53 protein-coding genes and 2 pseudogenes (2 of these 55 cut by a window edge) are annotated in these 56,235 nt (G+C 65.5%); 32 read left to right on the forward strand and 23 right to left on the reverse strand.

Features of this window, described 5'->3' with window-relative positions; all coding sequences use genetic code 11:
- The 4 genes in view from TV39_RS04390 to TV39_RS04405 are tightly spaced (at most 35 nt apart) and all read right to left on the reverse strand, a layout consistent with a single transcriptional unit that may run on beyond the window.
- Positions 1 to 11 carry the beginning of a PucR family transcriptional regulator gene (locus TV39_RS04390; protein ID WP_082049491.1) on the reverse strand. Its footprint begins 1,639 nt before the window's first position, so only the first 11 of its 1,650 coding nucleotides appear in the window; it begins with the start codon at positions 9 to 11; its stop codon lies off the left edge, out of view.
- A gap of 35 nt (positions 12 to 46) precedes the next feature.
- Positions 47 to 478 carry a DUF2177 family protein gene (locus TV39_RS04395; protein ID WP_043478841.1) on the reverse strand — a complete coding sequence of 144 codons (432 nt, stop codon included), beginning with the start codon at positions 476 to 478 and terminating at the stop codon, positions 47 to 49.
- Complete coding sequence (locus TV39_RS04400) at positions 475 to 2,349, reverse strand: AMP-dependent synthetase/ligase (protein ID WP_043478844.1); 1,875 nt, start codon at positions 2,347 to 2,349, stop codon at positions 475 to 477. Before TV39_RS04400 ends, TV39_RS04395 begins: the two co-directional genes overlap by 4 nt.
- A complete protein-coding gene (locus TV39_RS04405; RefSeq protein WP_043478847.1) occupies positions 2,346 to 2,831 on the reverse strand; it encodes a MarR family winged helix-turn-helix transcriptional regulator in 486 nt (161 codons plus the stop codon). Before TV39_RS04405 ends, TV39_RS04400 begins: the two co-directional genes overlap by 4 nt.
- Before the next feature lie 119 nt (positions 2,832 to 2,950).
- Between TV39_RS04405 and TV39_RS04410 the strand changes: the two genes are divergently transcribed.
- The 5 genes from TV39_RS04410 to TV39_RS04430 all read left to right on the forward strand — a co-directional run bounded on the left by TV39_RS04410 (position 2,951) and on the right by TV39_RS04430 (position 8,067).
- On the forward strand, positions 2,951 to 3,817 hold the full coding sequence (locus TV39_RS04410; protein ID WP_043478850.1) for a DUF1295 domain-containing protein: 867 nt from the start codon (positions 2,951 to 2,953) through the stop codon (positions 3,815 to 3,817).
- Positions 3,818 to 3,946: 129 nt separating this feature from the next.
- Complete coding sequence (locus TV39_RS04415; RefSeq protein WP_052500490.1) at positions 3,947 to 5,218, forward strand: alpha-hydroxy acid oxidase; 1,272 nt, start codon at positions 3,947 to 3,949, stop codon at positions 5,216 to 5,218.
- Between the two features lie 81 nt (positions 5,219 to 5,299).
- Positions 5,300 to 6,202, forward strand: a complete 903-nt coding sequence (locus TV39_RS04420) for an ABC transporter substrate-binding protein (RefSeq protein ID WP_043478856.1) — start codon at positions 5,300 to 5,302, stop codon at positions 6,200 to 6,202.
- Between the two features lie 6 nt (positions 6,203 to 6,208).
- Positions 6,209 to 7,303: an amino acid ABC transporter permease gene (locus TV39_RS04425; RefSeq protein ID WP_082049493.1), complete on the forward strand. Its 1,095-nt coding sequence runs from the start codon at positions 6,209 to 6,211 to the stop codon at positions 7,301 to 7,303.
- Complete coding sequence (locus tag TV39_RS04430) at positions 7,300 to 8,067, forward strand: amino acid ABC transporter ATP-binding protein (RefSeq protein WP_043478859.1); 768 nt, start codon at positions 7,300 to 7,302, stop codon at positions 8,065 to 8,067. Before TV39_RS04425 ends, TV39_RS04430 begins: the two co-directional genes overlap by 4 nt.
- 24 nt (positions 8,068 to 8,091) lie before the next feature.
- Here TV39_RS04430 and TV39_RS04435 read toward each other — a convergent pair whose 3' ends face one another.
- Together TV39_RS04435 and TV39_RS04440 are read right to left on the reverse strand one after the other, a co-directional pair.
- Complete coding sequence (locus TV39_RS04435; protein ID WP_043478862.1) at positions 8,092 to 9,393, reverse strand: hemolysin family protein; 1,302 nt, start codon at positions 9,391 to 9,393, stop codon at positions 8,092 to 8,094.
- Between the two features lie 33 nt (positions 9,394 to 9,426).
- Entirely contained in the window at positions 9,427 to 11,088 is a 1,662-nt protein-coding gene (locus TV39_RS04440) for a RecQ family ATP-dependent DNA helicase (RefSeq protein ID WP_043478865.1), read from the reverse strand.
- A gap of 343 nt (positions 11,089 to 11,431) precedes the next feature.
- Here TV39_RS04440 and TV39_RS04445 point away from each other — a divergent pair, with 343 nt between their 5' ends.
- Positions 11,432 to 11,812, forward strand: a complete 381-nt coding sequence (locus tag TV39_RS04445) for a VOC family protein (protein WP_043478868.1) — start codon at positions 11,432 to 11,434, stop codon at positions 11,810 to 11,812.
- A gap of 29 nt (positions 11,813 to 11,841) precedes the next feature.
- Here TV39_RS04445 and TV39_RS04450 read toward each other — a convergent pair whose 3' ends face one another.
- Both TV39_RS04450 and TV39_RS04455 read right to left on the reverse strand, forming a co-directional pair.
- Positions 11,842 to 13,101 (reverse strand): MFS transporter, encoded by a 1,260-nt coding sequence (locus tag TV39_RS04450; RefSeq protein ID WP_043478871.1) that lies wholly within the window; start codon positions 13,099 to 13,101, stop codon positions 11,842 to 11,844.
- Positions 13,098 to 13,559 carry a MarR family winged helix-turn-helix transcriptional regulator gene (locus TV39_RS04455; protein WP_043478874.1) on the reverse strand — a complete coding sequence of 154 codons (462 nt, stop codon included), beginning with the start codon at positions 13,557 to 13,559 and terminating at the stop codon, positions 13,098 to 13,100. The genes TV39_RS04450 and TV39_RS04455 overlap by 4 nt, the downstream gene beginning before the upstream one ends.
- A gap of 391 nt (positions 13,560 to 13,950) precedes the next feature.
- On the opposite strand from TV39_RS04455, the gene TV39_RS04460 reads away from it, so the two are divergent.
- Together TV39_RS04460 and TV39_RS04465 are read left to right on the forward strand one after the other, a co-directional pair.
- On the forward strand, positions 13,951 to 15,342 hold the full coding sequence (locus TV39_RS04460; RefSeq protein ID WP_043478877.1) for a GmrSD restriction endonuclease domain-containing protein: 1,392 nt from the start codon (positions 13,951 to 13,953) through the stop codon (positions 15,340 to 15,342).
- Between the two features lie 44 nt (positions 15,343 to 15,386).
- The gene (locus TV39_RS04465) at positions 15,387 to 16,076 is read left to right on the forward strand and encodes an excalibur calcium-binding domain-containing protein (RefSeq protein WP_043478880.1); all 690 of its coding nucleotides are present in this window, start codon (positions 15,387 to 15,389) and stop codon (positions 16,074 to 16,076) included.
- A gap of 126 nt (positions 16,077 to 16,202) precedes the next feature.
- Here the strand turns inward: TV39_RS04465 and TV39_RS04470 are convergent, their stop codons facing one another.
- Entirely contained in the window at positions 16,203 to 17,096 is an 894-nt protein-coding gene (locus TV39_RS04470) for a potassium channel family protein (RefSeq protein ID WP_043478883.1), read from the reverse strand.
- A 56-nt stretch (positions 17,097 to 17,152) separates the two neighbouring features.
- Between TV39_RS04470 and TV39_RS04475 the strand changes: the two genes are divergently transcribed.
- Positions 17,153 to 17,683, forward strand: coding sequence for a GNAT family N-acetyltransferase (locus tag TV39_RS04475; protein WP_043478886.1), 531 nt, complete (start codon positions 17,153 to 17,155; stop codon positions 17,681 to 17,683).
- Between the two features lie 26 nt (positions 17,684 to 17,709).
- On the opposite strand, the gene TV39_RS04480 is transcribed toward TV39_RS04475, so the two are convergent.
- Positions 17,710 to 19,386 (reverse strand): FAD-binding dehydrogenase, encoded by a 1,677-nt coding sequence (locus TV39_RS04480; RefSeq protein WP_043478889.1) that lies wholly within the window; start codon positions 19,384 to 19,386, stop codon positions 17,710 to 17,712.
- Positions 19,387 to 19,510: 124 nt separating this feature from the next.
- On the opposite strand from TV39_RS04480, the pseudogene TV39_RS04485 reads away from it, so the two are divergent.
- From TV39_RS04485 to TV39_RS04495, 4 genes and pseudogenes are all read left to right on the forward strand, one after another.
- Positions 19,511 to 20,191 (forward strand): annotated as a pseudogene (locus TV39_RS04485) (MFS transporter); the annotation flags it as partial.
- Position 20,192: 1 nt separating this feature from the next.
- Positions 20,193 to 20,336 (forward strand): MFS transporter small subunit, encoded by a 144-nt coding sequence (locus TV39_RS22315; RefSeq protein WP_200890945.1) that lies wholly within the window; start codon positions 20,193 to 20,195, stop codon positions 20,334 to 20,336.
- A 49-nt stretch (positions 20,337 to 20,385) separates the two neighbouring features.
- On the forward strand, positions 20,386 to 21,084 hold the full coding sequence (locus tag TV39_RS04490) for a hypothetical protein (protein WP_043478892.1): 699 nt from the start codon (positions 20,386 to 20,388) through the stop codon (positions 21,082 to 21,084).
- 102 nt (positions 21,085 to 21,186) lie between these two features.
- A complete protein-coding gene (locus TV39_RS04495; protein WP_200890946.1) occupies positions 21,187 to 21,810 on the forward strand; it encodes a hypothetical protein in 624 nt (207 codons plus the stop codon).
- Positions 21,811 to 22,080: 270 nt separating this feature from the next.
- Here TV39_RS04495 and TV39_RS04500 read toward each other — a convergent pair whose 3' ends face one another.
- The gene (locus TV39_RS04500; RefSeq protein WP_144406309.1) at positions 22,081 to 22,914 is read right to left on the reverse strand and encodes a hypothetical protein; all 834 of its coding nucleotides are present in this window, start codon (positions 22,912 to 22,914) and stop codon (positions 22,081 to 22,083) included.
- Between the two features lie 167 nt (positions 22,915 to 23,081).
- On the opposite strand from TV39_RS04500, the gene TV39_RS04505 reads away from it, so the two are divergent.
- Positions 23,082 to 23,852, forward strand: coding sequence for an alpha/beta fold hydrolase (locus TV39_RS04505; protein ID WP_235347268.1), 771 nt, complete (start codon positions 23,082 to 23,084; stop codon positions 23,850 to 23,852).
- A gap of 100 nt (positions 23,853 to 23,952) precedes the next feature.
- Here the strand turns inward: TV39_RS04505 and TV39_RS04510 are convergent, their stop codons facing one another.
- Positions 23,953 to 24,291 (reverse strand): hypothetical protein, encoded by a 339-nt coding sequence (locus TV39_RS04510; protein ID WP_043478898.1) that lies wholly within the window; start codon positions 24,289 to 24,291, stop codon positions 23,953 to 23,955.
- 209 nt (positions 24,292 to 24,500) lie between these two features.
- Here TV39_RS04510 and TV39_RS04515 point away from each other — a divergent pair, with 209 nt between their 5' ends.
- The 5 genes and pseudogenes from TV39_RS04515 (at position 24,501) to TV39_RS04535 (ending at position 30,270) form a co-directional block, all read left to right on the forward strand.
- Positions 24,501 to 25,937: a GH32 C-terminal domain-containing protein gene (locus TV39_RS04515; protein ID WP_043478900.1), complete on the forward strand. Its 1,437-nt coding sequence runs from the start codon at positions 24,501 to 24,503 to the stop codon at positions 25,935 to 25,937.
- A gap of 46 nt (positions 25,938 to 25,983) precedes the next feature.
- Positions 25,984 to 27,321, forward strand: coding sequence for an ABC transporter substrate-binding protein (locus TV39_RS04520; RefSeq protein ID WP_043478903.1), 1,338 nt, complete (start codon positions 25,984 to 25,986; stop codon positions 27,319 to 27,321).
- A 48-nt stretch (positions 27,322 to 27,369) separates the two neighbouring features.
- A pseudogene (locus TV39_RS04525) lies at positions 27,370 to 28,250 on the forward strand (carbohydrate ABC transporter permease).
- Entirely contained in the window at positions 28,247 to 29,152 is a 906-nt protein-coding gene (locus TV39_RS04530; RefSeq protein ID WP_043478905.1) for a carbohydrate ABC transporter permease, read from the forward strand. The pseudogene TV39_RS04525 and the gene TV39_RS04530 overlap by 4 nt, the downstream one beginning before the upstream one ends.
- A gap of 38 nt (positions 29,153 to 29,190) precedes the next feature.
- The gene (locus TV39_RS04535; RefSeq protein WP_144406310.1) at positions 29,191 to 30,270 is read left to right on the forward strand and encodes a LacI family DNA-binding transcriptional regulator; all 1,080 of its coding nucleotides are present in this window, start codon (positions 29,191 to 29,193) and stop codon (positions 30,268 to 30,270) included.
- A gap of 20 nt (positions 30,271 to 30,290) precedes the next feature.
- Here TV39_RS04535 and TV39_RS04540 read toward each other — a convergent pair whose 3' ends face one another.
- The 3 genes from TV39_RS04540 to TV39_RS04550 form a co-directional block, all read right to left on the reverse strand.
- Positions 30,291 to 30,962, reverse strand: a complete 672-nt coding sequence (locus TV39_RS04540) for a hypothetical protein (protein ID WP_043478908.1) — start codon at positions 30,960 to 30,962, stop codon at positions 30,291 to 30,293.
- 44 nt (positions 30,963 to 31,006) lie between these two features.
- Complete coding sequence (locus TV39_RS04545; RefSeq protein WP_052500482.1) at positions 31,007 to 31,714, reverse strand: DUF998 domain-containing protein; 708 nt, start codon at positions 31,712 to 31,714, stop codon at positions 31,007 to 31,009.
- Positions 31,715 to 32,031: 317 nt separating this feature from the next.
- Positions 32,032 to 32,295 carry a hypothetical protein gene (locus TV39_RS04550; protein ID WP_043478915.1) on the reverse strand — a complete coding sequence of 88 codons (264 nt, stop codon included), beginning with the start codon at positions 32,293 to 32,295 and terminating at the stop codon, positions 32,032 to 32,034.
- Positions 32,296 to 32,500: 205 nt separating this feature from the next.
- Here TV39_RS04550 and ehuB point away from each other — a divergent pair, with 205 nt between their 5' ends.
- The 4 genes from ehuB to ehuA are packed head-to-tail and all read left to right on the forward strand — an operon-like array spanning position 32,501 to position 35,573.
- Positions 32,501 to 33,394 (forward strand): ectoine/hydroxyectoine ABC transporter substrate-binding protein EhuB, encoded by an 894-nt coding sequence (gene ehuB, locus TV39_RS04555; protein ID WP_043478918.1) that lies wholly within the window; start codon positions 32,501 to 32,503, stop codon positions 33,392 to 33,394.
- Between the two features lie 28 nt (positions 33,395 to 33,422).
- On the forward strand, positions 33,423 to 34,121 hold the full coding sequence (gene ehuC / locus TV39_RS04560) for an ectoine/hydroxyectoine ABC transporter permease subunit EhuC (protein ID WP_043478921.1): 699 nt from the start codon (positions 33,423 to 33,425) through the stop codon (positions 34,119 to 34,121).
- Positions 34,122 to 34,141: 20 nt separating this feature from the next.
- Complete coding sequence (gene ehuD, locus TV39_RS04565) at positions 34,142 to 34,774, forward strand: ectoine/hydroxyectoine ABC transporter permease subunit EhuD (RefSeq protein ID WP_326941667.1); 633 nt, start codon at positions 34,142 to 34,144, stop codon at positions 34,772 to 34,774.
- Complete coding sequence (ehuA, locus tag TV39_RS04570) at positions 34,758 to 35,573, forward strand: ectoine/hydroxyectoine ABC transporter ATP-binding protein EhuA (protein ID WP_326941669.1); 816 nt, start codon at positions 34,758 to 34,760, stop codon at positions 35,571 to 35,573. The genes ehuD and ehuA overlap by 17 nt, the downstream gene beginning before the upstream one ends.
- Positions 35,574 to 35,594: 21 nt before the next feature.
- Here the strand turns inward: ehuA and TV39_RS04575 are convergent, their stop codons facing one another.
- Positions 35,595 to 36,053: a RidA family protein gene (locus TV39_RS04575; protein ID WP_043478927.1), complete on the reverse strand. Its 459-nt coding sequence runs from the start codon at positions 36,051 to 36,053 to the stop codon at positions 35,595 to 35,597.
- 85 nt (positions 36,054 to 36,138) lie between these two features.
- Here TV39_RS04575 and TV39_RS04580 point away from each other — a divergent pair, with 85 nt between their 5' ends.
- Complete coding sequence (locus TV39_RS04580) at positions 36,139 to 36,873, forward strand: maleate cis-trans isomerase family protein (RefSeq protein ID WP_043478930.1); 735 nt, start codon at positions 36,139 to 36,141, stop codon at positions 36,871 to 36,873.
- 83 nt (positions 36,874 to 36,956) lie between these two features.
- Here the strand turns inward: TV39_RS04580 and TV39_RS04585 are convergent, their stop codons facing one another.
- Positions 36,957 to 37,697, reverse strand: a complete 741-nt coding sequence (locus tag TV39_RS04585; protein WP_043478933.1) for a maleate cis-trans isomerase family protein — start codon at positions 37,695 to 37,697, stop codon at positions 36,957 to 36,959.
- 188 nt (positions 37,698 to 37,885) lie between these two features.
- On the opposite strand from TV39_RS04585, the gene TV39_RS04590 reads away from it, so the two are divergent.
- From TV39_RS04590 to TV39_RS04600, 3 genes are all read left to right on the forward strand, one after another.
- Positions 37,886 to 39,316, forward strand: coding sequence for an amidase (locus TV39_RS04590; protein WP_043478936.1), 1,431 nt, complete (start codon positions 37,886 to 37,888; stop codon positions 39,314 to 39,316).
- A gap of 10 nt (positions 39,317 to 39,326) precedes the next feature.
- Entirely contained in the window at positions 39,327 to 39,839 is a 513-nt protein-coding gene (locus tag TV39_RS04595; RefSeq protein ID WP_043478939.1) for a DUF3830 family protein, read from the forward strand.
- 191 nt (positions 39,840 to 40,030) lie between these two features.
- On the forward strand, positions 40,031 to 40,708 hold the full coding sequence (locus TV39_RS04600; protein ID WP_043478942.1) for a GntR family transcriptional regulator: 678 nt from the start codon (positions 40,031 to 40,033) through the stop codon (positions 40,706 to 40,708).
- 87 nt (positions 40,709 to 40,795) lie between these two features.
- Here TV39_RS04600 and TV39_RS04605 read toward each other — a convergent pair whose 3' ends face one another.
- From TV39_RS04605 to TV39_RS04620, 4 genes are all read right to left on the reverse strand, one after another.
- A complete protein-coding gene (locus TV39_RS04605; protein WP_043478945.1) occupies positions 40,796 to 42,037 on the reverse strand; it encodes a M20 family metallopeptidase in 1,242 nt (413 codons plus the stop codon).
- Positions 42,038 to 42,060: 23 nt separating this feature from the next.
- Positions 42,061 to 43,314: an aminotransferase-like domain-containing protein gene (locus TV39_RS04610; protein WP_043478947.1), complete on the reverse strand. Its 1,254-nt coding sequence runs from the start codon at positions 43,312 to 43,314 to the stop codon at positions 42,061 to 42,063.
- Between the two features lie 3 nt (positions 43,315 to 43,317).
- Positions 43,318 to 44,499, reverse strand: a complete 1,182-nt coding sequence (locus tag TV39_RS04615; protein WP_043478950.1) for a M24 family metallopeptidase — start codon at positions 44,497 to 44,499, stop codon at positions 43,318 to 43,320.
- Between the two features lie 90 nt (positions 44,500 to 44,589).
- Positions 44,590 to 45,579, reverse strand: coding sequence for a D-2-hydroxyacid dehydrogenase (locus TV39_RS04620; RefSeq protein ID WP_144406311.1), 990 nt, complete (start codon positions 45,577 to 45,579; stop codon positions 44,590 to 44,592).
- Positions 45,580 to 45,644: 65 nt separating this feature from the next.
- On the opposite strand from TV39_RS04620, the gene TV39_RS04625 reads away from it, so the two are divergent.
- From TV39_RS04625 to TV39_RS04645, 5 genes are all read left to right on the forward strand, one after another.
- Entirely contained in the window at positions 45,645 to 46,922 is a 1,278-nt protein-coding gene (locus TV39_RS04625; protein ID WP_043479166.1) for an aspartate aminotransferase family protein, read from the forward strand.
- Between the two features lie 8 nt (positions 46,923 to 46,930).
- Positions 46,931 to 50,023, forward strand: a complete 3,093-nt coding sequence (locus tag TV39_RS04630; RefSeq protein WP_052500483.1) for an FAD-binding and (Fe-S)-binding domain-containing protein — start codon at positions 46,931 to 46,933, stop codon at positions 50,021 to 50,023.
- Between the two features lies 1 nt (position 50,024).
- Positions 50,025 to 51,518 (forward strand): NAD-dependent succinate-semialdehyde dehydrogenase, encoded by a 1,494-nt coding sequence (locus TV39_RS04635; protein ID WP_043478953.1) that lies wholly within the window; start codon positions 50,025 to 50,027, stop codon positions 51,516 to 51,518.
- Between the two features lie 69 nt (positions 51,519 to 51,587).
- Positions 51,588 to 53,045 (forward strand): MFS transporter, encoded by a 1,458-nt coding sequence (locus TV39_RS04640; protein ID WP_235347269.1) that lies wholly within the window; start codon positions 51,588 to 51,590, stop codon positions 53,043 to 53,045.
- Between the two features lie 645 nt (positions 53,046 to 53,690).
- A complete protein-coding gene (locus TV39_RS04645) occupies positions 53,691 to 54,767 on the forward strand; it encodes a N5-glutamine methyltransferase family protein (protein WP_043479172.1) in 1,077 nt (358 codons plus the stop codon).
- A gap of 337 nt (positions 54,768 to 55,104) precedes the next feature.
- Here the strand turns inward: TV39_RS04645 and TV39_RS04655 are convergent, their stop codons facing one another.
- Positions 55,105 to 55,896: a hypothetical protein gene (locus tag TV39_RS04655; protein ID WP_144406312.1), complete on the reverse strand. Its 792-nt coding sequence runs from the start codon at positions 55,894 to 55,896 to the stop codon at positions 55,105 to 55,107.
- A 199-nt stretch (positions 55,897 to 56,095) separates the two neighbouring features.
- Positions 56,096 to 56,235: the 3' portion of a hypothetical protein gene (locus TV39_RS22465; protein WP_235347271.1), read on the reverse strand. The gene runs 175 nt beyond the window's last position; the window shows 140 of its 315 coding nt (coding positions 176-315); the start codon falls outside the window, past its right edge; its stop codon occupies positions 56,096 to 56,098.

The raw sequence follows: 56,235 nt of genomic DNA on the forward strand, positions 1-56,235 counted from the left end.
TGACCAGGCATAACGGAGCTACTGACCGTATTGGCGGCGTCGGGGACTATGACGCACGTTGCTGGACACGGGCGGGCCGGAGCACGGTGGCCGTCAGCCAGGTGACGGCGCTGCACACCCCGGCACCCCAGGCGATGTCAGTCACGGCCACCAGGACGGGGAAGTCCTTCAGCACGGCGAGCGCGGTCAGGGCCCAGGTTGCATAGGTGAAGAAGCCGAACAGGGCGGCGCCCGTCACCCGTTGCCGCATGGTGGCGTCGGCGTCGTTGGGCCGAATACCGTAGTGCACGATCCCCACGACAAAGATCAGGTAGAAGACGACGGCGCCAGCGACGTTCACGCTGGGCGCGAGCAGGTCCCCGATCTGGCTTTCGTACTGCCTGTTGGCCACGGTGATGATCCAGGCAACGTCGATGACGGCGAACACGACGGCGGCCGCCGCGTAGGCGAGCAGCCATCTTTTGACTCGAACGTTCATGCTTGGCTCCTTGGCTGGGCGTAGAGGGTTTCGACGATGTGCCGGGTGCGTTCGGCAAAGGCTGCACGCTTGAGCTTCATGGTGGGCGTCACTATACCGTTGGCCTCACTGAGGTCGGTGAGAAGCAGCACGAAGCGGCGCACCTGCTCGGACTGCGCGATCTTCGCGTTCGCGGCACTGACAGCGTTGCCGATCGCGGCGAGGAGCCGCGCGTCGTCGACCCGGACCGCGCCGCCGTCGTCCGGGATCCGCAAGCGGGCCAGGTCCGCTATGCCCTTGCGCGCTGCCCAGGCCGCGACGGAATCCGGATCCAGCAGCACGAGTCCGCCGAGGTACGGTTTGCCCTCTCCCACCATCACGGCATGGGCCACCAGGGGGTCGCCCTCCACATAGCCTTCCCAGATGGCGGGGGAGATGGTCTTGCCGCCCGCAGTGACAATGACGTCCTTGAGCCGGCCCGTGAGGGTGAGCCGTCCCGTCCCGTCGATCCGGCCGAGGTCTCCGGTCCGGAAGAACCCGTCCGCGAAGGCGTCCGTGTTGTCGGAGGGCTTGCGGTAACCGGCAAAGACGCCCACGCCGCGGGCCAGCACCTCGCCCTGGTCCGAGATGCGCACGGTTGTTCCGGGCATGGGGACGCCCACGGAGCCTGACATTATCGCGCCGGGCATGTTGCCGGTCAGCGGAGCGGTGGTCTCGGTGAGGCCGTAGCCCTCGATCACCGGCAGGGACAGGCCGCGGAAGAACAGGGACAGCTCGGCGTCGAGGGCGGCCGCGCCGGACAGCAGGAAGTCGAGCCGTCCGCCCATCAGTTCCCGCAGCCGGGCGTAGAACAGGCGGTCGTACAGCGCATGCCTCAGCCTCAGCCTCAGGCCCGGCCCCGCCTTGGCCGCCGGGTCGGCGTCGCGGGCTTCGGCGAACCGTCCCCACGCCACCGCGGTGCGCTGCGCCGAAGACCACACCCGTCCCAGATGCTTCTTCGCCGCGGCGCCCGCAGCGGACGCCTGGATCTTCTGCAGAACGCGGGGAACCACCACCAGGAACGTGGGCCGCAGGACGCCCAGGGCGGGAACGACATCCCGGGGATCGGACAGGTGCGCGATGCGCATGCCGTTGGCCAGGCAGATCAGCTGCAGTCCGCGGGCCAGCACATGGGACATCGGCAGGAAGATGATGGTGTTGCCGCCTTCACGGACCACTTCGGTGTAGGCGGCCGCCACGTTGAGCACCTGCCCCACGAAATTGCCGTGGGTGATGAGGGCACCTTTCGGCGCGGCGGTGGTGCCGGAGGTGTAGACGATGGTGGCCACCGAGTCGAGGTCTGCCAGCAGGCGCCGCTCCTCGACGGCGGCATCGGAAATTCCGGCGCCCCGGACCACGAGCTCAGCCAGGTCCGCGCCCGGGCGGGCGTCCATCGTCCAGACACCCAGGCCCGGTATTTCGGCCTGCTCGAATCCGTGCTCCAGCAGGGCAGCGTGCCCAGCGGTGCCGGCAACCGCGAGGCGCACACCTGCGTCGCCGAGGATGGCGGTCACCTGGGGAGCTGCCGACGTCTCGTAGATGGGGACGACGACGGCGCCGGCGAACCAGGCTGCCATGTCGGCCAGCGCCCACTCGTACCGGGTGGGGGACATGATGGCCAGCGATTCGCCGGGCCGGAGTCCGACGGCGATGAGGCCCTTGGCGAGGGCCCGCACCTCCTCCACGAACTGCCGGGTGGTCACCCGCCGCCACGGTTCCGTGATTGCGGCATCGGCGGCGCGTACCTCGAAGGCGACGTGGTCGGGGGAGGTCCGGAACCGCTGCATGAGCAGCTCGGTCGCGTTTCGGTGAACGGACGGCTCAACCAGCAGCGGGGTGGTGAACTCTCTCATTGGCTGTCTCTCTCGGAAAGTGCGTGGAGGTGGTCACGCATCAGGTGCCGGGCGACGTCGAGGAAATCCGCCACGGCGCTCTGCTGTGCGGCCGGTAGGGCCTGAAGGTGCCGGTCCGTGGCAGTCATCAGGGGCCGCATCAGGTCCATGATTCCTGTGGAGTATTCCCGTGTGGTGCTCACTCGGACCTGGCGACGGTCGTCGGCGCCGCGGTGCCGGGCCACGTAGCCGCGGCTCTCCAGCCGGTTCACGATGGCAGTGGTGGTGGCAGGCGTTGTGCCGAGGTCCTCCGCGAGCCTGCCCACGGTCACCGGTCCCGATCGCTCCAATGCCGACAATGCGCGGAAGTCAGTGAGGTTGATGCGCATCCCCCGTGCGATCTCGCGCTCAGTTTCGTTGGCGAGGGCGAACAGGGTTTGCAGCGCCACCGCGGCCGGGTGATACGTCGGTGCACCTGGGCCCTCACCTGCTTGCATTTGCATGTATCCACCCTACTCAATAAAATTAGATATTCAAACAGAATTGAATAGTAGGCTGGCTAGCGTATTCAGCCCCGGGTGCTCTTGTCGGATTTCGTGCCGGCGCCTGAAAGGAAGCTTTGATGAAGGAATCGGACCGTAAAGCACTCATTAGTCTCCCGGTGGTTGTGGTCATTGGGGCGTTGGTTGCCGGGGCCGGCAGCCAGGCCGGCGCAACACTTGGCGGTTTCCCCCTGTTCGCCCTCGGAGTCGGGGCTGCGTTCCTCATCCAGTGGGTGGCGTTCATCCCTGCCTTCAAGGGGCAGACAGAGAAGTTCTACGACCTCACCGGCGCCCTGACGTACATCTCCATCACCCTCCTCCTGGTCCTGCTCACCCCGGGCGTGGATGCACGGGGGCTTCTGCTCACGGCAATGGTGGTGGCGTGGGCCGCGCGGCTGGGAAGCTTCCTGTTCCGCCGAGTCAGCAGGCACGGCAAGGACGATCGCTTCGATGAGATCAAGCCCTCGTTCCACCGGTTCCTGAACGCCTGGACCATTCAGGGGCTCTGGGTGGTCCTCACGGCAGCAGCTGCCTGGATTGCCATGACGAGCGCCACCCGTGTGGCACTCGACTGGTGGGCCCTCGCGGGCTTTGTGGTGTGGGCGGCCGGCTTCGGCATCGAGATAGCGGCGGACAACCAGAAGGGCCGGTTCAAGGCGGACCCTGCCAATGAGGGCAAGTTCATCTCCACCGGGTTGTGGTCGAAATCCCGCCACCCCAATTATTTCGGCGAGATTGTGCTCTGGATCGGCGTGCTCCTCATCGCCATGCCGGTGCTGGAAGGCTGGCAGTGGGTGGCCTTGCTCTCTCCGGTGTTCGTGGCGCTGCTGCTCATCAAAGCCAGCGGCATACCGCTCCTGGAGAAGAAGGCCGATTCGAAATGGGGCGGCCAGGCCGATTACGAGGCGTACAAGAAGAACACCCCGGTCCTGATCCCCAAGCTTTAGCAACGCCGTACCCACTTTGGTAGGCACTGCCAAACTGATGGCCCATAATTTGTTGTTCCCTCCATAGTCGTCCGGGGTCCCGCTTCGTACGCTGAACCACAACGTATGCACAAAGGGGAAAGGCCGTCATTGAAAATCAGCGAAGCCAGGCAGCTCGTCCAGGTCAAAGCCCCCGTACTATCCCGACGACGCCGAGTGCTGGCCAACGCTTTTAATGTGGAGGAATACCGGAAAGCGGCACGCAGGGTCCTGCCGGCCGGGATTTTCGACTACCTCGACGGCGGTTCCGAGGACGAGGTGACGCTCCGCCGCAACCGTGCCGTCTTCGATTCCTGGGCGCTGATGCCCAGCTGGGGCCCGGTCTCGGGACCGGACACCAGCACCACGCTGCTGGGAAAGAGCAGTGCCCTGCCGCTCACCCTGACGCCCACCGGGGCAACCCGCCTGTTTCATCCCGACGGCGAACTGGCCGTCGCCGCTGCCGCGGACCGGGCAGGCATCCCCTACGGGCTGGCCGGGCTGAGCACCGTAGCCATGGAAAAAATTGCGGAGAACCACCCGGCACTCGACCGCTGGTTCAACTTCGGGCTCACCTCCGACGCGCAGGCACTGAAGGACAAACTGGCGCGCTGCGAAGCTGCCGGATTCACCACCCTGATTGTCGGCGTCGACACCCGCGCCCTGGGTGCCAGGGAACGGGACCTCCACAACGGCTTCACCGCGCCGCCGGCACTGACACTCTCAACCATCGCGGACATCGCACGGCGGCCGTCCTGGTGGATCAACTTCCTGACGGCGGACGGCATCAGCTTCCCCAACCTGGATCCGCGCAGCGCAGCGGCCACCTCCGTGGTCACCCCGTCCATGTGGCAGCACATCCTGGGCCACTCGGATGCCACCAGCGGGTGGAAGGAACTGGAGGCCCTGCGCCAGGCGTGGCACGGCAGGATCGTGCTCAAGGGCTGCGTCAACCCGGCCGACGTCGACAAGGCAGCCCGGATCGGCCTGGACGCCGTCCAGCTCAGCAACCACGGCGGCCGCCAGCTCGACCACATGCTCAGCCCCATGGACGTGCTGCAGGAATCGCGGCAGCGCGTGGGCGATGCGATCGAGATCTATGTGGACTCGGGCATCCGCCGGGGGAGCGACGTCCTCAAGGCGCTCGCGCTGGGCGCCGATGCCTGCTCCATCGGCCGGGCCTACCTGTACGGGCTGGTGGCGGCGGGCTCGCCGGGTGTCGGGCGGATCATCGAGATCTTCTCGGACGAACTCCGGCGTACCATGACGTTAGTAGGCGTTTCCAGCATTTCCGAGGTGAAAGATCGGGGCGGGGAAATTCTCCGGGACATCCGTCATTCCGGGGAAATCCTTGAAACAACAGCGTCAGGCACCACGCACTAAACGAGTTCCGAACAAGTACACAGTGCACTTCTCCCGCGGCGTTGCGGGAGCTGCAAAAATCCCTGAACAGCTAAGGAAGCCATGCGCACCCGATACCTCATTCCCGTCCTCACCATCGCCACGGCGCTCTCGCTTTCCGGCTGCGTCGACAACAGCCAGCCGGCGGCCACCGGCGGCGCGTCCGGCACCGCCGAGGCCATCGACGTGAAGAAGAATGACGCCGTTGCCGCGATGCTGCCGGAGAAGATCAAGAACGCCGGCGTGCTGAACGTGGGCATGGCCAACAACTACCCGCCCAACGAGTTCAAGGATGACAACGGCGCCCCGGCAGGCTGGTCCGTGGACCTCACCAACGCCCTGGGCAAGGTGATGGGCCTGAAAGTCAACTTCGACATCGGCACCTTCGACAACATCCTGCCGGCCGTGCGCGCGGGCAAGGACGACATGGGCATGTCCTCCTTCACGGACACGCTGGAACGCGAAAAGCAGGTGGACTTCGTGAACTACTACTCCGCCGGCATCCAGTGGGCCGCCCCCAAGGGCAAGACCGTGGACCCCAACAACGCCTGCGGGCTGAAGGTGGCCGTGCAGGCAACCACGTATGAGGACACCCACGAGGTGCCCGCCAAGTCGAAGGCCTGCACCGACGCCGGCAAGCCCGCCATCACCATCTTCAAGTACGACGCGCAGGACCAGGCCACCAACGCCCTGGTGGTGGGACAGGTGGACGCCATGAGCGCCGATTCGCCCGTGACCCTCTACGCGATCTCCAAGACCAAGGACAAGCTGCAGACCGCCGGCGACGCCTTCGAAGTGGCGCCGTACGGCATCCCCGTGGCCAAGGGCAGCGAATTCACGCCGGCCCTTCAGAAGGCGCTCCAGACGCTGATCGACGACGGCACCTACACCAAGATCCTGTCCAAGTGGGGAGTGGAAGCCGGCGGAGTCAAGACGGCGGAGCTCAACGTGGCAGCCAAGGGGTGATACAGCATGAGCGAGCCGGAATCCGGCCGGATGATTGAGGCGGACCCCGGCAGGAACGGGGACCCCGGCAGGACGCCGGAACCGGGCAGGAAGCCCGAATCCGCCAGGAAGCAGCGGGCAGGCAGGGCAGTGGACGACGACGGCGCGCCGCCGGAAGCGATCGTGGCCATCCCGCTGCGCCACCCGTGGCGGAACGTGGTGGCAGTGCTCCTCATCCTCGGGCTGGCGGTCTTTGTGCTGGACGCCGCCCAGCGCCCGGACTACGGCTGGGCGGACGTGGGCAAATACATCTTCGACCGCCGGATCAGCCAGGCCGCGTGGGTCACGTTGTGGCTGACCATCTACGCGATGATCGGCGCAATCGTGATCGGCCTGCTGCTGGCCATCATGCGGCTTTCGCCCAACCCTGTGCTGAAGAGCATCGCCTGGCTGTACATCTGGATTTTCCGCGGCACCCCGGTGTACGTGCAGCTGGTGTTCTGGGGCATCGTGGCGCTCATCTATCCGGTGTTCACGCTGGGCATCCCGTTCATGGACCCGTGGGTCACCATCCCGAATGAGGTGTTCACCAACCTCTTCATCACCGCGGTGATCGGCCTGGCCCTCAACGAAGCTGCCTACATGTCCGAGATTGTGCGGGCCGGCCTGCTGTCAGTGGACGAGGGGCAGGCGGAGGCGTCGACGGCGCTGGCCATGTCCTGGGGTCAGACGATGCGGTTTGTGGTGGTCCCGCAGGCGATGAAGATCATCATTCCGCCCACCGGCAACGAGGTGATCTCGATGCTCAAGACCACCTCGCTGGTGGCGGCGATCCCGTTGAGCGTTGACCTCTACGGCGTGTCCCGGGGTATCTCCGCGGTGACGTTCACGCCGGTGCCGCTGCTGATTGTGGCGTCCCTCTGGTACCTGCTCTTCACCTCGGTGCTGATGGTGGGCCAGCACTTCATTGAAAAGCGGTTCTCGCGCGGAACCGGACGGGCCAAGACGGGCAAGGAAGGCACGACGCCGGAACCGACGGCGGTTTCCGGCGGACCGGGCGGTCCCGGTGCCCCGGGCGTTCCCGGCGGACCGCTCGGCAATGACTTTGGAGGAAAAGGATGACGGACGCGCCGATGGTGCTCGCGGAGAAGGTCTCCAAGAATTTCGGCACCAATAAGGTGCTGCGCGGAATCAACCTCAAGGTCAACCCGGGGGAGGTTCTCTGCATGGTGGGGCCCAGCGGTTCGGGCAAGTCCACGTTCCTGCGCTGCATCAACCATCTGGAGCGGGTTGACGGCGGCCGGCTGTCGGTGGACGGCCAGCTGGTGGGCTACCGCCAGAAGGGGGACAAGCTCTACGAACTGAAGCTCAAGGAAGCAGCCTTCCAGCGCCAGGAAATCGGGATGGTGTTCCAGCGGTTCAACCTGTTTCCGCATTTGACCGCGGTGGAGAACATCACCCTGGCCCCCATGCGGGTAAAGGGGATCTCCAAAGCCAAAGCCACTGCCCGGGCCAAGGAACTGCTGGAGCGCGTGGGCCTGGGGGACAAGGGGGATGCCTATCCGGCGCACCTGTCCGGCGGGCAGCAGCAGCGTGTGGCCATCGCCCGCGCACTGGCGATGGACCCGAAGCTGATGTTGTTCGACGAGCCCACCAGTGCACTGGACCCGGAACTGGTGGGCGAGGTGCTGGACGTCATGAAGGAGCTGGCCAAGAGCGGCATGACCATGATCGTGGTGACGCACGAGATGGGCTTCGCCCGCGAGGTGGCGGACACCCTGGTGTTCATGGATGAAGGCGTGGTGGTGGAGGCCGGGCCGCCGCGGCAGGTCCTCAGCGATCCGCAGCACGAGCGGACCAAGGCGTTCCTGTCCAAGGTCCTCTGACGGCTGCCCGCCAGGGACGCCTGTTCACCGGGCCGGCGGCTGCCCCGTCACGGGCGTCACCCGGATCCGGGCGATGCGGAGCCTGTCCATGGCGAGCACCGTCAGCACGTGGCCCGGCACCTCCACCCGGTCCCCGACGACGGGCAGGCGGCCCAGGCGGGAGATGACGAACCCGGCCACTGTCTCGTAGCGGCCCTCCGGCAGTGAGATGCCGGTGGCCGCCGCAAACTCCTGCAGGATCAGGCCGCCGTCCACGTCGATGGATCCGTTGGCCACGGTGACGCGGTCCTCGTGGTCGGCCCCTGTGTCGTACTCGTCGTAGATTTCGCCCACCAGCTCCTCCACCAGGTCTGCCAGCGTGACGATGCCGTCCGTGCCGCCGTATTCGTCCACCACCAGCGCTATGTGGTGGCCCAGCCGTCGCATCCGCGACAGCGTCGGCAGGACCCGGTTGGTTCCCGGCAGTGGGAGGAGCTCGCGGACAATGTCCTTCACCATTCCCTGGTCCTGCTGTTCATCCCGGGGCATCAGGTCGCGGATGTGGACGAAGCCCAGGACATCATCCGGGGTCCTGCCGATCACGGGAAACCGCGAATACGGGCCGTCCCGGACCATACTGCGGGCGTCCGCAATGGTCATGGTGCCGTCGATGAACGTCACCTCGGTCCGGGGGCGCATGACCTCCTGGAGCGTGCGGTCTCCAGCGCCGAACACGTCGGTCAGGATGTGCCGGCTGCTTTCTTCCAGCAGGTCGCTCTCCGCCACCATGTCCCAGAGCTCCTCGGAGCTGATGCCCTCCCGCTTGGCGTGCGGGTCACCGCCAAAGAGCCTGACCACGGCGTCGGTGGAAACGGACAGCAGCCAGATGACGGGCCGCATGACCTCGGACAGGACCACCAGCGGCGGGGCCAGGACCTTGGTGAAGCCGACGGCGCTCTGCATGGCCAGCCTCTTGGGAACCAGCTCACCCAGCACCAGCGAGAGATAGGCCACCAGCAGCGTCATGCCGATAAAGGCCACCGGCTCGGCCGCGGCGCCGAACCCCGCGCCTTTCAGGATGGGTTCGATATCGGGTGAAATGTTGGACGCGCCGTAGGCGGCTGAGAAGAAACCGGAGAGCGTCACGCCGATCTGGACGGTGGAGAGGAACCGGTTGGGGTTCCGGGCCAACGCGGCGGCGCGGGCCCCGCGTTTGCCGGTCTTTTCGATCCGGCGCACCTGGCTTTCCCGGAGGGACACCAGCGCCATTTCGGTGCCGGCAAAGACGCCGCCCAGCAGCACAAAGAAGAGAACCAAGGCGAAGTTGACCAACGTGCCGCTGTCCATGACCTGACACTACCGAATGCGGCCACCAACCGGTCACGTCGCGAGTGTCAGCAGCTTCCCGTCCGTCACGGCCTGGCGGGACAGCGTTTTGTAGCCCGCCTGTTCGAACAGCACGGTGATGGTGTCCTCCTCGTGCCGCATCACCAGGCCCGGCCCCCATTCCTTGTGCCGGACGGCGGCCTGGAGCGGGAAAGGGTCACCCCCCGCGGCGGCCGCTGCGGCGTCGTCGTAATCTTCTTCGTAGGCGGAACCGTCGGTGCAGGTATCGCAGTTGCCGCAGGGCTCGGGGAGGTCCTCGCCGAAGTAGCCCAGCAGGAACTGGCGCCGGCAGGCGTCCGTCTCGGCGTAGCCGCGCATCATCTCGATGCGGGAGCGGTCCACGCGCTGGCGTGCTTCGGCATGTTCGACGGCGCGTTCCACCACCCTGGGCAGCTTGGCGCCCGCTTCCAGCCGGATGCCGCGCTTGCCGGTGCGGACGGCGCGGGTTTCCTGGAGCTGGTTCAGCAGTCCGGTGAGCTTGCGCGGCGAGAAACCGGTCTGCTCGGCGAGGGCCTTCTGCTTCACCGGTCCGCCGGCGGCGCGCAGTGCCTGGAGGACGGCCAGGAGCGACTCCTCGTCCGGGGTGTGGGTGCCGAAAAACGTGCGCAGGCCCAGGTCCTCGGAGCGGTAGTGCAGGAAGGCGGAGGCGGGCTGGCCGTCGCGCCCGCAGCGGCCGATCTCCTGGTAGTAGCTGTCCAGCGAATCGGGGATGTCCGCGTGGATGACGAAACGGACGTTGGGTTTGTCGATGCCCATGCCGAAGGCGGTGGTGGCCACCACGACGTCGAGCTCGTCGTCGAGGAACTGCTGGTGGACGCGGTCCCGCTCACTCTGCTTCCGGCCGGCGTGGTACGCCTCGGCGCGCAGGCCCAGGGCGGTGAGCCCGGCGGCGTACGCCTCGGTGTCCTTGCGGGTGGCGGCGTACAGAAGGCCGGGGCCCTTCAGCTCGGCCACCTGCCGGGTCACGGCGCGGCGCTTGTCCTTGTCCTTGTGGTGGCGGATGACTTCCAGCCGGATGTTGGGCCGGTCGAAGCCGTGCACCAGGACCAGCGGGTCCGCCATGTGCAGGCGCTGCTGGATTTCCTCGCGTACCGGGGGAGAGGCGGTGGCGGTGAGGCCGACGACGGGCGGGTTGCCCAGCTGCGCGCGGACTTCGCCAAGGCGCAGGTAGTCGGGGCGGAAGTCGTGGCCCCAGGAGGAGACGCAGTGGGCTTCGTCCACCACCAACAGCGGGACGTCCAGGGCCGCGAGCCGTTCCACGGTCTCGGCCTTGGCGAGCTGTTCCGGGGCGAGGAAGACAAACACGGCGTCGCCGCTCTCCGCGGCTTCCCAGGCGGCGTTGTTTTCGGAATCGCTGTGGCCGGAGTTGATGGCGACGGCGGCCTGCCCGCCGAGGGTTTCCAGCAGGCCGTCCAGCTGGTCCTCCTGCAGGGCGATCAGCGGGGAAACCACGACGGCGGGACCGCGGCTTGCGCTGTTTCGGTGCAGTTGGAGCGCGGCCACCTGATAGATGGCGGACTTGCCGTAGCCGGTGGGCATCACGGCGAGGACGTCCCGGCCGGCGATGAGGGCGCGCATTCCGGCGAGCTGGCCGGCGCGGAGAGGGGGGAGTCCGAAGGTGCCGGCCGCGAGCTGGCGGATGCCGGCGTCGGGCACTGGCTCGTTCCCTGGGCGGTTATGCGGTGTTTGGTCAACAGTCACGGTGTGCTCCCGGACGACGGTGCAGTGGCCGGGTGTCTTCAGCCGTGCCTCCAGCCTAGCGTTCCGGACGCCGGTCCGGGCGGGGTAGCAACACCCTATTTCGCCGGCGCTGAATCGTGTCCATAATGGCCATATAAGCTTCGGGAATCCGCTCCGTTGGCGGTTGATGCAACGGTTCAGGGTTCCGGGTGGCCGCCCAGGGAGTCGGCGCGGAGGGCGATCACATGGACTGGCGAGGGGTGGCCGGGCCGTTACCGGGGGAGATATCGCCATTGAGGATGCGGCAAGGAGAAGTGTCATGCTCAAAGATCTGGAAGTCATGGCTGTACTGCCTGCGAAGGACATCAACCGGGCCAGGGATTTCTACCGGGACAAGCTGGGACTCGAACCCTCCCGTACCCTGGACGATCAGAACCTGATCTACAGCTGCGGCAACGGGACCTCGTTCCTGCTCTACCAGACGGACAACGCCGGCAGCGCCAAGAATACGCAGATGGGCTGGGGCTCCACTGACGTGGAGCGGGATGTGGAGGAGCTCCGCGGCCGCGGCGTCGTTTTTGAGGAGTACGACTTCCCGGGCCTGAAGACCGAGAACGGCATCGCCACCCTGGACGTGGGCAAGGCCGCCTGGTTCCTGGACAGCGAGGGCAACATCCTCAACATTTCCTCGCTCCCGTGAGGCCTGCGCCCGCCTAGAACGGCGCGGGTTCAGACGGCGGGTTCGCGCCTGCCGCGGAAGGCAATGCTGAGGCTCTGGCGGAAAGTCAGCCGGCTCCGCCGGCTGACAACCACCACGGCGGCCAGGCCTGCCAGCAGCACCACGATGCCGCCGGCGGCTACGGACCAGCGGGCGCCGAATTCGCTGCCGATCCATCCCATCAGTGGCGCACCGAGGGCGGTGCCGCCCTGCAGGATGGCCAGGTAGAGGGCCAGGACGCGTCCGCGGAACTGCGGCTCCACGCTGAGCTGGATGCTGGTGTTGCAGCTGTTGAGGAATGTGATGGACGCCAGGCCCACGGGGATGAGGACGGCGGCGTAGAGCCAGAACGTCGGCGACACACTGCCCAGGAGGGTGAACACTCCCAGGCCCAGGGCACCGCCGAGCATGAACCGCAGCCGCGGCCCGGACCTGCGGGCTGCCAGCAGGGCCCCGGCCAGGGTGCCGATGGCCATGATGGAGCCCAGGAGGCCGAACTCGCCCGGCCCGACGTGGAATTCAGTGGTGGCCATGAGCGCGTTGGTGACGGGGAAGTTCATGCCAAAAGCACCAAGGATCCCCACCAGGAACATGATCAGCACCAGGTCGGGGCGGCGGCGGACGTAGTTGATGCCCTCGGCCACCTGGTGCTTGCCGCGGCTTGCGGTGACGGCCGGCACCAGCTCGGAGGTGCGGATCCGGAACAGGGAGAACAGGACGGCGGCAAAGCTGGCGGCGTTGAGCAGGAACACGGGGCCGGTGCCCACCCAGGCGATGAGCACGCCGGCGATCGCCGGGCCGGTGAGCCTTGCGGTGTTGAAGGAGGCGGAGTTCAGGGCCACGGCGTTGGCGATGTTGTCCTGGCCCACCAGTTCCGAGACGAAGGCCTGGCGTGCCGGCGCGTCGATGGCGCTGGCGATGCCCAGGCAGAAGGCGGCAACGTAGGCGTGCCAGAGCTGGGCCGTGCCGGTGACCACCAGGAGTCCGATGGCCAGGCCGGTGAGGCCCATGGCCAGCTGGGTCCAGAGCAGGATGACGCGTTTGCGGTAGCGGTCGGCCAGGACGCCGCCGTAGGGGCCGAACAGCAGCATGGGCAGGAACTGCAGGCCGGTGGTGATGCCCACTGCGGCCCCTGAGTGGTTGGTGAGGACCGTCAGCACCAGCCAGTCCTGCGCCACCCGCTGCATCCAGGTCCCGATGTTGGAGACCAGTGCGCCGCCGGCCCAGATCCGGTAGTTGCGGTTTTCCAGGGCGCGGAACATGGCACTCATTTGCCGCTCATTTCCTGCATGATGCGGGCGGCGCGGCTGAGGACGGTGCGGTCCTCCTCGCTGAGTCCGGCCACGCGCTGGGCAAGCCACGCGGTCCGCTGGTTCCGCGCTGCTTCCAGGACGGTGCGCCCGGCGCCGGTGATGTCCACGTGGACCTGGCGGCCGTCGTCGGGATGGGCGCTCCGGGTGACGAAGCCCTGCTCCGCGAGGGCATTGACGATCCGGGTCATGGAGGGTGCCTGCACGTGCTCGCGTTGGGCGAGCGCCCGGAGGGTGGCGGGGCCGCTGCCGTTGAGTTGGGCGAGGACGGTGTATTGGCCGGGGGTGATGGCCTCGCCGGTGGCCTCGACGCGGAGCCGTCGCGACGTGCGCATCACGGCTGTGCGGAGGTCTATGGCCAGGGTGTCCGTGGCGGCGGGGTCGGCTGTGGGCTGGTTCGTGGTTGGGGCGGGGGTCATGCGGGCGGGTGCGCCTCCTGGCCGTAGGGAAGGAATCCGGGGCTATCCGAATCCTTAGCATTGCTAATTAGCTCTGCTAACCATTATGCTCCCGTTCCCCGCTCCTTGTCCACGAAGGACGGCAGGCGAGGGGGTTGTTGGCGATCGTCCGGAACTGTACGAAGGCGGCAGCGGGACGCACCAATAGCAATTGTTAAGCCGGGAACCTTGAAATGGTCGGTCTCGATCAAGAACAGATCAAGACTGGCCCAGTATTCGCCCAAGATTCGTCAACCCGAACCATTTATCCATTTCCGGGAAATAACCTCATGAAGACGATTTTGCACGGGTTAAGCAGATGCCCTGCGACATTGCGGGCCCGGTCTTCGGGCCTTTATTAATGGGGAAAAGAATGTCGAACTATGTGACCCTTCTGGGGTCAGCACCTACCGGGGAGGGGCCGAGGCCGCCACGCAAGCCACGCGCTTCCACGTACATCGTCGGGGCCATCACGGCGCTCTTTATGCTTCTCGGCGCCCTAAGCGGCGGCTTGGGTGGCGCGTTGGTTTTCCTGGCCATTACGGCGGGACTCACCGGCCTCTATGTCCTGGCGACCGGTCGCCGTTCCTGGGCGTGGCTCCCGGCTAAGCGAAAGGCGGGGGCAATCGCCCTTGCCGTCTCCTTTGCCCTGCTTATCGGCGGTGCCGTCGCAATGCCGCGGACTTCTTCCTGGAACGTTGAGGCGGCCTCATCGGAGAGCACCGCGTCTCAGGCCTCCGCTGCGGCGAGCGCTCCTGCCAAGGCGACACCGACGCCGTCGTCCGCTCCAACCGTCCAGGAGACGGGCGAACCGCTGGATCCTGACAGCCCTTACGTCCTGGCGCAGGGCGTCAGCGCAACGGCTCCGAAGTCCCAGCCCGCCTTTGCCACCAAGGCGGCGGACCTGCTGGCCACCCTTCCGATCAAGGGCCGCGCACCGAAGACGGGGTATGACCGCGCCCTGTTCGGGCAGGCGTGGGCGGACGTTGACCGGAACGGCTGCGACACCCGGAACGACATCCTCAGGCGCGACCTGACGGGCATCACCTACACGAACAGCGTCCCGTGCAAGGTGCAGTCCGGAATGCTGGCGGATCCCTACACGGGCACCAGCATCAGCTTCCTGCGGGGGAGTGCGACCAGCAGCAAGGTCCAGATAGACCATGTTGTGGCCCTCAGCGATGCCTGGCAGAAGGGCGCGCAGCAGCTGACCACGGAACAGCGGACGGCCTTCGCCAATGATCCGCTGAACCTGCAGGCCACCGACGGTCCCACCAACATCAAAAAGGGCGACGGCGACGCCGCCACCTGGCTGCCGCCGAACAAGGGCTTCCGGTGCGAATACGTCGCCCGGCAGATTTCCGTGAAGGCAACGTACAGCCTGTGGGTCACCCAGGCGGAGCACGACGCGATGGTACGGATCCTGGCCGACTGCTCGGGCCAGCTGGCGCCGACGAATGAGCAGGCGCCCGCCGCTGCGGCGCCTGAGCCGGCTCCGGCACCCGCCGTTGCTGAGCCTGCGCCTTTTGTGGCAGTCCCTGCCCCGGCAGCGCCCGCCCCCGCTGTGGTTGCGCCGGCTCCCGCTCCTGTTGCTCCGGCTCCTGTCGTCCAGGCTCCCGCTCCCGTTGCGCCCGCCCCTGCTGCCGCGTACTACGCCAACTGTGCGGCGGCGAAAGCCGCAGGTGCCGCTCCCATCTACGCGGGGCAGGCAGGTTACCGGGCTGCCCTGGACCGCGACTCCGACGGCATCGCCTGCGAAGGCTAGCCAAACCCAATCACTCCACAGTTCCAAACTTTCCTAGGGGAAAAATGAAGAAGACACTGGCACTTGTTGTGCTTACCGGCCTCATGCTGACCGGATGCGGCGGCAAACAGGCGGCATCCTCTGCAACCGCTGTTGCAGAGGTTGCAGACGCTGTCACGGTTCCCAGCGTGATGGGCCTGACCCTGGATAAGGCCACGGATCAGCTGGAAAACCTTGGGCTCAAGGTCAAGGCGGACGACACCGTCGACGGCAAAATGATCATGTCCAAGAAGAACTGGCAGGTGACGTCCCAGGACCCCACGGAGGGCGCGAAGGTGGCGAAGGACTCCACCGTGCACCTCGGCGTCAAGAACCTTGAGAAGGAGGCGGCGGAAAAGGCCGCCGCGGACAAGGCAGCTGCAGAGAAGGCTGCGGCAGTAAAGGCGGCTTCGGACAAGGCCGCTGCGGACAAAGCAGCGGCAGATAAGGCGTCAGCGGACAAGGCTGCAGCAGCTGCGGCTGCCGCGAAGTTGGCGGCCGAGCAAGCTGCGGCTCAAAAGGCAGCGCCGCAGGTGCCGGTAGCTCCCGCGGCGCCCGTAGCTCCCCCTGCCCCGGCAGTCCAGGCGCCGGCCACCGCCTACTACGCCAGCTGCGCCGACGCGAAGGCCGCAGGGGCCGCGCCGATCTACTCAGGACAGCCGGGCTACCGTGCCGGTCTTGACCGCGATAACGACGGCACCGCCTGCGACAAATAGTCGCCGCTTCCCGCGGCAGCTGTTCTGCCGTGGATGCCTTCCTTCGCTGGAGGGTGTCTACAGCAGACGGCTTTAAGGACAAAGGTTCTCTGATTGCCCAGACCCGCGGCGGCAGTAGCAGGGAGGCTAGTTTGCGTCCGGTCTTCCGCGCCGCACGTGTCTGTGGTGCAGCTCGTAGCTGTCGAATACATCGGCGGCCGTGGTTCCTGCATGGCCGAATTTGCCGCGAAGGACGTCCGCGAGCCCATCCAGTGCCGCGTGGAGCATGCGCCCGGCGAACTGGAGTTCAGGGCTCTCGCTGCGTTGGGCCTGGGATGCCAGCTCCTGGGCGTACGCCACCGTTGCGGGCAAGGAGCCGCGCTGCTCGATTTCACGGAAGTAGTAAGTCTCATGGAATGCGAGCAGGTCTATGCTCACCGATGCCACGTTTCCGGCAATTGACTCCAACAGCCCGGCAGCGTGACTGGGGTCCAGCGCCAGGACACCTGCCGGGCCCGCAGCCTCCCCGAACAGGGTCAGCTGGTGGGCAAGGGCGCGGCGGCGGTTCAGGGCCGGGAACGTCTGCAGGATCCAGGTGACCGTAGCTGTCAGCAACCCGAAACCGGTGACCGCCTGGAGGGCAACAACCAGCCTGAGTACCGGGTGGGCTGCCACGATGTCGCCGAACCCCACGGTGGAAAGAGTGACGAGGGAGATGTAGAGGGCTTCGGCAAAGTCGGCCCGCAGCGGAACCCCGGCTCCGTAGATAAAACCGTCCGTCAGATGGGGCAGGTAGAGCAGGGCCCAGCCGATGGCCGCCAGACCTGCCCACGCGCCAATGACGGCGGCCATCGCCAAGGGTGCAGCGATGAAGGAGCCCCGGCCCCGCAATTTTCTGGACACAAGCCAGAACCCGCGCATGATCGCCCGGCCCAGGGGACCGGAACCGTGCGGGTACAGGAGCGTGCGGAAGACGTCAACGAGCATCAGCAGAACCAGCCCCGCGCCCAAAACCGTCCAGAGCGTGTCCTCGAAGTCCATGCCTCATCTTAGAGGCGGCACGTATCGCGGAGCAGCCACACGATAGGGTCGTCTGCATGTTTGAACTTGTTGTCCCGGACGCGTCCTTCTACCCGTCGTTTGCCGAGTCCCACCGCGAGTGGGGCGGCGCCCATCAGGACGGTGCCGGGCTGTTGCCGGACGACGACGTCACCACCGCGGAGGGGTTCGCTGCCTGGGTCCGAAGGCTGGCGGGTGCTGAACGGGTCGCCGAATCGGGCGGCATTGTTCCCTGCACCTATCGCTGGATCACGGAGGGCCCGCGGTACGTGGGAGCGATTGCCTTCCGCCACTACCTCACTCCGGCCCTCCTGAACTCAGGCGGCCACATCGGATACGGCGTCCGGCCGTCCTATCGCGGGCGAGGGGCGGCGTCGTGGGCTCTCCATGAAGTGTGTGCCCGTGTGGCTGCTCAGGGAGGGCCTGACCGCGTGCTTCTGACCTGCGATGACACCAATGCAGCGTCAGCCAGGACCATCGAGCGTTGCGGAGGCCTGCTGGAGGATGTGAGGATGGGCGGGAACGGACGGAATTTCCGGCGCTACTGGATTGATGTGGCGCGCATTTAAGCCAGACGGGCGTGGTGCGTTTCCAGCTAAAGCACCCGCGCCAGGGAACGCCCCACGGTCCTGCCGGTGAAGAGGCAGCCGCCCAGGAACGTGCCTTCCAGTGCGTTGTAGCCATGGGCCCCGCCGCCGCCGAACCCCGCTGCCTCACCCGCAGCGTAGAGGCCGGGGATGCGCTCGCCGTCGTGCGACAAAGCCTGGCCGCTGAGGTCCGTCTGGATGCCGCCCAGGGTCTTGCGGGTCACAACATGGAGCCGCACGGCAATCAACGGGCCGGCTGCCGGGTCCAGGATCCGGTGCGGTTTGACCGTGCGGAACAGCCGGTCGCCCAGGAAGCGGCGGCTGTTGTGGATGCCCAGGATCTGCGTGTCCTTGGAGTAGGGGTTGCGGATCTCGGCGTCCCGTTCCTCGATCTGCCGGCGCAGCCCGGAGTAGTCCAGCAGCGGCTCCGAAGTGAGGCCGTTCATGCCGCGGACCAGATCCGCCAGGTTGTCCGCCACCACAAAGTCCTCGCCGTGCTCCTTGAACGCTTCGATGGGCCCTGCGGCGCCTCTGCCCAGACGGGACCGGAGCAACAGCTTCAGGTCCCGGTTGGTGATGTCCGGGTTCTGCTCGGAGCCGGAGAGGGCGAACTCCTTTTCGATGATCCGCTGGTTCAGGATGAACCAGGAATGGCTGTACTGCTGGATGTCCGGGGTGGCCCGCAGCAGCCGCAGGGTTCCCAGGGTGTCGTAGCCGGGCAGCCCGGGGGAGGGAAGCCGCCGGCCCAGCGCGTCGAACCACAGCGACGACGGCCCCGGCAGGATCCGGATGGCATGGTCCGGCCAGACGGGGTTCCAGTTCTGGATGCCCTCGGTGTAGTGCCACATGCGGTCGCGGTTCACCAGCCGGACGCCCGCGTGGTCGGCGATGTCCAGCATCCGGCCGTCCACGTGCCGGGGCACCCCGGTAATCATCTTCGCGGGCGGCGTCCCCAGCCGCTGCGGCCACCACCGGCGCACCAGCCCGTGGTCGCCGCCGATCCCGCCGCTCGCAATCACCACCGCCTGCGCGCGTAGCTCGAACTCCCCAATAGCGTCCCGGTTCGAGGCAACGCCGCGCGGCGAAGCGTCCGGTGCCAGCACGGTGCCGCGCACCCCGGTGACCGTGCCGCCGTCGAACGTTAACCCGTCCACCCGGTGCCGGAAGTGGAACGTGACGCTGCCCGCGGAAGCGGCCGCCCGGGCCTTGTCTGCGAACGGTTCGGAGACGCCGGTGCCCGTTCCCCACGGGACGTGGAAGCGGGGGACCGAGTTGCCGTGGCCGCCGGCCCTGCCGTCGCCGCGTTCGGCCCAGCCCACCAGCGGCGTGAACTTGATGCCGTGCTCCTGCAGCCAGGAGCGTTTGTCCCCGGCCGCGAACTCGACGTACGCGCGGCCCCACTGCTGCGCCCACTCGTCCTCCGGAAGTGGGCCGTCCAGCCGGTCCCACTGGGCCGAGCCCTGCCAGTCTTGCCAGGCCAGCTCGAAGGAATCCTTCACGCCCAGGCGCCGCTGCATCGGGGTGTCCACCAGGAACAGCCCGCCGAGGGACCAGAAGGCCTGGCCGCCCAGGTTGGCTGCGTTCTCCTGGTCCAGGATCGCCACGCGCTTGCCGGCCCGGACCAGCTCGTCGCTGGCCACCAGCCCGGCCAGCCCGCCGCCGATGATGATGACGTCCGCGTCCATCAGAAAACCGCCCCGGTTGAAGGTAAGTGAGAGTTCAGCATCAACCTACCGGACCGTTCGTCGTAAAGTCCCTACCGCTTGGCGCGCCAATAGTACGTTTGCTGATGATTTGGGCACATGATTGCTGGAGGCCAAGAATGCGATCAAGACCCGGCAGTTCTGGCTGGTGTGGGTGGCGCTGTTCTGCAACGTCACTGCGGGAATCGGCATCCTGGAACAGGCGGCGCCCATGATCCAGGACTTCTTCCGAAAGTCCGACGGCGTGTCCCTGGTCAGTGCCGGCGTCGCCGCCGGTTTTGTGGGGCTGCTATCGATCGGCAACATGGCCGGGCGCTTCGCTTGGTCCGCCACCTCAGACGTCACCGGCCGTAAGCGCATCTACATGGTGTACCTGGGCGTGGGAGCGGTGCTCTACACGGTGCTGGCACTGGCCGGCTCCAGCACCACTGTCCTGTACGTGGCGCTGGCGTTCTTCATCATTTCGTTCTACGGCGGCGGTTTCGCCACGGCACCGGCCTACCTGCGGGACCTCTTCGGCACTTTCCAGGTGGGCGCCATCCACGGCCGGCTGCTGACCGCCTGGTCCGCCGCCGGGGTGGCCGGGCCGCTGATTGTCAACGCGTTCCTGGATGCGCAGGGCAAGCCCGGACAGCTGAACGCGGCGTCCTACCAGCCGGCCCTGCTGACCATGGTGGCCCTGCTGGTGGTCGGCTTCGCCGCCAACCTGCTGGTCAAACCCGTGGACGAACGGTTCCACGAACCCCGCTCCGACCGCCGTCGGCCCGAACCTGCTTTGGAGGCCTGAGATGAACACACAAAACACCGGCGGCGCACAGGCGCCCGTCAAAGCGGTCACCGGCATGCTTGTCCTGGCCTGGGCGCTGGTGGGGATACCTCTGCTCTACGGAGTTTTTGTCACGCTGACCGGCGTCGCGGCGCTGTTCGGGTGAGGGGTTAGGGGGGCCGCAGGGCGGGGAACGACGTCAAGGGGGGAACGTTGTGGGCAGTGGATCACAGCCGAATGGAAGGGCCCTGCCGCGCTGGGCCCGAACCGCCGTCGTCGTCTACCTCTCGGTGACGTTCGCCGTTGTGGTGGCTGCGCTGCTGAGCGGAGTCCTTGTACTGGGCCTGGATCCCGGGTTCAAGGAGGGGCTGCTGCTGGTCCTGGTGGTCCTGACCCTGCCCGTTTCGCTTGCGTATTTCGTGATCGGCACTTTTGGCTCCGGCGGCGGACTGGGCCTGGCTACGGTCCTCTACTATCTCGGATACCTCCTCCTTGCGGCGGTCAACGCGGGGGTCTTCCGGTGGATTGTCCTCAGCGCCCGGAGGCGCACACCGGTCCCCGCTGCCGGCACGCCCGGCCCCTCGCGTCAGTACCCGACGGCGAAATTGCGCGGGATAACCCCGGACGTCACAAAGCTCTGGTGGGCCGTTCCGCTGGCAGTTCTGCTGAGCCTTCCGCAGTGGATGGTGGCGAGTTTTGCCTGGTGCGGCGTCAGCGGGTGCAGCGGCGGTGGTTTCGGGGTGGCCACCGGGAGCGAGTGGATCGCGGTCATCCTGAGCGCGGCCAACGGCCTCATCCTGGCAGTGGCCGTGTTCGGAGTGCGCTGGCTGTATCCCACAGGGAAGCGTGCCCTCATTGCCCTGGCGGCCGGGACGCTGTTCGGTCTGCTGGGCGCCGCAGTCACCCACGGGTAGCTGCCGGCCTCGGCTGAACCGCTGCCGGCCTCGGCTGAACCGCTGCCGGCCTCGGCTGAACCGCTGCCGGCCTCGGCTCATCTCACGCTCGATAGGTGAACCATGTCCACAGTCCATACCGGCCTGTGGGGCAGCAACATCATAATGACCATGCTGCTGGGCATCATGGCGGCAACCGGCCTCAGCATCCTGCTGACATCGGTGTTCCCGAAGGCGGACATGCTGGCATTCGGCTGGCGCTATGCCTTCGGTGCTGGTGCGCTGCTGGCGATCTTCGCGCTCTACCTGCGCAGCCAGGCCGTTGAATCAGGATTCTTCGAGGAAGCCAAGGAACACCACGGCACGGCCCGGACCGTCACCAAGCGCCAGCTGACCATCATTGCCGTCCGGATCCTGATGCTGTCCCTGCTGACCAACGTCCTGTACTACACGTGGGTAAGCTTCGCTTCGTCCTTCGCCATCTCGGGCAAGGGCATGGACCCCAACGCGGCGTACATCGCCACCTTCGCCGCAGTCCCCGGCGGCACCGCGCCATACCTCCACACGTGGCTGAGCTCCGTGCAGCTCGGCTGGGTCTTCTCGCTCTACATCGTGGTCCTGGCCATCGCCACCCTGGTGACCATCCGGTTCATCCCGGAAACGGCCGGCATCGAAATGAATGAGATCCCGCTGCCCGGCGAGGAAGCTGCGGCAGGCGAGCCGGTCCGGGCGGACATGTGGAGCTGAGAATCCGTGATGTCAGAATTTGGCACCGTTTCAGACCCAGATGAAGGGTCCAGCGTCTTTGCGCTGGACCCTTCATCTGCAAATGCTTGTTGCACTACAGCGGATCGGTGTCTCCGGTCTTTTTCCGCATAAAAAGGTCGCTCTGATCGGCCTCGGCTATTGAGTCGCGGATTGCATTTTTCACTGCGCGATATATAACGCCATAAAGGCAGTACAGAAATATTGCAGTGAAAATTATAACCAAGAACGTCAGTAGGGTTTGATCCACTATTAAAGTGCTCCATATATTGGTTGTGATGACTTCCTCAGCACGTCGCCTTGGTTTGAGTAACCAACGCTAAGTGCGCCGAAACCTGCCGAGACAGACACTACACTGCCGCCACGGTTGGCCTCATAAGCGAAGGCGATACCAACTTGAGCCGGGCCGCCAACTGTGCAATTCGCCGCGTTCAGAGTCGACGTTACGTACCCATTATCTGTCAAATTCGCGAATCCAGAGGTTCCATCGTGGATGTTCCAGATTGGCGCCTTTGATGAAACACCTGCATCTCTGAGGGTGGCGCGGTTGGTGACGGAACCATCCCACATGCCGGTGTTGGCCGCCAGATTTCCGTGCCTGACGCAGTCGGGGTAGCTGAACTGAAGTGACGCGATGTCTTCCGGAGCCGCTTGGCCCACGAAGTCGTCCCTCCAGTCCCACTGGCCATAGACCTTCAGTTGGCGACTGCCTTGCGCCAGCGGCACGTAGGTGACGTAGACATCGAAGGCATCTGAAGGAAAGGCGGCCAGAGTCAACCCCGAGTGCTTGCCGTTCAGGACCGCTTGCGCGTGCTCCGGGGTCACTTCTCCTTCGCCGTTGATGGATACGCGCGTCCCCTGTCCCGTGAGCCTCTTCGAGAGACGATCAAGCCCCACAATATCCCGAGGTTTCTTTGCTACATACTGGTCGAGTTGTGCCTCGATTTCAGCGTTAGAAAGCGTCCTTTTTTCGGCTGCACTAGCGGGTTGGGCTGCAATTCCCGCAAGAAGAGCGGTGCATGCGACAATAGCGAACTTTTTACTTAGTTTCCCCAAATTTTCCCCCATATAGAAATACTTGAACACTACAAGGCTAAACGCTATATGTGGCAGGGTGCAAGCTGAATCGACCATTGGAATTCAAGGATTGTTAGTCGCAGATAGAATGCGGATAAAGAAAAATCAATGATCCTATCCGGAAGTGTTGCAAAATTGCCAGTCAAAGCTAGCTGACCCACTCGGCGTTCTTCCGTTTGGACCAACGCGGTTGCGGCAATAGCACTCCCATCGTTCAAGACGACCTGGACCATCTCTCGGAGAACACGACCCAAGCCTTGATCGAAGACATCGAAGACATCGAGGCCGTAAGGCAGCATCTGGGCATACAGAAGTGGATCGTCACCGGCGGATCTTGGGGCAGCACACTTGCACTCGCCTATGCGTTGCAGCATCCCAGCAGGGTCCTCGGTATTGCACTGGTCGCAGTAACGACAAGTAGCCGTGAAGAGATCCAGTGGATCACAGAAGATGTTGGACACATCTTTCCCGAAGCGTGGGCTGACTTTGCAGAGGCGGCCGGCGCGGAACCAAAAGAACGCGTGATCCATGCCTACGCGCGCCGGCTTGCAGGCCAGGATCGCGAAGACGCCCGCCGTGCTGCCCTGTCCTGGGATCGGTGGGAATCCACGCACATTTCGCTGGACCCAAGCTGGCTTCCTGGCCCGATGTTTGAAGACGAGCAAGAACGCATGACGTTCCCACTCCTCGTGACGCACTACTGGGCCAACGACGGTTTCCTCGTCGAAGGACAAGAGATCATTCCTCGAATTCACGAACTCAACGGCATCCCCGCTTACCTCATCCATGGCCAGCGGGATGTCAGCGGACCTGTCGTCACCGCATGGCGTCTGCACCGGGGCTGGGATTCAAGCCGGCTCATCGTCATTGAGGACGAAGGTCACGGAGGTACGTCCTCCATGGCTGCTCTCACACGGGCGGTCCAGGACATCGCTGCGTTGCTCTAAGGTCCTCTCGTTCTGGGTTCCCAGCTAGCCACCGGCGGTAGTCGGCGGCCAAGGCGTCGTTGCGGAGGAGGCCGCGTTCCAGGAGGGAAATTTTGGAGGGCTATTGGCCGAGCTCTCGTGCGACCCTAGCAATCGTGCAGCCGAGCGTGATGCGCGTTTGGCGTAGATCTGAGTTGTCTGGAGCCGCTTGCGGGTTGGTGATCTGGCGGTAGATTTCCCGCGCTGCGTAGTGTTTGAGGCAGCTCATGATGTCCCGTTTGCTCTTGCCCTCTGCGGTGCGTTTGGTCACGTAGTCCTTGGTCCGTTGGCATGAGCCCATGCGGACGTTCGTGTGGCGCGAGCCGTCTGAGGAGCGGCCCACCGAGACACCGACGTTCGTCGCCGCGTCCCAGGAGATGTCGAGTTCGAGCTCGTAGGCCCGCTCGCTCCACGGCAGCACGGGGCTGCCGTGGACGTGCCTACGCAGGACGATAGTGTGATTCGCGGGCCATGGTCAAGCGTTTGATCAAACTGACTTTCGCTGCTATCCCGGAACGCTACGGGTCACCGGGAGGAAAAATATATATTTGCTAAAACGCTTGATCAACACGACTAATGACGCTAGGTTCATGGTGATCAAACGCTTTAGCAGAATGGACATCAGCGCAGATGAAACGCTCAGTCTTCTTCCAGCCCACCGATGGATGGGTTGGTGACCTCATCCCCTTCGAGAAGGACGGGGAGTTCTGGCTCTTCTACCTCCACGAAGTACGCTCGGACCCGAAACCCGGCACGTCATGGAACCTCGTCACCACCAAGGACCTCACACAGTTCGAGTACCACGGCGTTGCCCTGCAACACGGCACTGAGGACGATCTCGACTTCAACGCCTACACGGGCAGCGTCGTGGTCGATGAAACCGGCACCCACCACCTGTTCTACACAGGGCAGAACCCGCGCAACCTGGGAGCGGACGGGGCGCCCCTCCAGCTGGTCATGCACGCCACGAGCACCGACGGAATGCAGTCCTGGACCAAGCATCCCGAACTCACTTTCGGCGCCCCCGACGGCTTCGAGTCCGGGGACTGGCGGGATCCCTTCGTATTCCGGGATGAGAGCACAGGCCGGTGGCGGATGCTGCTGGCGGCCCGGCACTCCGCCGGACCGGAACGGCGCCGCGGCGTCATCGCCCAGTGCGTCTCCACCGACCTGATGGCCTGGGAGTACGCGGAACCGTTCTGGGATCCGCGCCGCTATATCACGCATGAATGCCCGGACGTCTTCTCATGGGGCGGCTGGTGGTACATGGTCTACTCCGAGTTTTCCGAATCGTTTACCACCCGGTACCGCATGGCCACGAGCCCCGACGGGCCGTGGACCGTCCCGGACCGGGACAGCATCGACGGCCGGGCGTTCTACGCCTCAAAGACTGCCGAACGGGACGGGCGCCGCTTCTTCTTCGGCTGGATCGCCAGCAAGGAAGGAAATTCCGACGACGGCGCCTGGCAGTGGGCGGGCACCATGTCCGTGCTGGAAGCCCGCCAGAACCCGGACGGAACGCTCGCGTTCGGCTTCGCCGACGAACTCGTGGACAGCTTCTGGGACGACGTCCCCGTTTCATTGACGAGCGGGCTGCCCACGCGACTGGACGCGCCGGACGGGTACACCGCCGTCGTATCCGACGAGGAACTGCCCGGCCAGTTCTATGCCAAGGCTGTGCTGGACATCGCCCCCGGCACCACAGAGTGCGGGCTGCTGCTGCGCTCCAGCCAGGACGGGGACCACTCCTACATCCTGCGACTGGAACCGAAACGCGGCCGGCTCGTCTTCGACCGCTGGCCGCGGGCCATCACCGGAGACGCCCAATGGCACGTTTCCGGGGACGTCCCGTTCGACGTCGAACTGGAGCGCCCCTGTGATCTCAGCCCCGGCCAACACACGCTGGAGGTCATCGTCGACGGCGACCTGTGCGTCGCCGTCGTCGACCGGCAGGTGGCGCTCAGCACCCGGATCTACGACCTGCCTGCGGGGCGGATCGGCTTTTTCGCCGGCGAAGGATCCGCCACCGTCACTGAACTTGAGATACGTACGCGCACCGAAAACTGAATAGCCCCACCCCAACCCACTGACCCAATCAAGGGAGATTGCCGCAATGAAGAAACTATTCCGTGCTGCCGCCGTCGCAGCCGCCGCAGCCCTGGCGTTGTCAGCCTGCGGCGGCGTAGGAGCCGCCAGCGACCCGGCCAACGTCAGCCCCACCGGCGAGATCAAACCCCGCGAAATTTCGTGGCTGCTGTCACGTCCGGCCGACGGGGCAGTCATCAACATCATGAAGAAGCTCGCCGACGACTACGCCAAGGACCACCCGGGCTTCGCACTGAACCTCATCACCACCCCGGACCGCCCCTCCTACATCCAGAAGCTGGAGACCCTGGCAGCGGCCAACAAGCTGCCTGAACTCTTCGACACGGACGCCACGCCCTTCGCCCAGCAGCTGGCAAAGCAGGGCAAAATGGTGGACGCCGAGAAGCTCCTGAAGTCACTGGACGTCTACGATGACTACCGGCCCGGGGCCCTGGACTACCAGCGTTTTGACGACGGCTCCTTGTACATGATCCCGTTCCAGTTCGAGCTGGAATTCATCTGGTACAACAAGGCGCTGCTGGAAAAGGCGGGCGTTACGGTGCCGAAGTCCCTCGATGACCTCCCGGCAATGTGCACGGCGCTGCGCAGTGCGGGGATCACGCCGATCGCCATCGACGGCCAGGACCAGTGGCCGCTGGAACGCTATGTGGCCTATCAGCCGTTCAGGGCAGCCGGTCCGGAGTTCGTCCAGAAGCTGAAGAAGGGCGAGGCGACGTTCACCGATCCCGCCGGGCAGAAGACCGTTAAGTGGATGGCCGAGCTGGGCAAGGCCAAGTGCTTCCAGGACGGCTTCTCCGCCCAGGGCTACTCCGACGCGCAGAACCAGTTCACGTCCGGGCAGGCGGCGATGTACAACATCGGCACGTGGGAGCTGCCCAGCCTGGCTACCGACAAACTGAACTCCGAGGTCCGGGACGACATCGACTTCTTCACCCTGCCAACGACGGACGGTTCGGTGACGTCGGCCAACGAGTTCGTCTCCCCGTCAGGCATCGGAATGGCCGTCAACTCCAAGACCTACGATCCGCTGGTGAGCGACTTCCTGAAGTTTGCCCTGGCGAAATACCCCGCCGAGTACGCGGCCACGGGCGCCCTCTCACCCACCACCACTGTGCAGACCACGGTCCCGGCCAACGCCACCCCGCTGTACAAGAAGGCGCTGGAAACGGCCGACACCCTCGGGGCAAAGCAGGCCATGCCGTGGGACACCCAGCTGGACCCCACCACCAACGGCAGGCTCCAGCAGGAACTCGTGCTCCTGGTGCAGGGCAACATCACGCCTGAGCAATTCACCAGCACGATGGACAACACCATCAAGCAGAACGCCCCCAAGTTCTTCAAGTAAACCGCAGCGGCGGGGGACCGGAAGGTCCCCCGCCCGAAAGGCCCAGCCATGCTTCCCAACAGGTCAAGGACCTCAGTCCTGGTTTTCCTGCTTCCACCATTGCTGCTCTACTGCGCAGCCGTACTCTTTCCGATTCTTCAGTCGTTGTTCCTCAGCTTCTTCTCCTGGAACGGCATCAGCGACATGGAGTTCGTCGGACTGGATAACTACGTCCGGATGCTCACCGCCGATGACATCTTCTGGCGCTCGTTCTTCAACGCCCTCCTCTACCTGGCCATCTGCCTGGTCCTGCAGCTTGGCGGCGCGTTGGTCGTAGCCAGCCTGCTCACGTCCCTGCGGCGGGGACGGGAGCTCATCAAGACCCTGTACCTGCTGCCCGCCGTGATCTCCACGGTGGCGATCGCGTTCCTCTTCGTCCGCATCTACTCCATCGACCCGGTGGGGCTGCTCAACCAGCTGCTGCATTGGATCGGGCTCGGCACCTTCGAGCGCGCCTGGCTGTCCGACGTCAACACGGTGCTTGCCGCGGTCTCCGCTCCCGAGGCTGGCGGTTCACCGGGCTGTACATGCTCATCATCTACGCCGCGCTGATCGCCGTGCCCAAGGAGCTGGAAGAAGCTGCCGTTCTGGACGGTGCCTCAAAGTGGACGCTCTTCACGAAGATCCGCTTCCCGTACATCCGTCCGGTGTGGATCACCACCACCATCATGGCCACCACCTACGGCCTGCGCGGCTTCGACATCCCCTACCTCATGACCAACGGCGGCCCCGGCCAGTCCTCTGAACTGCTCACCACGTACATGTACAAGACGGCATTCACCAGTACGGACTTCGGGTACGCCAGCACCATCTCCGTGTTCATCGTGATCGAGTGCCTGGTCGCCGTCGGCCTCATCCTGTTCATGCTCAAGCGGAGGGCAGACTCATGATCACCCAAACAGCCCCGGCTACTCCACCCGCCGCCGTCGTGCCCCCCAAGCCCGCCATCACAAGGCGACGCCGCAAGCCCAGCCTGTACCGGACCCTGTCGCGGGTGCTGATCATGCTGATCGTGATCGTCCAGGTCTACCCGCTCGCGTGGCTGTTCCTGACCAGCCTGCGCACCGAGCACGACTTCGCCACCGGTGACCCGTTCGCCCTGCCGAGCTCGCTGACGTGGGAGAACTACGCGCGGGCGTTCGAAACGGGCGACCTCGGCAGGTACATCCTGAACAGCTTCATCGTCACCATGGGTGCCAACATCCTGATTGTCCTGTTCGGCATGATGGCCGCCTACGCCATCCAGGTCCTTGGGTTCCGCCTGAGCAGGTTTGTCCGCGGGCTGTTCCTGATCGGAATCATCGTTCCCGTCCAGATCGCCCTGGTGCCGCTGTTCATCGACTACTCAACCGTGAACCTGCTGGACACCTACCAGTCGATGATCATTCCCCTGGCCGGCTTCGCGCTGCCCATGTCCATCTACCTGTTCTCATCGTTCTTCGAATACATCCCCCGCGAAACCTACGAAGCCGCCTCCCTTGACGGCGCCGGCCCCTACCGGATCTTCGGACTGATAACGCTGCCGCTGTCGCTGAACACAGTGGTCACCGTGGTGCTGGTCAACAGCATCTTCATCTGGAACGACTTCATCTTCGCCAACACGTTCGTTCTCTCCGAGGACCTGAAAACAATCCCCCTGGGCCTGCAGAACTACATCGGCGCCATGGGCAAGGTGGACTGGACTGCCACCTTCGCTGCTGTGTGCGTCACCATCACGCCCCTGCTCCTGGTCTTCCTGGTCCTGAACAAGGCCATGATCCAAGGCTTGGAAAGCGGGGCGACGAAGGGATGACGGCCATGGCTGATGGATATACTCCTGATGGAGGACAGATGATTTCGCAGGAGAAAGACTCAGGCAACGCGGCCACCCCCGACGTTCCTGTGAGGAAAAGCCGTGCCCAGCCGGTGACTCTCCGCGAAGTTGCTGAAGCGGCCGGTGTGTCCACTGCCACGGTGTCGCTGGTGATCAACAAGAAGAAGAACGCCCGCATTGCGGAGCAGACGCGTCAGCGCGTCAAGGATGCGATCCGGCAGCTCGGGTACCGCCCCAACGCTATGGCGAAGACGCTTGTCAGCGGCACCTCACGGTTTATCGGGCTCGTCGCAGACGGCGTAGCGACCACCCCGTTCGCGGGTCAGATCATCCATGGGGCGCAGGACGAAGCGTGGAAACACGGCTACGCGCTGCTGATCGCCAACACCGAGGGAAACCGCGATCTGGAAACGGATGCGATCGCCATGATGCTGGAGTACAAGGTGCGCGGCATCCTGTACTCAACATGGTTCCACCGTCCCACTGTCGTCCCGGAAACACTTCGCGAGGCGGACTTCGTCCTGGTCAACTGCTTCTCTCCGGAGCCCGGCGCTGCCCGTGCTGTTGTACCCGACGAAGAGCAAGGTGGTAAGTCCGCGACGGAAATCCTGCTCCGCGGCGGTCACCGGCGCATCGCCTTTATCAACGCCACCACTCCCGCGCCCGCCAGGGACGGACGGCTCCAGGGCTACAAGGATGCGCTGGAGGCTGCCGGAATTCCATTCGACCCGGAGCTGGTGCTGGAAGCTTATCCGGATCAGGAAGGCGGCTACGGCGCCACCGAAGAGTTGCTCAAGCGCAACGTCGCCGCTGTGTTCTGCTACAACGACCGGATGGCCATGGGACTGTACGACGGCCTGCGGGAAAACGGGCTCTCCATTCCGGATGACATGGCCGTGGTGGGCTTTGACAACCAGGAAGTTATCGCGGCCCACCTTCGGCCACCGCTGTCCACGGTGTCCCTGCCCCACTACGAACTCGGGGCGGCAGGAGTGCGCATGCTGCTGGGCCTCGACGAGGCCTCCAACGACTCCGCGGTGAAGATCATGTGCCCCGCCGTTGAACGGGCATCCGTGGCGGTGCACTCACCGGCGTAGGTTGCCGCGGTCCGCCCACGCTACGTTTGACCCGCGGACAGGACTTCCTTGATCCGGGTCAAGTAGGGCCTCATTTGGGTTTCCCACCATTTGTCGGGGTCCTCTGCAAGCACTTCGTTTGCAGGGAGTTCAATAACGGTTCCAAGAGTGAGAGTGCATCCGGTTGAGGTCGGTTCAAGGCGATAGGTCGAGCGACTATTCATCTCGTCCGGCGATACGGGCCTCGTTGTTGCCCACCATGGGCTTTCTTCACCGATGACCTCGATGATGGAAACCGAACCGTTGCGGCGGATGAAGCATTGCTGTTCCCCGACGCCAACAGGTGTCCCCGGCACGGTGAAGGCCCTTTGTACGTCAGTGAGCAACACGGCGCTCTCTGCCGGCCGGATCAGCGACCAAACAGTGTGGGCGTCGTGTTCGTAGGATTCCGAGATGTGCGCGCTGAAGGTCCTGGTGGGTCCGGCCGCGGCCGCGGTCTCCGCGTTTGGGGCGGAATGCACCGCCCGCTTGTATCGGCGGTTGACCACGGCGGATGCGATGACGAGTGTCGCCGAGACGGCGGCGAGGGTCAACATGATGCCGAGACCTACCGCCGGCTTGCCGTTGCGGCTGATCACTGAGGCAAGCACAACGATGGCCAGGTAGCCGCCAGCGTAGATGATGCTGTGGAGGACCTTGATGAGTGTGATCACCTGGTCATTATGAACTGCGTCCGCCGTCGGCGGTGAGAGGCCCGCTACTGCGCGGCGGGGGCCGGCCCCGAACCCGCCGGAGCTGCCATGACTGCCGGCAGCCGCCTCCACAGCGCGACCGCGAGGACAGCCACCCAGAGCAGGAATGCCCCGATGCTGATTCTTTCGCCGATGCCCAGCACGAGGTTGGGCCCCGGAGCCGCCGCGAATGCAATCATGCCCATGACCGCGGAGGCCGCGAGTGAGACGATCGAATACGCGCGCATCCGGCCGTGGAACCCTGCAGCCACGAAACACATTGCCGCGACCATAAGGGCGAGCTGAATGTTGGTGACGAGGATATGCATGGGAACGGAAGCATCGTCCTCCAGCGTCAGCGGGTAGAGGGCGCCCATGATGTTCCACAGCCCGTACCCGATGAGCAGGCCGCCGCCGATGCGCAGGGCGCGGTTGCCGCGCACGGAGTTCCAGACGCCCACCCCGAACGCAGTGAACAGCACCGTATAGAGCCATGTGAAGGGCAGCAGGACGTCCCGGCCGGGGGAGCCGACGGCGAACAGCTCGCTCACCATCTGTTCGGTGCGGCGGTACCCGTCCCACATGGACGCAGCCACGCCATCTGTGGCAATCACGTAGAGCAGCGAAGACAGCGCTCCTGCCGCGAGCAAGGCCTTTCGGGCGGATTCATGGCGCTGAGTTCCGTGCGTCGCGGCCCGCCTGCGCAACGGGAGCCGGCGCTTATCGAGTGACATGTCCGGATGTCCTCAGAGCTCGCGGTCTGGCAAAAGCTCGGTGCAGGGCCCGCGGGCGTTCGTCCCAGCGCCTCCGTCTTTAAGCTTTGGCCCGGTTGCCGCAGGTTTGATAGGGCCGAACGGCCTTGGCCTGCAGGTGCTTGGGGGACGCCTTGAAGTACGGCGTCTACGAACCATTGATACGGACGCTGGCTGTGTTCGGGTGATGGCGGGACACTGGCTAGGGCTTGGAGGAGCCACCCCCGTGATCAGGGAGATGTGGCTTTTCGTGGGCTGAGACAGGTTCATTCCCACGGCGGTCCGGCATTTTTACTGAATCAGATGCTGTCCAGAGCGAATCCCTTGGGCGGATATTCGTGCGTCGGCCTTTGGGCTCGCTGGAGATGCGGGACCCGCTTCCAGGTTGCAGGGCTCCCTCCCGCGGAGGGCATGACGCTTCCCTCTGACAGGAAGTGGGCGTCTGTTTCATCATTGAGCGGCGTCCACCATCCGCTTGCCGGGCAATGCTCGCCCGTCCGCGAAAACAGAAGCCGGTCGCCCTGGATGAGGGCGGTGTTATGCAACTGCATGCGCTTCTTCATGCTCACTCCTTTGTGCGGCGCTGTCTGAAGTGGTGCCCGCCAAAGCGGGACCTCCCTACCGGAAGCCGAAGTGAATCCCCGGAAAGCAGGATTTTACATTCGGATTGTTGACAATAGTACACCTGACTCCTAGGTTTTATGTAACACACATCACACGATGTGATCATCCTGAGTAGCCCCGGCAGGTCCGGGCGAAGGAGTACATATGACGGGCAACATTTCACGTAGGAACGTCCTGCGAGGCGCTGGAGTCGCCGTTCTTGGCGCCACCGTAGCCGGCTGGGCCTCAGGCTGTTCCAGCGTCGCCGTTGGCGGCCCCGCATCCGGTGCCGCCAGCAATCTGCTGGAGACAGCAAAGTCCCAGGGCTTCCTCCGGGTGGGCATTGCCAACGAACCGCCCTACACGCAGGTCAGTGCTGACGGGAAGGTGACTGGTTGCGAACCCGACGTGCTTCGAGCCGTCTGCAAACGGCTCGGCATCGACGAGGTCCAGGGCATCATCACCCCGTATGAATCCATGATTCCCGGCCTCAACGCCAACCGCTGGGATGTCATTGCGGCGGGCCTTTTCATGAAGGAATCCCGCTGCGGGCAGGTTCTGTACTCGGAGCCGGTCATCGTTTCCACAGAGTCCTACGCCACGCCCAAGGGAAACCCGAAAGGCATAATGTCCGTGGCCGACATCCTGGCCGACAAGTCGCTGCGGATCGCGGTGCTGCCGGGCGGTTTCGAAGAAGGCGTCCTGAAATCGGCCAATGTGCCGGCCTCGCAGCAGATCAAGATCAATGATGGCCGCAGCGGCCTCGAGGCACTCAAGGCCAACCGGGCGGACGCCTTCATGCTTCCCACCCTCTCGCTACAGGCGCTGGCGAAAGACGATGCGAGCTTTGACATTAGCGAGCCCCTGAAGGACGCACCGCGCACGGGTTCCGGTGCGGCGTTCCGTAAGTCAGACACTGCCTTCCACGAGGCCTACAACAAGGAACTTGCGGCCTTCAAGAAAACGCCTGAGTTCGCCGAAATCCTCAAAAAATGGGGTTTTGATCCTTCTGTGGTGGAGGGCGTAACCGCCGCGGAGCTATGCAAGACCGCGGGCTGATCTTGCCGGCACGGAAGGAGGGCAGCGTATGTCCGCAGTAATCGACTACGCACCACTGCTTTGGCAGGGTCTGCTGACCACCATCCTGGTGGCGGTGCTCAGCGGCGCTCTCTGCCTGGTGGTCGCGTTCGCGGCCGGACTGGCGCGTTTGTCCAGCCACCGGCTCATCAGCTGGCCGGCGGGCATCTTCATTGAGGTTTTCCGCGGCACGTCGCTGCTGGTGCAGATGTTCTGGCTGTTTTTCGCACTGCCGTTCTTCGGCATCCAGCTCCACCCGCTGACCGCCGCCGTCCTGGCGCTCGGCCTGAACGAGGGCGCGTACGCCGCGGAAGTGGTGCGAGGCGCCATCGCCAGCCGCGCCAAGGGCCAGACCGAAGCCTGCATTGCGCTCGGGATGGAACCGGCACTGCGGCTGCGCAGGATCATCATCCCGCAGTCCATTCCGGCCATGCTGCCCCCGTTCGGCAACGTCATGGTGGACCTGCTGAAGAACACCTCGCTCGTTTCGCTGGTCACCGTGGCGGACCTGACCTTCCGGGCTCAGATGATCCGCAGCACCACGGGGCAGACGACGGCGATATTCCTCACTATCTTGGTGGCGTACTTTGCCCTCTCCTATCTGCTGACCCTGCTGACGGGCTGGCTCGAACGTCGTTTCGCCCTTGACCGGCGGGCGCTCGCTGCCCAGCGCAAGGAAAGCCGTCTCATGAAGGTAGGTGCAGCATGATCTGGGATAGCAATTTTGCCGTGTCAGTTTTCCCGCTGCTCCTGGAAGGCCTCTGGGTAACCATCCAGATCACCCTCCTGGGCACCCTGCTCGCGGCAGTGCTCGGGCTGTTCTTCGCCGTTCTGAGAAGGCTTGCCATCCCGGTCCTGTCTCCTGTGGTGTCCTTCTTCGTCGTGTTTGTCCGCGGCACGCCGTTGCTGGTCCAGGCCTACTGCGCCTTCTTCGTGTTGCCTGCCTACGGTGTCAGCTTTGACGCCTTCACCACCGGTGTGGTGGTGATCGGTGTCAACTACAGCGCGTACATGGCAGAGGTTTACCGGAGCGGAATCCAGGGGGTCCCCAGCGGCCAGTGGGAGGCGGCAACGGCGCTGAGCCTCCCCGGCGTCCGCACGTGGGGCAGGATCATCCTCCCGCAGGCAGTGCGCACCGTGGTGCCCATGCTCGGCAACTACCTTATCCAGATGTTCAAGGACTCGGCAGTCTTGTCCGCCATCACCGTGGTGGAACTGATGGCCACGGCACAGGCCATCGGCAGCTCGAATTTCCGTTATCTGGAACCCCTCACTATGGCCGCCATGCTGTTCCTGGCCATCAGCTACCCGGCCTCACGGCTCGTCAACAGATTGGAGCGGCGCTATGCGCCCCAGCACTGAACCCCAGCCACTGTCCGCGGACGTGGCCCTCGCCCCGGACCCGATCATCAGGTTTCAGAATGTCAGTAAGAACTGGGGGTCCAACCAGGTCCTGAAGTCACTCAACTTCGAGGTGGCACCGGGCGAGAAAGTGTCCATCATCGGCCCGTCCGGTTCCGGCAAGACCACCATCCTGCGCATCCTGATGACGCTGGAGACGCCCACGGAAGGTCTCGTGACGGTCGACGGTGACACTCTGTGGGATGTCACTGCCGGGCAGAAGGTCCGGGAGACAAAGCAACTGCGGGAAACGCGCCGCAAGATCGGCATGGTGTTCCAACAGTTCAACCTCTTCCCGCACATGACCGCCATGGAGAACATCATCGAGGCGCCGATCCATGTGCTGGGCATGGGCAAGGCCGAGGCAAAGGAGCGTGCCGCCGACCTGCTTAACCTGGTGGGTCTCGGAAAGCACATGAACCACACACCGCCCCAGATGTCCGGCGGCCAGCAGCAGCGGGTGGCGATCGCCCGGGCGCTGGCCATGCGCCCCAAGGTGCTGCTCTTCGATGAGCCCACGTCAGCCCTGGACCCGGAACTGATCGGCGAGGTGCTGAACGTGATCCGGAACCTGGCGCACACCACGGACATGACTATGTTGATGGTGACGCACGAGATGCGGTTCGCTGAGGAGATTTCGGACCGTGTGGTGATGTTCGATAACGGCGCCGCCGTGGAGAGTGGACCGCCGGCCCAGATCTTCAAGGACCCGCAGCAGGAACGGACCCGGACCTTCCTTCGGGCCGTCCTACAGCACTGATCCTGCGGCACTGATCGGCCGCTAGACCTCCACGATCAGCGAAATTTCAACGGGCGCCTGCCCGGGCAGCTCCGCAACACCCACGGCTGCCCGGGCATGGCGCCCCTTGTCGCCGAAGGCCCTCTCCAGGATCAGGGAGGCGCCGTTGATAACAGCCGGCTGGTCAGCGAACCCTTCGGCGGAGGCAACGTAACCGGTCAGGCTGACCACCGAGACGATCCTGTCCAGCGAACCCAGGTGCTGGCGCAGGGCCGACAGGCAGTTAAGCGCGGCTGTGGCGCTAGCCTGCTGGCCTTCTTCGACGGTGAGCTCGCGTCCGAGCTTGCCGCTGACGGTGAGGATGCCGTCGCGCGTGGGCGTCTGGCCGGACGTGAAGACCAGGTTCCCCACCTGCCGGACCGGCACGTAATTGGCCACCGGAACCGGGGGAGAGGGCAGCTCGAGCTCGACGGCGTGGATCGGGTCTTCTTGGATGTTCATGGTGCTCCTTCGAGGGGGATGGGGTCATAACGGACACTAGGCAAGCCAGCAAATGTTGTCAACAATCTACTATTTGAGGAGAATTATGCGGACTAGTGAAGTGGTGTTGGCCGGCCCGGCGGCGCAGACCGGAATTGGCGTGGTGTGCCCGTTCGACATGGCGCTGGACCGGGAGCTGTGGCGTTGGATGCCACAGGACGTGTCCCTGTTCTTTACGCGTACACCGTTCGTCGATGAACCCGTCGGCCTGGAGATGGCAGAGGATGTCAGTGACGACGGCGATATCCTCACTGCCGCAAAGAATCTGAGCGTTGTGCGCCCCAGCGTCATGGCCTACGCCTGTACTTCGGGCAGCTTCGTCAGCGGGGTTGCGGGCGCACGCCACATTTCGAAGATTATGGAGGCCGCAGGCGGCGCGCAGGGCGTCAGTACCTCCGAAGCGCTGCTCGAAGCGCTGGACCATCTGGGCGCCTCCAATGTGGTGGTGGTGACGCCTTACGTGGCGGAACTGACCCTTCGGCTGGGTGACTTCCTGGAGGAGGCAGGCCACTCTGTGGTGGCCCAGGCCGGTCTTGGGCTCGAAGGGGGCATCTGGGAGGTTCCGTACCGGACCACGTGCGAGCTGATCCGCGGGGCCGATGTGCCTGAGGCGGATGTCATTTTCATCAGCTGCACCAATCTGCCCACCTACGACATCATTGCGCCCCTCGAGCGCGAGCTGGGCAAGCCGGTACTGTCGGCCAATCAGGTCACGGCCTGGGCGGCGCTGCAGCGCGTTGGCAAGGCGGCGGTGGGCCCCGGCCAGCGGCTCCTTTCTTAGCAAGCAAGAAGGCGCCCCGGCTGCCGGCAGTATCCGTTACTGCCTGCTCGCCGGGACGCCTTTCTCGCTTTGCTGCGTGCGGGTTAGGCCCCCACAGATACATCCGCTGTGTGCTTGAAGAGATAGCCCAGGGCGTCGCACGGGCGCAGGGCTCCGGCGAGACGAAGGCCTTGCCACACGGTCACTTGGTTTGCCGTCAGAATCGGCTTGCCGAGGGCCGCCTCAAGTTCGTTGATCCAGCGGGCGCTGTGCAGGGCGGTGTCCGGGATCAGGATGGCCTGCGCCTCCGGGCTGTCGTTGCTGCGGGCCAGGTCCAGGACGCCTTCCCGGTCCAGTTCGCCGGCGAGAGCGGCCGTGGGAATGTCGTGGCTGACCAGCTGGGTCACTTCTATTCCGCCGCGGCTGAGCAGCTCCGCGAAGTGCCGGGAAACGTCCTCCGGATAGGTGGCGGCCACGGCCACCCTGTCCAGGCCCAAAGCCCGCGCGGCATCCACGAATGCCAGCGAGGTGGAGGAGGCGGGAACCTCAAGCGCCTCCTGGACCTCCAAGGCCTGCTGTCGCGCGCCGTCCCAGCCGAACACGAAGCTGCCGGACGTGCAGGCCCACATCACGGCGTCGGGCTTGGCGGCGCGCAGGGCTTCGGCGCCTTCGAGGAGTCGCTCGCTCTTGCCGAGGTCCAGCAGGGCCTGGACCTCATGCGCATCCACGCCCACGGAAGTATGGACCAGGGGAAGGCGGACGCCATCACCCAGCAGTTCCTCCATGTAGGGGTAATCGTCCTCGGCTCCGTAGCCCGGGTAAAGCATGCCAATGGTGACGCCCATAAATTCTCCTCTGAATGGACCGGGGACCTCCCGGATTGTGCACAATCGTACAAAATGGAGGGAGCAAAAGATAGGGAAGTAGGATTGTTGACAATCGTGACGCGGGCCACATAGCCTGACGGGAGTGTTATCGGGATCACAGATTGTTGGGACTGCATATTGTTTGGACGGACAAGGAGCTGCAAAGAGTGATTGATTCGCTGGAATGGGCCACTGCCACGGAACTTCTCACCGCTTATCGTTCCGGCGAGGTTTCGCCGGTGGAGGCCACGCGTGCGGCCTTGGATTCGATCGACCGGCACGATGCGGACATCAACGCCTTCTGCCTGGTGGAGGAGGAGTCTGCCTTGGCGGCGGCGCGCGAATCGGAGGCGCGCTGGCTCCGGAATGAGCCGCGCGGCCAAGCCGACGGCGTTCCCACCTCGATCAAGGACCTGATGCTGACCAAGGGGTGGCCCACGCTGCGCGGCTCCCGGCTGACCTCATCTGATGGCGATTGGAGCGAGGATGCCCCCGCCGTCGCGAGGCTGCGCGAGAACGGAGCTGTCCTGATCGGCAAGGTCACCAGCCCCGAATTCGGCTGGAAGGGCGTGACGGACAGTCCCCGGTGCGGCATCACCCGCAATCCCTGGGACACTTCACGCACCTCCGGCGGATCCAGCGGCGGCAGCGCTGCCGCGGTCGCCCAAGGCATGGGTCCTTGGTCGGTAGGGACCGACGGCGGCGGCTCCATCCGCATCCCCGCCGGCTTTACCGGCGTCGTCGGTTTCAAACCCACCTACGGAACGGTGCCGCTGTACCCGGCCAGCCCCTTCGGGACGCTCGCGCATGCCGGCCCCATCACGCGGACCGTGGAGGACGCGGCCCTGATGATGGATATCCTTTCGCAGCCCGACGCCCGGGACTGGTCCGCCGGCCCTGCGCCTATGCGGTCCTTCCTGGAAACACTCGGCGAAGGGCTGCGCGGCCGAAAAATCGCCTTCAGCCCGGATCTCGGCTACGGCCGCAACGATCCCGACGTCGAAAAGGCAGTCCGCGACGCGGTCCAGGTTCTGAGCGAACTCGGAGCGGAGGTCGAGGAAATCGACCTCGGCTGGACGGACCCTGTGGACGCCTACCATGTGCTGTGGTTCAGCGGGGCGGCCAAGGTGGTGGAAGGCTATGGCCCCGGTGCCATCGACCAGGTCGATCCGCTGCTGGCCGCTGCACTGCAGCGGCACGCAGGCTTCAGTGCCGGCGATTTCCTGGACGCCACCGCGGTCCGGATGAAGCTGGGACGGGAAATGGGCCAGCTCCATGAGCGCTACGACCTCGTGGTGACGCCCACCCTGCCCATTCCCGCGTTCGAAGCCGGACGCGATGTTCCGGCCGGATCCGCCTCGGCGGACTGGACCTCCTGGACGCCCTACACCTATCCGTTCAACCTGACGCAGCAGCCGGCCATCAGCGTCCCCTGCGGGTTCACCGCGGAAGGGCTGCCCGTCGGGCTGCAGTTGGTTGGCCCCCGGCACGGCGATGCGCGCGTGCTTTCGGCCGCTGCCGCCTACCAGAACGCGACGGGCTGGCACCACAGCCGCCCGCGCAGCACCTCACAGCTCTCCATCCCCACCCGGAAGTAAAGGAAAGAATATGGCCCGGTACATCAACATCACCCTCGAAAAGCGCGGAGTGACCTGCAAGGCCCTCCTGCATGATGAGGCCGCACCCCGCACCAGCAACGCGGTCTGGGATGCCCTGCCGCTCAGCGGCCAGGTCTTCCACGGAAAGTACGCCCGCAACGAGATCTACAACCTGGTGCCCGCCTTCGCTCCGGCCGAGCCCGGCGCGGAGAACACCACCGTGACCCCGATTCCGGGCGACGTCTGCTATTTCACGTTCACGTCGAATGACCTCAAGACGCCCTCCCACGGCTACGAGCAGGACTCGGGGACTGACTCCGTGCAGACAATCGTTGACCTGGCTGTCTTCTACGGCCGCAACAACCTGTTGCTCAACGGAGACACCGGATGGGTGCCCGGCAACGTGTTCGCCACCATTGTGGAGGGCCTGGACGAGATGGCGGCAGCCTGCCAGGACATCTGGATGGGCGGGGCGCGGGACGAAACCCTGACGTATTCGCGGGCGGTGGAAACCAAGCCCTGAAGGTCACGCCCGGGCCCGGCAGCGGGCATGGCCCGCCGAGGATTCGTGGTTTCTCCAACCGCCGGATCTTAATCCTGTAGGATTGTAGACAGTTTCTAGTCCAGTCTGATCCCTCCGGGCGGACACAAGGACGGGTCTGACTGCGTGCCCCTGGGCCGCAGCCGGACCCCCGAGCGGAAGAGTGGTTACCGATGCAAAGATTTGAGCCCGTGGTGCGCGAATCCACGCCATCAATTATCGCCGGGAAATTGCGCACGGCGATAGGCCTGGGCCACATTCCGCCGGGAGCCCAGCTCGGCGAGGCGGAGCTGGCCAAGGAACTCGGCGTAAGCCGCGGGCCGCTCCGCGAAGCCATGCAGCGGCTCACCCAGGAGGGCCTCCTCATCAGCATCCGCAACCGCGGCTTGTTTGTCATCACGATGACCGACGAAGAGGTGCGGGACATGTATGTGGCGCGGACCGCCGTCGAGCGTGCTGCGTCCGAGCTCATCCTGCAGAAGGGGGCCCAGGACGTGGCGGCCCGGCTGCTGAACGTCGTAAAGGCCATGAAGAAGGCGGCGGACAAGGGGGACCTGGACGCCATGTCCGAGGCCGACATGGAGTACCACGCCACGCTCGTGGCGGCTGCGGGAAGCACCCGGCTCACCCGGATGCACAACACCCTGCTGACCGAGACCCGGATGTGCCTGACAGCGCTGGAGAAAAAATACCCGGACCCGCACACCCGCGTTGCCGAGCACCACGCCATCGCCGATGCCTTGGCTGCCGGTAACGAGGAACTGGTGGGCAAGCTCCTGATCAGCCACATGGACGACGCCCTGGACCGGCTCACCGGCGCCAGCAGCGAAGCCCACGTGGCATCGGCGTAGGCATGGGCGCCAACGTTTAGACCTCAAGGCAATAGGAAAGGCTGGCTGCTACTGCAGCCAGCCTTTCCTTATTGCAGGGGAAGCCCGTTAGCCGTTGCCGTGGCGCAAGCACATGAGGGCGTACGCGCGGGCGGCCGCGACGATCTCGGCGATGCTGACGGACTCGTTCACCTGGTGGGCCTGGTCGTTCAGGCCGCCTGGGCCCATGACGATAGCGGGCACGCCGAGGTCGCGGGCCACGAAGCCGCCGTCGCAGGCCGCTGTCCAACCGCTGATGGCGCTGTCCACGCCGGCGTCCGCCAGCGCGGACACGGAGTTTGCCACGAGCGGATGGGACTCCGGCGTGCGGAACCCGGGCATTTCCATGGTCACGGAAGACCCCACGGAGATGCCGTCCGAATCAATGCCGGCCTCGCTGATCCGGGCCATGAGCTTGTCCAGGATCTGCTGCGCGTCGTCATCGGGCATGAGCCGCCGGTCCAAGGACACTGTGCATTCTGCCGCCACCATGGAGGTTCCGGTGCCGCCGCTGATGAGCCCGATGTTCCAGCTTCCGGCGCCGAGCAGCGGGTCCTGCCCGGCCTGCAGCCGGGCGTGGTCTTCGCGGACCAGATCCAGGATCTTCGCCGCGGCGTCGATGGCGTTCCGGCCGTCCGCCGGGCGGCCGGAGTGGGCCGACTTGCCCGTGACCTTCAGCTCGATGTAGCTGTCCCCGCGGCAGCCGATCACCGTCTCGAGGTCGGTGGGCTCCGCTACGACACACGCCGAGTAGGAAAAGGCGGGATCGGCGAGGGCAGCGGCGGTGTAGGCCCGGATGCCGATGCCCAGGTCCTCCTCGTCCACCGTGCACGCCAGTGCAGCGTTGAAGGGCAGCTGCGCGCCGGCGTCCTTGAGTGCCTTGAGGGCAATGACGACGGCGGCCAAGCCGCCTTTCATGTCCGTGGAACCGCGGCCGAAAAGCCGGCCGTCCCGGACATAGGGTTCGAACGGCGGCCGCTCCCAGCCGGGCCCGGCGGGAACGACGTCCGAGTGGCCGAGAAACAGGATGCCAGGCTGGACGGCGGCGGGCTGGCTGGCCCCGGGCACGACGCCGCCCGGCAGGACGGCCGTGAAGTTCGGCCGTCCCGGAGCAACTGTTTCCGTTGTTACCTCGAGGCCCGCAGCCACGCAGAAGTTCTTCAGGACCTCCACCGTGGCTCCCTCAGTGCCGCCGGGATTCTCGCCGCCGGCGGCCACGAGGGCCGTGGTGAGTGAGACGAGGTGGGCCTCGGTGATCAGGTCGATGACCTTCTGCTCAAGGGCCAGTTGTTCCAGAACCCGCTGTTCCATGGCCTGGTGTCCAGAAGCAGTGCTCAAGCGTTGTCGCCGCCCTTCACTGCCGCGAGCTCAAGGTCGATTGCCCGGCGCAGGCGGATGATGCCTTCCTCGGCCCGTTCGGGAGTGGTGGACGCGAAGCAGAGTCGGAGCGCGTCGTCGAACTTTCCGCTGGCTGACAGCGCCGGCCCGGGGATGAAGGCGACGCCTTCGGCGAGTGCCGTCTCGAAGAGCTTCCGCGTGGAGATCCGCGCGTCTTCGCCCTGGAGCGTGAGCCAGAGGAAGAAGCCGCCTTCGGGATCAGTGGTGGTGACGCGGTCGCCGAGGTGGCGGCGCAGGCTGTCCTGCATCGCGTCCTTGCGGCGCTTGTACTCCGTGCGCAGGCCTGCGAGGTGGTTGTCCAGGCCGCCGCGGCGGATGAACTCGGCCACGATGTGCTGGGCGGGAACGTTGGTGCAGGTGTCCATGGCCTGCTTGGCATTGATGACCAGCTGGCGCAGCGCGGGGTCCGTGTCCACCCAGCCCACGCGCAGGCCCGGGGCCAGGATCTTGGAGAAAGTGCGGACGGAGAACAACAGCGGATCCCCGGGGCTCAGGGCCTGCAGGGACGGCAGGTCGTCGCCCTGGAAGCGGAGCAGGCCGTAGGGGTCGTCGTCGATGATCACGGAGTTCCAGTCGTGCGCCAGTTCCAGCAGCTGGTGGCGGCGCGGCAGCGAAAGAGTGGTGCCGGACGGGTTCTGGAAGTTCGGGATCGTGTAGATGGCCTTGGGCGTGCGGCCCGCGGCGGCAACCAGTTCGGGCAGGGCCTCCACGATGAGGCCGTTCTCGTCGGTGGGTGCCTCGAGGAGTTCGGCGCCGTAGCTCAAGGCGGTGGCGCTGCCGTTGGTGTAGGTGGGGCTTTCCACGATGACCAGGTCGCCGGGGTTGATGAAGATCTTGCAGGCTAGGTCCAGTCCCTGCATGCCGCCGGCGGTGATGGTGACGCGTTCCTCGGCGGTGGGGTCCGATGTTCCGGCAAGGTACTCGACGAGGGCCTTAAGCAGTACTGGCTCGCCCTCGGTGGCGCCGTAAGTCATGGAGCTGTGGTCGATGACCTGATCCGCGATATCCCGGAATTCGGCCAACGGCACGGCCTCGTCCGCGGGGGAACCCATGGCGAAGCGGACAATGTCGTGCGTCTGCGCGGCCAGCAGTGACGTGCTGGAGTCAATGACCGAGCCGACGAGGTCGGCTGCGCGGTCGGCCAAAGGCAGGGCGGTGCGGGATCGGGTGGCAATGTGGTCAACAGTCATGGCCTAGCCGCCTTTCTGGATGAGTTCGCGGGGGAAGCTGGTGAATGTCTCGACGCCGTCGGCGGTGACGCGGATCGATTCGGAGAGTTCGTAACCGTAGTTGTCCATCCACATCCCGCCGATCACGTGGAAGGTCATGTTCTCCGCTAGGACGGATTCTTCCTCGGAGCGGATGGAGATGGTGCGCTCGCCCCAGTCGGGCGGGTAGCCGACGCCGATCGAGTAACCGATGCGCGACGGCTTTTCCAGGCCGTATTTGGCCAGTGTCCAGTTCCAGGCGCGGGCGAGTTCGCGGACGGGGACGCCGGGCTGCACCTCGGTCAGCACGGCGTTCAGGCCGTCGGCGACGGCGTCAGCCAGCTTCGCGAGACGCTCCGGTTTCTTCCCCAGGGTCAGGGTGCGGGCCAGCGGAGTGTGGTACCGCTGGTGGGCGCCGGCCAGTTCGATGACGACGGCCTGGCCGGCCTCGAAGCGGTCCTCGCTCCAGGTCAGGTGCGGGGTGTCCGCGGCCTCGCCCGTGGGCAGCATCGGCACGATGGCGGGGTAGTCCCCGCCGATGCCGTTGGCGCCCTTGATTTGCGCCTGGCTGATGGCCGCCGCGGCATCGCACTGTCGGACGCCGACGTCGATCGTTTCGACGGCCGCCTCCATGGCCGCCATGCAGACCTGCGCCGCGCCGCGCATCAGCTGGATCTCCGCGGGGGACTTGATGGAGCGGACCCAGTTGACCAGCTCGAAGCTGTCCACGAGTGTCCATTCCGGGATGGCGTTGACCAGCGAGCGGTAGGCCTTGGGGGAGAAGAAGTGCGAGTCCATTTCCAAGCCCACGCAGCCCTTGGCCGCCGGGGCAATGAGGTAGCGCTCGCGCAGGGCAAAGGCCACCCAGTCGAAGGGGTGCACGTGCGGGCGGTGGACGTACTGCTCCGGGTATCCCACGATGCAGTCCTCAGGCAGCCAGGTGGTGCGGGAGGCGCCGCCGGCGTCCATGGCCCGGGTGAAGAGCAGCATGGGGCCGTCCGCGGGAACGAAGACCAACTGCGGGGTGTAGAAGGACCACGCGTTGTAGCCGGTCAAGTAGTAGATGTTGGCCGGGTCGGTGACAAGCAAAGCCGAAAGACCTTGTTTGGCCATGCGCACGCGGACACCGGCGAGCCGGGCGTCGTACTCCTCTTGGCTGAACAGCAAAAGACACCTCCGAGTTAATTGGTAGATTGTTTACAATCTAGACCATGTGGTGCGGCTCACACAAACCGCCGGGTTTTGTAGTTTTGGGTGTCAGCTGCTGCTGACGTAGCCGCGTTCCTTGTCCACCACGTTGGCAAGTCTCCCGCCTGCCGTCCAGTGCTCAAGGTTGTCCAGGAACTGCCTTGCCAGCGCGTCGCGCCAGCCGACGACATCGCCGCACATGTGGGCTGACATGTGGACGTTGTCCATGGCCCAGAAGGGGTGGGATGCCGGGACGGGCTCTTCGCTGAACACGTCCAGCGAGGCAGCTGCAATCCGGCCTTCGCGTAGGGCTTCAATAAGAGCCGGCTCGTCCACTAGTGCGCCGCGGCCAACGTTAACGAGGTGCGCGGAGGGTTTCATGGCTGCCAGGGCGCGGGCGTCCACCATGTTGCGGGTCTGTTCGGTGAGCGGGGCGATCAGCACCACGTGGTCCGCCCAGCCGGCGTGCTCGGCCAGGTCCGCGCTCGGGTGAACCGTGCCGAAGTCGGGATCGTCCTCGCGGGCCGCGCGTCCCACGCCGCGGACCTCCAGTCCCACGGCGCGCAAGAGGCGGGCGGTGGCGCGGCCGATTCCTCCGGTACCCACCACCAGGGCGTGCGAGCCCGCGGTGCGGGTGAGTTCGCGGTGCTGCCAGGCGGCTCGCTGCTGGAGGCTCTTGCTCAGGTGCAGTTGCTTGTCGTGGGCCAGGATGGAGGCCAGGACGAACTCCGCGATGGGCTGATCGAAAGTGCCGTGGGCATTGGTCACCACCACGTCGGAGGAACGCAGTTCGTCGAACATCATGGCATCCACGCCGGCGGCGGCCACATGCACCCATTTTAGCGAATCCGCGTGCGGCCATGCGTCACGCAGTGCGGCGGAAAAGAAGTCCCAAAGGAACAGTACGTCGGCTCCCTGCGAGGCTTCCGCGAGGCCGGCGGCGTCGGTCACGGTGACGTCGGCCCGGGCTTCGATCTCGTTGAGGTTGCAGGGGAGGGGCTGCCCTTCAGCGGCGAGTATGACGACGCGGGGCGCTCGGGTATTTTCAGTGTTACTCACACCACAACCGTACGGGATCGCAGGATTGTTGACAATAAACAGATGTGACCTGCATCATGGAATGCATGACTTCCCTTAGCCCCGCACTCAAGCAAGCAACCCCCGTCGTTGTGGACCACGCTCTTGGCAGCTGGATCCACGGGACCGATGGCAAGGACTACCTGGACTTCACCACCGGCATCGGTGTGACCAGCACCGGCCATTGCCACCCCAAAGTGGTGGCAGCCGCTCGCGAGCAGGTGGGCAAGATCATCCATGCCCAGTACACCACGGTGATGCACAAACCCCTCCTGAAACTGACCGAAAAGCTCGGCGAGGTCCTCCCGGCAGGCCTTGACTCCGTTTTCTATGCAAACTCCGGTTCCGAGGCGGTGGAGGCCGCCGTCCGCCTGGCCCGTATGGCCACCGGCCGCCCCAACATCGTGGTTTTCCAGGGCGGCTTCCACGGCCGCACCGTCGCCGCCGCCTCCCTGACCACCGCGGGCACCAAGTTTTCCGCCGGTTTCGCCCCGCTGATGGCCGGCGTCCACATGTCCGCGTTCCCCTATGCCTACCGCTACGGCTGGGACGAGGCACTGGCCGTGGAGTTTGCCCTTCAGGAGCTCGACTACCTTCTGCAGACGCGCACCGCGCCCAACGACACCGCAGCGTTCCTCATCGAACCCGCGCTGGGCGACGGCGGCTACCTGCCCACCCCGCCGGCCTTCATGGAGGGACTGCGCGAACGTGCAGACAAATACGGCATCCAGCTGATCTTCGATGAGGTCCAGGCCGGCGTCGGCCGCACCGGCAAGTTCTGGGGCCACCAGTACTCCGCGGCGACACCGGACATCATCGTCACCGCGAAGGGCATCGCCTCCGGCTTCCCGATTTCCGCCATCGCCGCCTCCACCGAGACCATGTCCAAGGCCTGGCCCGGATCCCAGGGCGGCACCTACGGCGGCAACGCGGTCTCTGCCGCGGCCGGCGTGGCCACGCTCGAGGTGGTCAAGGAAGAGGGCCTCGTGGAGAACTCCCGGATCCGCGGCGAGCAGCTGCAAGCCGGGCTTAAGGAAATCCAAGAGCGCTTCCCGGTGATCGGGGACGTCCGCGGCCGCGGCCTCATGCAGGGCATCGAATTCACCGGCGAGGACGGCAAGCCGGACGCCGCAACGGCCGCCGCGGTCCAGCAGGCCACCACGGACCAGGGCCTGCTGACCCTGACGTGCGGCCCCGCCGGCAACGTGGTCCGCCTGATCCCGGCCCTGGTGGTCACCGCCGAGGAAATCTCCACCGGCCTGGAGCGTTTCGAGGCTGCCGTGGGTGCCGTCGTCGGCGCCGTCCCCGCCACCGCCGGAGCCTGAGCCAAGCGATGACTGTATCTTCCCCGCCTGACGCTTCCGTCGCCGTCGTACCTTCTGCTGCGCCCAATCCGGCGCAGCGGGCGGTGCTGGACCGGCTGTCAGCGGTCGGGATCAGCGCCGACAGCTCGGCGCGGCGGCTGGCCGAATACTCCTACGACGCTTCCAACTACCGGGTGCCTCCGCTTGCCGTGGTGTTTCCGCGGTCAGCGGAGGACGTGGTGGCCGCGCTGGCGGTGTGCCGGGAAACCGGGACCCCGCTGATCAGCCGCGGCGGGGGTACGTCCATGGCGGGCAACGCGATCGGGCCCGGCGTGGTGCTGGACTTCTCCCGGCACATGAACAGGATCCACGGGCTCGATGAGGGAGGCGGCACCGTGGACGTGGACCCGGGCGTGGTGCTTGCCGTCCTTTCGCGGGAGGTGGAGAAGGCAACCGGCAACCGGTTCACGTTCGCCCCGGACCCGTCGTCCAAGAACCGCGCCACCGTGGGCGGCGCGCTGGGCAACGACGCCTGCGGCAACCACTCCGTCCGCTACGGCCGAACCTCGGACCACGTGGTGGAACTCGACGTCGTCACCTCCGACGGCGCCCGGCTCACCGCCACTGCCACCGGGCTGCGCGCCACACACCCGGAGGACAGCGCCGCCGCGGCCCGCGCCATGGCCCTCACCACCTCGCTCAAGGAGTTGGCCCACAACAACCTGGCCGGCTTCCGCACTGAGCTGGGCCGGATCCAGCGACAGGTCTCGGGTTACCACCTGGCCAACCTGCTGCCGGAAAAGGGCTTCAACGTGGCCCGCGCCCTGGTGGGCTCCGAAGGCACCTGCGTGATCGTCACGGGTGCCCGCATGAAGCTGGTGCCCAAACCTGCCAGCGCGCTGCTGGTCTGCCTCGGCTACGCGGACGTGGTGGACGCCGCGCGGGACATCGAAACCATCCTCGAGTTCTCCCCGGCCGCCGTGGAGGGCATCGACGAGGCGATCGTGGACACCATGCGCTTCCGCCGCGGCGAGGGCGCAGTGCTCGGGCTGCCGGAAGGCAAAGCCTGGCTGTACGTGGACCTCGACGGGGACGACCCCACCGAGGTGAAGGCGCAGGCCAGCCGCCTGCTGGCCCGCCTCCGGGAAAATGGCCGCCTCGTCGAAGGCCGGCAGGTTCCGGACGCGGTGGAGAGGGCTTCCCTCTGGCGCGTCCGCGAGGACGGCGCCGGGCTCTCGTCCCGGCTGTCCACGGGCGGCGAGTCGTGGCCCGGATGGGAGGATTCCGCCGTCGCGCCCGAAAACCTGGCGGACTACCTCTCCGATTTCCGGGAACTGCTGGACCGCTACGGCCTCCAGGGCGTCATGTACGGGCACTTCGGCGCCGGCTGCATGCACATCCGCATCACCTACGATCTGCGCACCGAGGAAGGCCGGGACGTCTTCCGGCGGTTCTCGAGCGACGCAGCCCGGCTGGTGGTCCGGCACGGCGGCTCGCTCTCCGGCGAACACGGCGACGGCCGGGCCCGGTCCCAGCTGCTGCCCCTGATGTACTCGCCCAGCATGCTGGAGGCGTTCGCCGCCTACCGCCGACTGTGGGATCCCGCCGGCATCCTGAATCCGGGTTCGCTCACGGATCCGGACCCGCTGGATGAGAACCTGGCGCTGAACGGCGTGCCGCAGCGGGAATGGCGGACCAGCTTCGACCTCCGCCCCCTGCACTCCGGCGGCGGGTCCTCCGCGGAGACGGACAACCCGGCAGACGCGGGCGGAAGCGGCATCGATCCGTGGGTCCATGCCGTCCAGGGCTGCATCGGCGTGGGCCGCTGCCGCACAGATTCCGGCGGCGTGATGTGCCCCAGCTACAGGGCCACCCGCGACGAGAAGGACTCTACCCGCGGCCGTTCCCGCGTGCTGCAGGACATGGTCCGCGGTGCCCGCACGGTGGAGGAAGGCTGGAAGTCCGAGGAGGTCCGCGAGGCCCTGGACCTCTGCCTGTCCTGCAAGGCCTGCTCCAGCGACTGCCCCACGGGCGTGGATATGGCCAGCTACAAATCCGAATTCTTTGATCACTACTACCGGGGCCGGCTGCGGCCGCTCTCGCACTTCTCCCTGGGCTGGCTGCCGCGGTGGCTGAAGATCACCGGCCGCGTCGCGCCGCTGGTCAACGCCGTGCTGGCAACGCCGCTCGGCAAGGCGGCCGCGATGCTGGGCGGCCTCACCACGGAGCGCTCCCTGCCCCGGTTCGCCGGCGGCAACGAGTGGCAAAGGGAGGTTGCGGCGGCGGGCGTAGTGATGCCGGGTGCCGGCGGCGCTGCTGATGCGAATGCCGCAGACGGCGTGGTGCTGTTCGTGGACACGTTCACCAAGGGCTTCCGGCCCGAGGTGGCGGGTGCCGCTGCCCGCGTGCTCACCGGTGCGGGGGAGCGCACCGAATGCTCGGCGGATGCGTGCTGCGGGCTGACCTGGATCTCCACCGGCCAGCTGGACACCGCCAAGAAGCTGCTGGGCAACGCCGCCGACGTGCTCGACGACGGAACCGACCGCCCCATCGTGGTGGTGGAGCCCAGCTGCGCGGCCGCGCTCCGGAAGGACCTGCCCGAGTTGGTCCACACGGAGCAGGCACGGCGGGTGGCGGCGCGGGTGCGCAGCTTCGCGTCGCACGTGGACCAGCTGGCACGCTCCGGCTGGACGCCTGCCCCGGCGGAGCCGCTTCCGGAACAGGTGGTGCTGCAGACGCACTGCCACGAGTACTCCGTCTTCGGCGCCGGCACGCAGAAGGCCGCGCTGGCCGCGACCGGCGTTACTGAGGTGGTGGACGCCACGGGCTGCTGCGGCGTGGCAGGGAACTTCGGCTTCGAAAAGGAGCACTACGAGGTGAGCATGCAGGTGGCGGAGCAGGCACTGGCTCCGGCGCTGCGCAGCACCGGCCCGGAGTCCGTGGTGCTCACCGACGGCTTCTCCTGCGCCATGCAGGTCAAGCAGCTCGACGCCGAGCGGCCCGGCCGGCACATCGCCCAACTCCTCGATCCGGGCACCGGCGATTCCGGCTCAAACCAGACCATTCTGACCCGCCCCGCGGCGGCCCCGAACTTTCCGAACACCAACGAAAAGGATTCCTGACATGACAACCCAGACCACCAGCACTGCCCGGACCTCGCAGAAGGCGCTCGACGCGATCGCCAAGGTCAGCACCGGCCTGTTCATCGACGGCGAGTGGGCGGAAGCCGCCTCCGGCAACCGGTTCGACGTCGTCAATCCCGCCACCGAAGAGGTCATCGCCACGGTGGCCGACGGCGGTCCGGAAGACGCGCAGCGGGCCATCGAAACTGCCGGCCGCGTGCAGAAGCAGTGGGCTAAAACCTCGCCGCGGGAGCGCAGTGAAATCCTGCGCCGCGCCTATGACCTGGTCATGGCCCGGCAGGACGAACTGGCCCTCATTATGACCACCGAGATGGGGAAGCCCTTCGCGGAAGCCAAGGGCGAGGTGGCCTACGCGGCCGAGTTCTTCCGCTGGTTCTCCGAGGAAGCCGTGCGCATCGGCGGCGACCTCACCACCACGGGTGACGGCAAGAACCGGATCCTCGTGTCCAAGGAGCCTGTGGGCCCGTGCGTGCTGGTCACGCCATGGAATTTCCCGCTGGCCATGGGGACGCGCAAGATCGGCCCCGCGATCGCTGCCGGCTGCACCATGGTGTTCAAGCCGGCAAACCTCACGCCGCTGTCCTCCCTGGCGCTGGTGGACATCCTCATCGAGGCCGGCCTGCCCAAGGGCGTCCTCAACGTTGTCTGCACCACCAAGGCCTCGGATGTGGTGTCGCCCTGGATGGCCAGCGGAATTGCCCGCAAGGTCAGCTTCACCGGCTCCACCGAGGTGGGTGTGCGGCTGCTCCAGCAGGCGTCGCAGCACGTGATGCGCTCCTCGATGGAGCTCGGCGGCAATGCGCCGTTCATCGTGTTCGAGGACGCGGACCTGGACCGCGCCGTGGAAGGCGCCGTGGCCGCGAAGATGCGCAACATGGGCGAGGCCTGCACGGCTGCCAACCGGCTCTTTGTCCAGCGCCCCATTGCCGACGAGTTCGCCCGCCGGTTGGCGGCCCGCTTGAGCGCGCTGTCGGTGGGCGACGGCGCGGAGTCCGGCACCGACGTCGGGCCCCTCGTTGAAGAGAAGGCGCTCACCAAAGTGCAGGAGCTGGTGGACGACGCCGTGTCCAAGGGTGCCACCGTGGTCTGCGGCGGCTCCCGTCCGGAGCGCCCCGGCTACTTCTACACGCCCACAGTGCTGTCCGGCGTCAGCCCGGAATCCGACCTGATGAGCCAGGAGATCTTCGGGCCGGTGGCTCCGGTGGTTCCCTTCGACACCGAAGAGGAAGTCACCCGGCTCGCCAACGACACCCCGTGGGGCCTGGTGGGCTACCTGTTCACACAGGACGTGGATCGCGGCTTCCGCATGGGGGACGCGCTGGAAGTGGGCATGGTGGGGCTCAATACCGGCATCGTGTCCAACCCTGCGGCGCCCTTCGGCGGCATCAAGGCCTCCGGACTGGGCCGCGAGGGCGGACGCGTTGGCATCGAGGAATTCCTCGAGACCAAGTACATGGCCGTACCGCGCGGTTAAGACCTGCGCAGCTAAACCCCAAGGCGGCCGATTTTGCTAACGAAAAATAATTCCCTGAAGGACGAACCGATGATGACCAGTCCCCAGCCCGTGCATGACATGCACCCGGAACCCTTAGCCGCGCCCGGGGCGGAGCCCCGCACGGTGGAGGGCAAGCGTTCCCTCCACCGGTCCATCCTTGGTTCCGCCCTGGGCAACGCTGTTGAGTGGTTCGACTACGGCGTGTACGGCTACCTCACCATTTACATGGCCACGAACTTCTTTGGCTCCGAGGAAGGCGATGGCGGCCTCGGCGTGACGCTGACCCTCGCCACCCTGGCGCTCTCCTTCCTGGTGAGGCCGTTGGGGGGCCTCATCCTGGGACCGTTGGGTGACCGGGTAGGCAGGCAGAAGGTCATGGTGCTCACCGTGACGCTGATGACGCTGGCTACCGGCGCCATCGGCCTTTTGCCCACACTGGACACGGTGGGCCTGCTCGCGCCCGCGCTGGTGCTCCTCTGCCGTCTGGTGCAGGGCTTTTCCGCGGGCGGCGAATACGGCGGCGCGGCCGTCTACATGGCCGAGTCCGCCCCAGACCGGCGCCGGGGGTTCCTCGGTTCCTTCCTGGAGTTCGGCACTACGGTGGGCTTCATGCTGGCGGCGGTGGTCTGCACGTCGCTGATCGCTATCGTGGGGGACCAGGGCATGGAGGACGGCTGGTGGCGCCTGCCGTTCCTGCTGACTATCCCCCTTGGCCTCACCGCGCTGTGGATCAGGACACGGCTGGTGGAGGCGCCGGTCTTCTCCGAGGCCTCACGGCACCAGGAGACCACCAAATCGCCGCTCCGGCATGTGCTGAAGCACAACTGGCGGCAGCTCCTGGTCCTGGCCGGCTTCGTGGTGCTGCTGAACGTGGCGTTCTACCTGATCCTCGGCTACATGCCGACGTACCTGAGCGGGCAGCTGGGCCACAGCACGGCACAGGGAAACTGGATGCTGGTGGCCATCATGGGGCTGATGCTGGTGGCGATACCGCCCGTCGGTGCGCTGTCCGACCGCGTGGGCCGCAAGCCGTTGTTGCTCGTGGCCGCCGCCGGCTACGCAGTATTGTCCGTGCCGGCCGTAATGCTGCTGGGCATGCCGAATCTTGTCCTGCAGTTCCTCGGCCTGGCGGTGCTCGGACTGCTGCTGGTGATCCTGGTTTCGTCCGTCTCGTCGACTCTGCCGGCGCTGTTTCCCACTGCGGTCCGGTACACGGGCTTCGCGATCGCCTACAACTTCTCCACGGCGTTCTTCGCCGGACCGTCGCAGACGGTGGCCAACCAGCTGATCGAGTCCACCGGAAACCAGTTGGTGCCCGGCTGGTACATGGCCATCGCCGGCGTGATCGGCCTGGTCAGCGTGCTGTACATGCGGGAAACCGCTCAGGCGACCCTGCGCGGCGAGGAGCTTCCCGGCCTACCCGAGTCTGTGGGCTTTCCGAAGCCCGGATATGTGGCGGGAAACCGTGCGGACGCCGAGGCGCGCCGCGCGAGCTTCTCGAGCTGAACTGACTGCTGAATTAATAACGACGGCGGCCGCCCCGGAATGGGGCGGCCGCCGCTTTTCTGCGCGTCGAAGGCGAGCCATGCAGTGAGGGCCGGAGGTTCCCGACGGTCGGCGCCTAGAGCGATCTTAGGGGAGTCGACGTTCATCAAGCCGGGTCCGTCCACCAGTCCGGTGGTGTTCGAGCACGGGGGAGCGCGAGTCGGCCTGATGACCTAATACGACCTGCGGTTCCCGGAGCTGGCCAGATCACCGGCCGACGCCGGCGCGCAGGTCCTGCTGGTCTGCGCCTCGTGGGTGCCGGGCGAACACAAGACAGAGGAAGATCTTGGCGTGGAGGACTGTGGGCGGGTAGCCGCCACGGCACACCTGTATCCTGACAATGCGGGTTGAATGGCTCCAGCGGCCATCAATCACGCTCGGTTCGCGGCCGGATGACGGTCCGGATCCTGGGACGTAGCCATCCACGTCGTGGAATCACCGCCGCAATCGTCAGTCGCCGATCGGCTCCTCTGACGCTTGGAATGGATCTTTATCACTACCGACACGCCAGCTCCTGCGGGAATCACGACACCGGTCCCCAAACTCTCGCGCACAGCTGCGCTGAATGATCCCGCCGTCGTGACCTGGGCCGGGGCCGGGATCAGCATGACCGCGCGGTGGCGTTCGGCGAACGGCAGGCCGGCGCCGACGCGCGTCGAAATGGTCTCCGACTCCCTCACGGCCGATGACGCGAACCGGATGGCATCACAGGGGATCGCGATGCTCTGGCACGGTGACTTCCACAATGCACGGCAGATCCTCAACGCCATGGACCGGCGGATGGGCGCCGGAAAGAAAGAGATCGCAGCAGCTCCGGCCGATCAGTTCTATCGGCACCGCCAGTCCCGCTCGCACCGTGCACGCGTTCTCGGCCTGCTGCTGGTTCCGCTTGATCCGGGCCCGGTGGTGCCGCTGCGCCGCGCACCGGACATCCGGCAGGCCGCCGCTGAAGCGTACGGTGATATCGGCGAATCCTCCGTTGTGTCCCTGCATGAGCTTGTCGGGGCAATTGGCGCCCACGAGTGGCGGCGGAATGGCGTCTTCGTCGATGCCCTGCAGGGCCGCATCCACCCGCACTATGGCACGTTCTTCCCCACCCGGAGTGAGTATGTGGATCTCGTCGCCGCCGCTGCGCTGCCCTCTGACACGCTGGCGTTCGACGTCGGAACCGGCACCGGGGTGCTCGCTGCCGTTCTGGCGCGCCGCGGCGTCCGCCGCGTGGTGGCGACGGACAATGAACCGCGTGCCATCGCCTGCGCAGCTGAGAATTTCCGGAACCTCGGTGTCCAGGACCGTGCTGAGGCCGTCCTGACCGACATGTTCCCGCCCGGGCGGGCACCGCTCATCGTGTGCAACCCGCCCTGGATTCCGGCCACTCCGCATTCCAGCCTGGACAGCGCAGTCTACGACCCCGGTAGCAGAATGCTGTTCCGCTTCCTGAACGGACTCTCCGACCATCTGGACCCCGGTGGGGAGGGCTGGCTGGTCCTCTCCGACCTGGCCGAGCACCTTGGCCTGCGGTCGCGTGAGGACCTCCTGGCCGCCATCGAGGCGGCCGGGCTGAACGTGGTGGAACGGCTGGACACCAAGCCAACTCATCCGAAGGCATCGGACCGGGACGATCCTCTGTTCGAGGCGCGCACGGCCGAGGTCACGTCCCTGTGGCGGCTTGTTCCCCGGTAGTCACAACCTTCCGCCGTCGGGGATCACGACGGCGGCCAGTCGCCGGCGCCCGGTCCGTCGAGCAACGCGCTGGTGCTGCTCTGGGGTACCACCACGTGGACGGCGTTGCGCTGGACGGTGAAATCGGGTGGGCGTGGTCGTCGCGATCTCGCCGTCGAGGTTCAAGCTGCCATCCTTGAGAAGCCGCGCGATGCTCACGTGCTCCCGGAGCGGCCCCGCAAGGATGGCGTAGATGTCAATGAGAGTGCCTCCCCCCACAACATTTCTTCGTCCCTGACAGGCGTTTATGGTGGTGGGTCTTGCTGATAAAGGGGGTCGTCCGGGCCCCTCGAGTTCCCTAACCCAAGTGAATGGCGTTGTGGACCGCATTCAAGGCACTGACCATCTTGGCCTTAGCGTCGTCCAGCTGCCGATTCATCGCGGTGTATTGCTCGACGTCTTCGTGTCGCAACTCATATGGAACATATCGGAACTGCCCGTTTCTCCCTGGCTTTCTGGCCAAGTTATGAAGTAGAGCAAGATATGCACTGGCGGCTTGTTTGCAACCCGCCCAAATAGGGCGGAGGTCGGCCGACATGACAGGCCTAGGGTCGTCGTGCCAACGTTCCACCGTGGCACATAATGCCTCGTAAAAATCTTCTGCAAAGGCTTCGTGATCTGCCCTCTGTAGGTATCTAAAGTTGCTATCGGCGAAACCCCAACCTTCAATGCGGCTTTCGAGGAGATCGAGGTCTTTTGCTCTCTTGACACCGAGCGCACGTAGGCTGTCAAGTTCCTGACGGAGGTTCTGTGCTGTGAGTTCGGCGTCTCTCGCAGTACCTTCAGCCTTTTTTGCGGCAGCTTCTGCGTCTGCCACGGCATTCTCCGCTTGAGCTTTAGCAGTTTCAGCGGTTTTACTAGCGCTTTGTGCCGCCTGATATTGCGCCGTGGCCTTGCGGGTCGACCACATCCGCAACAATGGAAATGTAAGACAGATCAGTGCGAAACCGGCCCAGCCCACCCAGAAAAAATCAATCAGAAATTGTCTGAACTCTGGGATGAACACGAGAGCGATAGCACCTACGAGTAGGCCACCCAAGGTGGCTATGAATCCCACTTGCGAAGAATGGGTCTGCTTCAATTTGGTCACCAAAGGACCTTATCTGATCTCGTGTTTGCTGAGTTCGCAAAGGGATAACGTGACGTCTGTCTACGGTAGCGAGAAAATGCAAGCGGGCAGCCCATATTCAATGCCACTTCCAGCACGTCACCGTCGCAGGCGGCGCAGCTAGCGCCGACAACTCGTAACGTGCAGCATGAAGATGAATTTGATCATGGCCTCGACGTCGTCAAAGGGCAGGACCGAGGCTTCCTTCGCTAGGGGAGAAGTGACCGGCCAGCTTACGCGGGGTGTTCGATGACTCGGCCTCCGCGGCTAGCTCCGTCGGCCTGCAGATCAGCGGACAGCTGTTCGGCGCCGTGTTCCTCG

The organism is Arthrobacter sp. SPG23, assembly GCF_000876655.1.
GTDB lineage: Bacteria > Actinomycetota > Actinomycetes > Actinomycetales > Micrococcaceae > Arthrobacter.

What these genes read in the sequence shown, in the direction of transcription:
- TV39_RS04585 (WP_043478933.1), bottom strand. Translation starts at nt 37,697, where the DNA reads ATGGGCGTCACCATTGGCATGCTTTACCCGGGCTACGGAGCCGAGGAC.
- ehuB (WP_043478918.1), top strand. Translation starts at nt 32,501, where the DNA reads ATGACGGGCAACATTTCACGTAGGAACGTCCTGCGAGGCGCTGGAGTC.
- TV39_RS04445 (WP_043478868.1), top strand. Translation starts at nt 11,432, where the DNA reads ATGCTCAAAGATCTGGAAGTCATGGCTGTACTGCCTGCGAAGGACATC.
- TV39_RS04430 (WP_043478859.1), top strand. Translation starts at nt 7,300, where the DNA reads ATGACGGACGCGCCGATGGTGCTCGCGGAGAAGGTCTCCAAGAATTTC.
- TV39_RS04410 (WP_043478850.1), top strand. Translation starts at nt 2,951, where the DNA reads ATGAAGGAATCGGACCGTAAAGCACTCATTAGTCTCCCGGTGGTTGTG.
- TV39_RS04395 (WP_043478841.1), bottom strand. Translation starts at nt 478, where the DNA reads ATGAACGTTCGAGTCAAAAGATGGCTGCTCGCCTACGCGGCGGCCGCC.
- TV39_RS04605 (WP_043478945.1), bottom strand. Translation starts at nt 42,037, where the DNA reads ATGGAACAGCGGGTTCTGGAACAACTGGCCCTTGAGCAGAAGGTCATC.
- TV39_RS04400 (WP_043478844.1), bottom strand. Translation starts at nt 2,349, where the DNA reads ATGAGAGAGTTCACCACCCCGCTGCTGGTTGAGCCGTCCGTTCACCGA.
- TV39_RS04425 (WP_082049493.1), top strand. Translation starts at nt 6,209, where the DNA reads ATGAGCGAGCCGGAATCCGGCCGGATGATTGAGGCGGACCCCGGCAGG.
- TV39_RS04640 (WP_235347269.1), top strand. Translation starts at nt 51,588, where the DNA reads ATGATGACCAGTCCCCAGCCCGTGCATGACATGCACCCGGAACCCTTA.
- TV39_RS04405 (WP_043478847.1), bottom strand. Translation starts at nt 2,831, where the DNA reads ATGCAAATGCAAGCAGGTGAGGGCCCAGGTGCACCGACGTATCACCCG.
- TV39_RS04480 (WP_043478889.1), bottom strand. Translation starts at nt 19,386, where the DNA reads ATGGACGCGGACGTCATCATCATCGGCGGCGGGCTGGCCGGGCTGGTG.
- TV39_RS04420 (WP_043478856.1), top strand. Translation starts at nt 5,300, where the DNA reads ATGCGCACCCGATACCTCATTCCCGTCCTCACCATCGCCACGGCGCTC.
- TV39_RS04520 (WP_043478903.1), top strand. Translation starts at nt 25,984, where the DNA reads ATGAAGAAACTATTCCGTGCTGCCGCCGTCGCAGCCGCCGCAGCCCTG.
- TV39_RS04475 (WP_043478886.1), top strand. Translation starts at nt 17,153, where the DNA reads ATGTTTGAACTTGTTGTCCCGGACGCGTCCTTCTACCCGTCGTTTGCC.
- TV39_RS04465 (WP_043478880.1), top strand. Translation starts at nt 15,387, where the DNA reads ATGAAGAAGACACTGGCACTTGTTGTGCTTACCGGCCTCATGCTGACC.
- TV39_RS04635 (WP_043478953.1), top strand. Translation starts at nt 50,025, where the DNA reads ATGACAACCCAGACCACCAGCACTGCCCGGACCTCGCAGAAGGCGCTC.
- TV39_RS04630 (WP_052500483.1), top strand. Translation starts at nt 46,931, where the DNA reads ATGACTGTATCTTCCCCGCCTGACGCTTCCGTCGCCGTCGTACCTTCT.
- TV39_RS04435 (WP_043478862.1), bottom strand. Translation starts at nt 9,393, where the DNA reads ATGGACAGCGGCACGTTGGTCAACTTCGCCTTGGTTCTCTTCTTTGTG.
- TV39_RS04450 (WP_043478871.1), bottom strand. Translation starts at nt 13,101, where the DNA reads ATGAGTGCCATGTTCCGCGCCCTGGAAAACCGCAACTACCGGATCTGG.
- TV39_RS04515 (WP_043478900.1), top strand. Translation starts at nt 24,501, where the DNA reads ATGAAACGCTCAGTCTTCTTCCAGCCCACCGATGGATGGGTTGGTGAC.
- TV39_RS04535 (WP_144406310.1), top strand. Translation starts at nt 29,191, where the DNA reads ATGATTTCGCAGGAGAAAGACTCAGGCAACGCGGCCACCCCCGACGTT.
- TV39_RS04470 (WP_043478883.1), bottom strand. Translation starts at nt 17,096, where the DNA reads ATGGACTTCGAGGACACGCTCTGGACGGTTTTGGGCGCGGGGCTGGTT.
- TV39_RS04495 (WP_200890946.1), top strand. Translation starts at nt 21,187, where the DNA reads ATGTCCACAGTCCATACCGGCCTGTGGGGCAGCAACATCATAATGACC.
- TV39_RS04455 (WP_043478874.1), bottom strand. Translation starts at nt 13,559, where the DNA reads ATGACCCCCGCCCCAACCACGAACCAGCCCACAGCCGACCCCGCCGCC.
- TV39_RS04550 (WP_043478915.1), bottom strand. Translation starts at nt 32,295, where the DNA reads ATGAAGAAGCGCATGCAGTTGCATAACACCGCCCTCATCCAGGGCGAC.
- TV39_RS04625 (WP_043479166.1), top strand. Translation starts at nt 45,645, where the DNA reads ATGACTTCCCTTAGCCCCGCACTCAAGCAAGCAACCCCCGTCGTTGTG.
- TV39_RS04545 (WP_052500482.1), bottom strand. Translation starts at nt 31,714, where the DNA reads ATGTCACTCGATAAGCGCCGGCTCCCGTTGCGCAGGCGGGCCGCGACG.
- TV39_RS04530 (WP_043478905.1), top strand. Translation starts at nt 28,247, where the DNA reads ATGATCACCCAAACAGCCCCGGCTACTCCACCCGCCGCCGTCGTGCCC.
- TV39_RS22315 (WP_200890945.1), top strand. Translation starts at nt 20,193, where the DNA reads ATGAACACACAAAACACCGGCGGCGCACAGGCGCCCGTCAAAGCGGTC.
- TV39_RS04460 (WP_043478877.1), top strand. Translation starts at nt 13,951, where the DNA reads ATGTCGAACTATGTGACCCTTCTGGGGTCAGCACCTACCGGGGAGGGG.
- TV39_RS04645 (WP_043479172.1), top strand. Translation starts at nt 53,691, where the DNA reads ATGACCGCGCGGTGGCGTTCGGCGAACGGCAGGCCGGCGCCGACGCGC.
- TV39_RS04610 (WP_043478947.1), bottom strand. Translation starts at nt 43,314, where the DNA reads ATGACTGTTGACCACATTGCCACCCGATCCCGCACCGCCCTGCCTTTG.
- TV39_RS04595 (WP_043478939.1), top strand. Translation starts at nt 39,327, where the DNA reads ATGGCCCGGTACATCAACATCACCCTCGAAAAGCGCGGAGTGACCTGC.
- TV39_RS04575 (WP_043478927.1), bottom strand. Translation starts at nt 36,053, where the DNA reads ATGAACATCCAAGAAGACCCGATCCACGCCGTCGAGCTCGAGCTGCCC.
- TV39_RS04580 (WP_043478930.1), top strand. Translation starts at nt 36,139, where the DNA reads ATGCGGACTAGTGAAGTGGTGTTGGCCGGCCCGGCGGCGCAGACCGGA.
- TV39_RS04600 (WP_043478942.1), top strand. Translation starts at nt 40,031, where the DNA reads ATGCAAAGATTTGAGCCCGTGGTGCGCGAATCCACGCCATCAATTATC.
- ehuA (WP_326941669.1), top strand. Translation starts at nt 34,758, where the DNA reads ATGCGCCCCAGCACTGAACCCCAGCCACTGTCCGCGGACGTGGCCCTC.
- ehuC (WP_043478921.1), top strand. Translation starts at nt 33,423, where the DNA reads ATGTCCGCAGTAATCGACTACGCACCACTGCTTTGGCAGGGTCTGCTG.